The organism is Pedobacter hartonius, from assembly GCF_900107535.1.
GTDB lineage: Bacteria > Bacteroidota > Bacteroidia > Sphingobacteriales > Sphingobacteriaceae > Pedobacter > Pedobacter hartonius.
In genome coordinates this window covers 230,686-274,117 of record NZ_FNRA01000006.1, presented here as the reverse complement: position 1 = coordinate 274,117, position 43,432 = coordinate 230,686, and the positions used below count along the sequence as shown (strand labels likewise).

General features: G+C 45.0%; 31 protein-coding genes and 1 pseudogene (1 of these 32 cut by a window edge). 29 read left to right on the top strand and 3 right to left on the bottom strand.

Annotation, left to right across the window (positions count from 1 at the left end):
* Window positions 1-385: 385 nt before the first annotated feature.
* Window positions 386-622, bottom strand: a pseudogene (locus tag BLW16_RS13105) (ORF6N domain-containing protein); the annotation flags it as partial.
* 239 nt (window positions 623-861) lie between these two features.
* Here BLW16_RS13105 and queD point away from each other — a divergent pair.
* From queD to bglX, 15 genes are all read left to right on the top strand, one after another.
* Window positions 862-1,215 (top strand): 6-carboxytetrahydropterin synthase QueD, encoded by a 354-nt coding sequence (queD, locus tag BLW16_RS13100; protein WP_090557303.1) that lies wholly within the window; start codon window positions 862-864, stop codon window positions 1,213-1,215.
* A complete protein-coding gene (locus tag BLW16_RS13095) occupies window positions 1,205-2,251 on the top strand; it encodes a COX15/CtaA family protein (RefSeq protein ID WP_090557275.1) in 1,047 nt (348 codons plus the stop codon). The genes queD and BLW16_RS13095 overlap by 11 nt, the downstream gene beginning before the upstream one ends.
* A gap of 103 nt (window positions 2,252-2,354) precedes the next feature.
* A complete protein-coding gene (gene trhO, locus BLW16_RS13090) occupies window positions 2,355-3,293 on the top strand; it encodes an oxygen-dependent tRNA uridine(34) hydroxylase TrhO (RefSeq protein ID WP_090557273.1) in 939 nt (312 codons plus the stop codon).
* Between the two features lie 109 nt (window positions 3,294-3,402).
* Window positions 3,403-4,005 (top strand): RNA polymerase sigma factor, encoded by a 603-nt coding sequence (locus BLW16_RS13085; RefSeq protein WP_245735266.1) that lies wholly within the window; start codon window positions 3,403-3,405, stop codon window positions 4,003-4,005.
* A 91-nt stretch (window positions 4,006-4,096) separates the two neighbouring features.
* Window positions 4,097-5,053 carry a FecR family protein gene (locus tag BLW16_RS13080; RefSeq protein WP_090557271.1) on the top strand — a complete coding sequence of 319 codons (957 nt, stop codon included), beginning with the start codon at window positions 4,097-4,099 and terminating at the stop codon, window positions 5,051-5,053.
* 231 nt (window positions 5,054-5,284) lie between these two features.
* Window positions 5,285-8,707, top strand: a complete 3,423-nt coding sequence (locus BLW16_RS13075) for a SusC/RagA family TonB-linked outer membrane protein (protein WP_175470572.1) — start codon at window positions 5,285-5,287, stop codon at window positions 8,705-8,707.
* Between the two features lie 15 nt (window positions 8,708-8,722).
* A complete protein-coding gene (locus tag BLW16_RS13070) occupies window positions 8,723-10,228 on the top strand; it encodes a SusD/RagB family nutrient-binding outer membrane lipoprotein (protein ID WP_090557268.1) in 1,506 nt (501 codons plus the stop codon).
* A gap of 21 nt (window positions 10,229-10,249) precedes the next feature.
* Entirely contained in the window at window positions 10,250-10,780 is a 531-nt protein-coding gene (locus BLW16_RS13065; protein ID WP_090557266.1) for a DUF1735 domain-containing protein, read from the top strand.
* A gap of 87 nt (window positions 10,781-10,867) precedes the next feature.
* A complete protein-coding gene (locus BLW16_RS13060) occupies window positions 10,868-13,171 on the top strand; it encodes a GH92 family glycosyl hydrolase (protein ID WP_090557264.1) in 2,304 nt (767 codons plus the stop codon).
* 95 nt (window positions 13,172-13,266) lie between these two features.
* Window positions 13,267-16,167 (top strand): ligand-binding sensor domain-containing protein, encoded by a 2,901-nt coding sequence (locus BLW16_RS13055; protein ID WP_090557263.1) that lies wholly within the window; start codon window positions 13,267-13,269, stop codon window positions 16,165-16,167.
* A 253-nt stretch (window positions 16,168-16,420) separates the two neighbouring features.
* Window positions 16,421-19,486, top strand: coding sequence for a SusC/RagA family TonB-linked outer membrane protein (locus BLW16_RS13050; RefSeq protein ID WP_090557261.1), 3,066 nt, complete (start codon window positions 16,421-16,423; stop codon window positions 19,484-19,486).
* Between the two features lie 11 nt (window positions 19,487-19,497).
* A complete protein-coding gene (locus BLW16_RS13045) occupies window positions 19,498-20,982 on the top strand; it encodes a RagB/SusD family nutrient uptake outer membrane protein (protein ID WP_090557259.1) in 1,485 nt (494 codons plus the stop codon).
* Between the two features lie 67 nt (window positions 20,983-21,049).
* Window positions 21,050-22,414 carry a glucoamylase family protein gene (locus BLW16_RS13040; RefSeq protein WP_090557257.1) on the top strand — a complete coding sequence of 455 codons (1,365 nt, stop codon included), beginning with the start codon at window positions 21,050-21,052 and terminating at the stop codon, window positions 22,412-22,414.
* Window positions 22,415-22,416: 2 nt separating this feature from the next.
* Entirely contained in the window at window positions 22,417-24,159 is a 1,743-nt protein-coding gene (locus BLW16_RS13035) for a family 43 glycosylhydrolase (RefSeq protein WP_090557255.1), read from the top strand.
* 32 nt (window positions 24,160-24,191) lie between these two features.
* Window positions 24,192-26,489 (top strand): beta-glucosidase BglX, encoded by a 2,298-nt coding sequence (bglX, locus tag BLW16_RS13030; protein WP_090557252.1) that lies wholly within the window; start codon window positions 24,192-24,194, stop codon window positions 26,487-26,489.
* 392 nt (window positions 26,490-26,881) lie between these two features.
* On the opposite strand, the gene BLW16_RS13025 is transcribed toward bglX, so the two are convergent.
* Together BLW16_RS13025 and BLW16_RS13020 are read right to left on the bottom strand one after the other, a co-directional pair.
* The gene (locus tag BLW16_RS13025; RefSeq protein WP_090557250.1) at window positions 26,882-27,607 is read right to left on the bottom strand and encodes a YebC/PmpR family DNA-binding transcriptional regulator; all 726 of its coding nucleotides are present in this window, start codon (window positions 27,605-27,607) and stop codon (window positions 26,882-26,884) included.
* A gap of 26 nt (window positions 27,608-27,633) precedes the next feature.
* Window positions 27,634-28,578 (bottom strand): NAD-dependent epimerase/dehydratase family protein, encoded by a 945-nt coding sequence (locus BLW16_RS13020; protein ID WP_175470571.1) that lies wholly within the window; start codon window positions 28,576-28,578, stop codon window positions 27,634-27,636.
* Window positions 28,579-28,733: 155 nt separating this feature from the next.
* Here BLW16_RS13020 and BLW16_RS13015 point away from each other — a divergent pair, with 155 nt between their 5' ends.
* The 14 genes from BLW16_RS13015 to BLW16_RS12950 form a co-directional block, all read left to right on the top strand.
* Entirely contained in the window at window positions 28,734-29,648 is a 915-nt protein-coding gene (locus BLW16_RS13015) for a sugar phosphate isomerase/epimerase family protein (protein WP_090557246.1), read from the top strand.
* Between the two features lie 163 nt (window positions 29,649-29,811).
* Window positions 29,812-30,453 carry a gluconate 2-dehydrogenase subunit 3 family protein gene (locus tag BLW16_RS13010; protein WP_090557244.1) on the top strand — a complete coding sequence of 214 codons (642 nt, stop codon included), beginning with the start codon at window positions 29,812-29,814 and terminating at the stop codon, window positions 30,451-30,453.
* A 19-nt stretch (window positions 30,454-30,472) separates the two neighbouring features.
* Window positions 30,473-32,173 (top strand): GMC oxidoreductase, encoded by a 1,701-nt coding sequence (locus BLW16_RS13005; protein WP_090557242.1) that lies wholly within the window; start codon window positions 30,473-30,475, stop codon window positions 32,171-32,173.
* On the top strand, window positions 32,173-33,333 hold the full coding sequence (locus tag BLW16_RS13000; RefSeq protein WP_090557241.1) for a Gfo/Idh/MocA family protein: 1,161 nt from the start codon (window positions 32,173-32,175) through the stop codon (window positions 33,331-33,333). Before BLW16_RS13005 ends, BLW16_RS13000 begins: the two co-directional genes overlap by 1 nt.
* A 4-nt stretch (window positions 33,334-33,337) precedes the next feature.
* Entirely contained in the window at window positions 33,338-34,393 is a 1,056-nt protein-coding gene (locus tag BLW16_RS12995; RefSeq protein ID WP_090557239.1) for a sugar phosphate isomerase/epimerase family protein, read from the top strand.
* A gap of 21 nt (window positions 34,394-34,414) precedes the next feature.
* Window positions 34,415-34,828: a c-type cytochrome gene (locus BLW16_RS12990; protein ID WP_090557238.1), complete on the top strand. Its 414-nt coding sequence runs from the start codon at window positions 34,415-34,417 to the stop codon at window positions 34,826-34,828.
* Window positions 34,829-34,870: 42 nt separating this feature from the next.
* Window positions 34,871-36,328: a Gfo/Idh/MocA family protein gene (locus tag BLW16_RS12985; RefSeq protein ID WP_090557236.1), complete on the top strand. Its 1,458-nt coding sequence runs from the start codon at window positions 34,871-34,873 to the stop codon at window positions 36,326-36,328.
* 12 nt (window positions 36,329-36,340) lie between these two features.
* A complete protein-coding gene (locus BLW16_RS12980; protein ID WP_090557233.1) occupies window positions 36,341-37,036 on the top strand; it encodes a 3-keto-disaccharide hydrolase in 696 nt (231 codons plus the stop codon).
* A 19-nt stretch (window positions 37,037-37,055) separates the two neighbouring features.
* Window positions 37,056-38,303: a nucleoside permease gene (locus BLW16_RS12975; protein WP_090557299.1), complete on the top strand. Its 1,248-nt coding sequence runs from the start codon at window positions 37,056-37,058 to the stop codon at window positions 38,301-38,303.
* Between the two features lie 2 nt (window positions 38,304-38,305).
* On the top strand, window positions 38,306-39,190 hold the full coding sequence (locus BLW16_RS12970; protein WP_090557231.1) for a hydroxypyruvate isomerase family protein: 885 nt from the start codon (window positions 38,306-38,308) through the stop codon (window positions 39,188-39,190).
* A gap of 10 nt (window positions 39,191-39,200) precedes the next feature.
* Window positions 39,201-40,073 carry a sugar phosphate isomerase/epimerase family protein gene (locus BLW16_RS12965; protein ID WP_090557229.1) on the top strand — a complete coding sequence of 291 codons (873 nt, stop codon included), beginning with the start codon at window positions 39,201-39,203 and terminating at the stop codon, window positions 40,071-40,073.
* Between the two features lie 260 nt (window positions 40,074-40,333).
* Window positions 40,334-41,326, top strand: coding sequence for an aspartate-semialdehyde dehydrogenase (locus tag BLW16_RS12960; RefSeq protein WP_090557227.1), 993 nt, complete (start codon window positions 40,334-40,336; stop codon window positions 41,324-41,326).
* A gap of 84 nt (window positions 41,327-41,410) precedes the next feature.
* Window positions 41,411-42,808, top strand: a complete 1,398-nt coding sequence (dacB, locus tag BLW16_RS12955) for a D-alanyl-D-alanine carboxypeptidase/D-alanyl-D-alanine endopeptidase (protein ID WP_090557225.1) — start codon at window positions 41,411-41,413, stop codon at window positions 42,806-42,808.
* A 155-nt stretch (window positions 42,809-42,963) separates the two neighbouring features.
* Window positions 42,964-43,432, top strand: the 5' end (the start) of a protein-coding gene (locus BLW16_RS12950; protein WP_090557223.1) for a beta-N-acetylhexosaminidase. The gene runs 1,436 nt beyond the window's last position; 469 of the gene's 1,905 nt are visible here — the first part of the coding sequence; it begins with the start codon at window positions 42,964-42,966; the stop codon falls past the right edge of the window.

Below are 43,432 nucleotides of genomic sequence, written 5' to 3'. Positions count from 1 at the left end.
ACCTTAACAACGATTCCTTCTTTACACGCCTTTCAAAAAACTAACTCCTTTATCCTTCTCATCTTTCCCTTCCTCCGAAGCGGGATGCAAAAGTAGGAAAAATTCCTATCCCTCCAAACATTCCTGGCAATTCATTTGTATACCAACCCTAACACAATGGTTTCCAAGTAGAAAAACTTCAGGGAGATCAAAAAGATCAGCACGCTATTTAGCTTAGATAGCGCTCCGAACACTATAAATAGGCTATAACTGCGTTGCGACTGCGCTTTTCCGCCACAAATAGCGCAGTCGCAACGCAGTTATCGGTCAATCATAGCGCTAGCGGCAATATCTTTCAACGAATAATGCGGTAAGAAGAAATGTATATCCGGACGCTTCTTCAACTCTACAAAATCATATGACTAGACAGAATAAGACACAGATCTCTTGTAAACTTATTCTGGTATAGGATAGTTGTCACGCCCTGCTCAGTAAAACAGAACGCCATATAGCGGGTTCCTCCGCGCCCTTCGTTAGAGGTCACAAATTGTGACCTCAAATTATCAAGTTCCTCACTATTCATTTCAAACATAAAATCTTCAGGGAACCGGGCGATATTACGCCGAACTGCCTGTTTCAGTACTTTGGTATCAACACAACTACCACATCACAAACATAAGCAACAGCACCAATCAAAACAAGAAATATTTAATCATATAGATAATAAAATAATCTATATGAAATTACAAATCTGCTATAAATTCCAAAAAACAGTACGATAAGTTCAATCATTTCAAAGAAATAGAAAAAAATCCCGCATAATGACGCCCGTCATTTATCCTGATCCGCATTAACCCCAACTTGCAGACCAATTCTGATGATATGATCATTTACAAGATTTTCCGTTTCGATTCCGCACATTATTTGCCAAATGTACCTGCAGACCATAAATGCGGAGGTATGCATGGCCACACCTATACACTCAAAATATTTATTTCCGGGAAACCCAGTATATATACAGGCTGGATAATGGACTTTTCAGATCTGAAGGACATCGTTAAACCCTGGATAGCGCTGCTGGATCATCAGGTATTAAATAACGTTGAGGGACTGGAAAACCCCACAAGCGAGAACCTGTGCTTATGGCTCTGGAAAAAAATAAAAGCAGAGATCCCCAATCTCTGCAGGATAGAATTAAATGAAACCCCGGATTCAGGAGTAATATATGAAGGATAAAGCCAACCGGCAGATCGCTGCCTGGTTATACTGCGGCGCTTTCTGCCTCTTTCTACAGATCCTCCTCGGAGGAATTACCCGTTTGACAGGCTCGGGTTTATCCATTACCGAATGGCAACCCCTATTAGGGGCCTTGCCTCCACTCACATCGGCAGAATGGGAACATAGTTTTAGCCAGTACAAGGAGATTGCGCAGTTTAAAAAGCTGAATTCACATTTCAGCCTGGTAGACTATCAGCTCATCTTTTTCTGGGAATGGCTCCACAGGAACTGGGCCCGGCTGATCGGGCTGATCTTCATCATACCTTTCATTGTGTTCCTCCTTAAAAAAAAGATCAGCCCGTCAATGTTTTTAAGGCTGATGCTCCTGTTGCTGCTCGGCGCCCTTCAGGCCGTCATAGGCTGGATCATGGTAAAGAGCGGCCTCAATGATACAGCGGTTGCCGTAAATGAGCTAAAGCTGGCCATACATTTTATGATGGCCCTGTTACTGCTGTCATATACATTGTGGATGGCATTTAAACTCAGTATTTCACCACTCAGCATTCATTACACCAAACGGCTGAAAAACATTGCAGGGTTTACATTGCTGCTATTGCTGGTACAATTGTTCTACGGGGCACTGATGGCAGGTTCCAAAGCTGCGCTTGCAGCACCAACCTGGCCGGACATGAACGGTTTTGTCATCCCTCCGGAATTATATACTATAGCACTTAGGTCGGCCGGTACACACCTGCTTACCGTACAATTCATCCACAGGATGCTGGCATACAGCATTGGCATCATGGTTTTAGTGTTATACAAAAACTCATCCTCTTTAAAAGCACACCGGGCTACCGCATTGCTCCGCCATGCGGTTTTAGCACTCGTCTTTATCCAGATATTTTTAGGCGTGGTTACCCTGTTAAATAGTATAACGCCCTCCTTCCGCATCTATGCTATATTACACCAGTGTACAGGCATACTATTGAGCATGGGTGTATTACTCATGTTCTATCTCAGTCATAAAAAAGGTATTACAGAACGCTCTGCCTGACGAAATTCACATATCAATGTTAAAAGAACAACCAATTGCGGGGTATTAAATTTAATTCTTAAATTTGCAGCATTAAACGCCGTTTGCAGCGGTATTAATCATTATGAAAAAATTCCAGACACTACTTTACTATTGTTATAGTCCGATAGCGGGGGCAGAACAATTTGCTGCCGATCATCTTAAATTTTGTAAATCCTTAAATCTTGTTGGCCGGATCATCGTAGCCGAAGAAGGTTTAAACGGTACGGTTTCAGGTACCAGAGAAGCCTGTGCTGCCTATATGGAGGCGATACATGCGGACGCACGTTTTGCAAAAACTGAATTCAAGATAGATGATGTGGAAGAACCTACGTTCATCAAAATGCACTGCCGCTACAAATCTGAGATCGTACATTCGGGTTTGAGGGATACCAGTATCATCAATCCCAATGAAAGGACGGGTAAACACCTTGAACCGGCAGAATTCAAAGAAATGATAGACCGGGACGATGTGGTCATCCTTGATGTACGCTCCAACTACGAACACAGCCTTGGCAGGTTCAGGAATGCAGTTACCCTGGATATTGAAAACTTCAGGGATTTCCCGGAAAAGATAGCTGAACTGGAACAATACAAGGATAAAAAAGTACTGACCTACTGCACAGGCGGTATAAAATGTGAAAAGGCTTCGGCCCTTTTGCTGCATCACGGCTTCAACGATGTTTATCAGCTCCATGGAGGAATCATCAAATATGGCAAGGAAGCAGGAGGCGAAGACTTCGAGGGCAAATGTTATGTATTCGATAACAGGATTGCCGTAGACGTGAATACAGTTAATCCGAGTGTGGTTTCCACCTGCTACAATTGCGGCGCCACTACCGCGAAAATGATCAACTGTGCTAATCCGGAATGCAATGAGCATATCACTCAGTGTGACGAATGCGGAACAAAATTAGAAGGATGCTGTTCGGACGCCTGTTTGGCCCACCCGCGCAGAAGACCGTATGATGGGACGGGATATTATGTTAAAGTTCCCCAGCCGGTAAATTTTTCTTTTAAGTAAGCATCTGCAGGTCGGAAATAAGATATTGGTGATTAGATTTTAACCTTGCCTTATTTTTCATTAGTTTTGATTTGAAACAACTAACTATTTCTTTTCTTAACGGAGCAACTTGTCAGTCAATCGGGATAATAGTGAAAAAGCACTTCTGCAGCAAGTCATCGCAGGAGACCAAAATGGCTTTGTAGGAATCTACGAGATCTATAACCGCATGGTCTATAATTTCATTATCAGGTACGTAAATTCCGTGCCTATGGCAGAAGACCTCACTCAGGAGGTTTTCATGAAAATATGGGAAAGCAGGTTAAGCCTTGCCGGGGTTAAATCCTTCAAAGCCTATCTCTTTACCACTGCCCGTAACCACACCTTAAATAACTTAAAAATTGTCTTTCGCTCAGAAGCAGCTATCGGCGAAGTCATCTCCGGCTTTGTAAAACTCCGGAACGCCACAGAAGAAGACATTCTTCATAAAGATTATGCCCTCTTTTTGAGAAAGATGCTCGACGGACTTCCTCCCCGGTCAAGAGAAATCTTTAAACTCTGCCGTGAGGAAGAAAAAACATATGATGAAGTGGCCAGATCCCTCAACATTTCAAGAAATGCAGTAAAAAATCATATGGTTCATTCCATGAAAGTCCTGGGTTCATCCATTCAAAAGGAATTTGGAATTTCCTTAAGCATTATAATTGCACTTTTATACAGCTACAGGGGGTAAAACAATTTAGCCAGACCCTAAACTCAATTTTTTTTCAATTTCAGCTACCCTACCCCTCATTTTTATTGTCTTTAATAATAGAAGAACAATTATGCAACATGACTACCTGAAAAATCTGGTTAAAAGATATCTTGATAAAAAATCAACAAACGAAGAACTGGAGATTTTTATACACCTGATGAAGCAGGGCAAACTTGATCAGTACATCAGGGAGGCAATGGATGCAGATATTGCCGTTCAGCAGGAGAAAAAAGAAGAAAGAACAGGAAAGGTGATTCCGTTACGCTGGCCAATTGCCGCAGCAATAGCGCTGATGATGGCATTCTTTGGATATATATTATTTCAGCAGCGCAGTAACAGCGTGCCCCGGATGGTAAAGATCAGCAATACTGAAAAGAGTATCCGGAAAGAGGTATTACCTGACGGGACCACAGTGTGGCTAAATCCGAATGCCAGCTTAAGTTATCCCCAGAAATTTGGTAAACTGCGGAAAGTAAAGATGCAGGGAGAAGCTTTTTTTGAAGTCACAAAAGATCATGCGCATCCCTTTGTGATTACCAGTGGCCGGGTGGTTACTAAAGTATGGGGCACCAGTTTCCGCATCCGCTCTGTCCCGGGAGAAAACAACACCCAGGTATCTGTGCTTAGCGGAAAAGTATCTGTTACTGTTCCCTCAGCAAACGCAGGAGCTGAACTGTCAAAAGATCGCCGTAAAAAAGAAATATTTTTATTGCCACAACAGGAAGTGATTTATAAAGCAGCAGATCACCGACTCATCAAATCCCCGATACCGGAAACTTCTGATGTGGTCATCTGGCGTAAATCAAGCCTTTCATTTGAAAACACGCCGTTAAAAGTTATCGCAGCTGAACTGGCCGGATTCTACCGCGTTAAGCTGGACATTGAAGGCAATGAGCTGCAGGAAAACAAATTGACGGCAGATTTTACAGATAAGAACCTTGCGGATATCCTGCTGCTGATCTGTAAATCCATGCATAGCACTTACAGCAAGGAAAAAGATACAATTACATTAAGAACCACTAAATAACTAAAACCTATATCAACAAATAACCTATCAACTCTATGCCAAAATAAAAGCCCCAGTTCATTGGAAAAAAGAGACAGAAGTGTTCGCACCACTCCTGTCTTCAAAGAATTAACCCCCTGGTAATAGACGGAATAACCGTTCTAAAGGGAATTTATTTGTCTCATTATTTCAAAAGAAACAATCTAATTTATGAATTTAATTTTACAAGACCGTATTGGCTTATTTAAAATTATGAAAGTCACACTAAGTCAGTTAGCAATTGCGCTTGTAATTTCCGGTGTTTCATATGCCGGAGACAGTGCTGCACAGAATGCTGTACTTGACAAACCCATAAAGATCTCGGTCAAAAACAGCAGCCTGGAGTCTGTACTGAAAAAGGTATCGGCACTTACCCAGGTGAAGTTTGTGTACAGCAGCGATTTTATAGATGCCAACCAGCTGATTACTGTTGATGCCGATAAACAAAGCCTCGGGAAAGTCCTCAATGACATATTAACCCGTCATAACATTCATTTTGAAGTTGTCAACGGAGATATCGTATTGGATCCATTGCCCCTTCAGCAGGGAAAATCTGATGAGCAGGAACAGCAGATCACAGTTTCGGGTACAGTAACCAGCAATACCGGCGATGCACTGCCCGGAGTAAGTGTATTTATCAAGGGAACAAAACAGGGCACCAATACAGACGCGGCAGGAAAGTACACGCTGAAAGTTTCTGATGCAAACGCAGTTCTGTCATTCGCTTTTATCGGATATACCTCTAAAGATGTACCTGTTGCCGGAAAATCTACCCTCAATGTGATCCTGACGGAAGACTCACAGCAGCTGGGTGAAGTTGTGGTTACAGCGCTGGGTATCAAACGTTCGTCAAAAGAACTTGGTTATTCCACACAGCAGGTGAATGCCAAGGACCTTACCCAAAGCAGGCCCACTAACCTCGCAGCCGGTTTATCCGGAAAGGTTGCAGGCCTTCAGATCATCCAGACCAATAACCAGATTGATGCAGGAGACCAGGTAAAGGTGATACTCCGCGGAAACAGGTCCTTCCAGGGAAATAACCAGGCTTTACTGGTACTCGATGGGATCGTTGTGCCGCTAAGTTACCTGAACTCGATCAACCCCAATGATGTGGAAAACGTAAACGTACTGAAAGGTGCAAATGCTGCCGCCCTCTACGGTTCTGAAGCGTCAAACGGGGTAATGATCGTGACGACTAAACATGGCGCTAAAGATGCGATGGAAATTACGTATACCAACACCACCCAGTTGAACCAGCTTTCCTACTTCCCAAAGTTGCAGACGCAGTTTGGCGGGGGCTCAGGTCAGGATATCTTTGGAAATCCGCTGTATACACCTTACGAAAACCAGAATTTCGGTGACCGCTTTGATGGATCTATGCGCCCCATCGGCAGGCCGCTGCCTGATGGTTCCATTCAGACTGTTCCCTATTCAAATGCATCAGATCAAAAAAACAAATTCTTTGACACAGGTATCGATGAGCAGAATGACCTCAGTCTCAGTACAGGTAATGATAAAAGTTCTACCTATATCAATATTCAGCGCTTAAACAGCAAAGGTTATGTACCGGGAGACAAGTCAAACCGTACCGCAGCCAGATTCAACGGATCCAGAACCTTTAAGAACCTGAAAGTAGATTATAACCTGAATTACACCCAGAAAAATGTAGACAAGTCAAATGCGCAGGTATACGACGTCATTATCAATACACCGGCAAACATCCCTCTGACGCAGTATAAAGATGTCAACTCTATATACGGCAATTTAGATAACTACTATAATGATTATGGCTTAAATCCCTATTACGCATTACAGCAACAACGCAATACGGAACGCAGAGATGACTTCCTCGGCAATCTGGCTGTTTCCTATGACGCTACGCCCTGGCTAAACCTTGCCGCAAGAGGAGGTATTACCACTTTTACCAGGAACGGCAAAAATACAACCGCTGCAAGAACATATTCTGATTTTGCACATGACAGTGGTAAAGCTATTGCCAATCCGCAGAGCTACCCGGGTAAAGAATCTGATTATTCTTACTTCAACAGCCGTACAGAAGGAAACTTCCTGGCAACAGTGAAAAAGAAAATCAGCAACTTCAGCGGAACACTGATTGCCGGTGCACAGGTGATCCAGCAGTCTACCCGTACCTTATCTGCAGGAACAGACTTTCTGGTAGTACCTGATTTTTACAATATCGGATACCGCTCCGGAGATGCAAATGTGGCAGAAGCCAATACGAAAAACAGAAGGATTGGTGCATTCGGAGACCTGACCATAGGTTACAAGGACTATCTGTTCTTCCATGCTTCGGGCAGAAATGACTGGGATTCCAGGCTATCATCTGAAAACCGTTCCTTCTTCTATCCATCTGCAGACCTGTCATTCATTTTCACAGATGCCTTTAAAGCACTTAAGAGCAATATCCTATCCTATGGAAAAATCCGTGGAGGTATAGCTAAAGTTTATGCCGTGCAGTTTGACCCGTACTCTTTACAATCTACCTTTGATGTAGGCCAGGGTTTCCCTTATAACAGCACTGCCGGTTACAGTTCAGGTAAGGTGGTATATGACCCGAACCTTAAGCCTGAGCAGACCACTTCTACCGAGATCGGACTGGAGTTGGGATTCTTTCATAACCGCATTATGCTGGAATCTTCTGGCTATTGGGAAACTACCAAAGACCAGGAGGTGATCAAAGGGATCAATATCTCCAGTGCAACAGGTTTTACAAATGCCATCATCAATACCGGTGAAGGTAAAAATCATGGTGTTGAAGTGGGCCTGAAAGGCTCTCCTATCCTCAGTACAAATGGTCAGGGCATCACATGGAACATTGGTGTGAACTACTCTTATAATAATAACAAGGCGATTTCGCTATACCAGGGCTTACCTAACCTGAGCATTGGAAACAACAACTATATTGTACAGGGACAGCCTTACCCTGCATTAATGGGAAACGGTTTTCAGTCCGATCCGCAGGGCAGGACGATCATAGACCCGGCAACGGGTTTCCCGAAACTGAGCCCTACAAATATCCTTTTCGGACAAACTACCCCAAAGAACATCCTGGGGATCAGTACCAGTGTAAATTATCATAATTTCACGCTGGCAGGTACTGCAGAATACCGCAGCGGAAGTGTGATCTACAGCGGTGCCGGAAGTACAATGGATTTCTCCGGAATCAGTTACGGCTCGGCAACGAATGGCCGCGAGCGTTTCGTGTATCCCAACTCGGTTTATGAAACTTCTCCGGGTGTATACGTCCCGAATACCAATATCACTACAAGAACAGGGGGAATAGACTATTGGGCAGGCTCAACAACACGTTATGGTGTGATGCAGAATTATGTGACCAGCGGAGCCTTCTGGAAAGTCCGCGAACTTTCACTTGGTTATGAAATACCTGCAAAGCTGCTGCAGCGTACCAGGTTTATCAAAAGGGCAAACCTTGCTCTGGTAGGACGTAACCTCTTTATGTTCAGGCCAAAGAGCAATGTGTATACCGATCCTGAATTCAATGCGAATGCCAGTAACCCTTTGGGTTCAACGGTCGACAATTCACAGGGTTCAAGCAATCTGAATCAAACCCCACCGACACGTATTTATGGTTTTACCGCTACCATCACCTTATAATTAACCGATAACAAGATGAACAATAAATTAAAGTTACTTTATATCACAGTGGCTGTCATTTTTGCATCATGCACGAAAGACTATCTCGATATCAATACCAATCCCAATAAACCGGTTGACGTAGTTCCGGGACTGGTATTAACCAATGCCCTGAACTTTACCGCAAAATATACTACAGGCTCTACTAACTTTTATCAGTTTGCCTCTACATGGATAGGTTACTGGAACTATAGTGGTGCAGTATCTGCTTTTGCCGAAGAGCGCAGTTACCAGTTTACCACCAACTATGGCCCAGCAGTTACTACCTGGGACAGCCTGTACCATAATCTTAAAGATTATGATTACGTGGAAAAAAAATCCAGAGAGACCGGCAACCAGTTTTATACCGCAGTAGCGAAAACCATGAAGGCGTATGATTATCAAAATCTCGTAGACATCTTTGGGAATATACCTTACAGCGACGCACTGAGGTCCACAGAATCTATCAGGCCTAAATATGATAAGGACCAGGATATTTACGAAGATCTTGCAAAACAACTGGATACTGCTGCAAATTTGTTTAAGAGCAATGCAGGAAAGGTAGCCTCAGCTGATGCAGCCTATGACATCATGTACGCTGGAAATGCAGAGAAATGGGGCAGGTTTGCCAATACCTTAAAGCTGCGTATACTGTTACGCCAGTCTGAAATTCCCGGAAGAACAGCCTATATCCAGACAGAGATGGCCAGGATCAACGCCAACGGATTGGGCTTCATCGGTGTGGGGGAAGGCGGCTCTGTAAATCCGGGATATACGAACTCGGCAAAGAAACAGAACCCTTTCTGGTCAAACTTCGGGTATTCACCTGTAGGGAAGACGGCCCCAACGGATGGTCACCGTTATTACATTGCCAGTACTTATGGGCTTAACTTTTACCAGAGCAATAATGACCCGCGCATGCCAAAGTTGTACACGACCATTAATGACGGCAACGGAACTACTTATTCCGGCAGTACTTTCGGCCCTACGGCAAGTTCAGATGATAACCCCCAGTTTAAGTCGGCCATTGGTACCGGCCTGTTAAAAAGCGCCGACATGGCACAGCCGCTCCTGACAGACTTTGAAAGCCTTTTCCTGCAGGCCGAAACCGCGCATCGCAGTTATCTGGCTGCCAATGCCCGCAGTTTATATGAATCTGCCGTACAACAGTCCTTTACCTATCTGGCTGCCGGAAGTGCAGCAACATACCTGGCCGCGAACAGCCTGAGCAACTGGGACCTTGCTCCTGACAAACTAACATTGATCATGACCCAGAAATGGGCCGCAATGAACGGCATCAACGATATGGAATCATGGGCAGATTACCGAAGGTTAAATATCCCGTCGGATATCCCGATCTCCAATAACCCCGCAGCTTCTACACGTAAAGTGCCCGTTCGTTTGCTTTATCCGCAAAGCGAATACAACTATAACCCGGACAATGTACTTGCACAGGGTACGATTAGTCAGTTTACCACCAGGATCTTCTGGGATGTTAATTAATTAAAAAGAAAAATATTCAAAATGAAAAGGATATCACTATATACCACGGTCATCGGCTTAGCACTGATCAGCAGTTTATCTTCCTGCCTGAAAGATGATTCTCAGCCGGATTTCACACAAAATCAGCCCATCATTGAACTTCCGGTAGGCTCTTCTGCAGGGAACGGAGGCGGAAACTCTATTGCGGCTTCTACTCCTGCGGGCACAGCAGCAGCCGATTATTTTATTTATGTAAACTACGCGGCACCGGAAGCCAATCCGTCTGATGTAACCGTCACTTTAGCTGTCAGCGAAGCGGCCTTAACCAAATTTAATCAGGTTAATGGAACTGCCTATCCCATCCTGCCAATTGCAGCATATACGCTTACCTCGAACAAGGTGGTGATCCCCACAGGACAGCGGCAGGTGAAATTCCCGGTAAAGATCAACACCACTATGCTGGATCCAAAAATAAAATATGCCCTTCCGTTTTCCATCACAGATGGTGGCGGTTTCACCGTGAGCGGGAACTTCGGCACCCTGATCTCAATTATTACGTTAACCAGTCAGTAGGCTGATAAAAGACAGTTCCGTAGGTGTTGTTGGTAAGGCTGGAGAATGATTTCTTCAGCCTGCTTTAAACTACCAGATCAATTCAGCATGAGAAAATACCTTACTGCGGCAATTATGCTGCTCACATCAAGCTTGTACGCACAGCAAAAGAATGTTAAACTGACCAGTTACGTCAATCCGTTTATCGGCACCGGGGCTGTTGATAACAATAGTCTGGCAGGAAGCAATTTTCCCGGCCCCACTACTCCATTTGGATTTGTACAGCTCAGCCCTGACACTGAAGATAAACCTGATAACCCTGCTTCAGGTTATGATTACAATAGCCATACTATCGTTGGCTTCAGCCATACACATTTAAGCGGCACCGGCGTGGCCGATCTCTTCGATGTACTGCTGATGCCTGCCACAGGAGAGATCCGTTCTGTTGCAGGCGATGCTAAAAAACCCGGAAGCGGCTACCGATCTGCCTATTCACATCAGGAAGAACACGCAGGGCCGGGCTACTACCAGGTGAAACTTAAAGATTATAATATCAATGCAGAACTCACCGCAACGGAACATGTAGGACTGCAGCGCTACACCTTCCCCGCCAATACAAACGGACATGTGATCATTGACCTTGATCATTCACTGGACAAAAGCCGCAGCTACTGGTCGTGCAAGATCATCGGTGCAGAGATCAGGGTGGTCAACAACAATACCATAGAGGGCTATCGCATCCTCACGGGCTGGGCTAAACTGAGGAAGGTCTATTTCCATGCAGAGTTCTCTCAGCCTATTGTCAGCAGCGTTTTGTTCAGCGGAAAACGCGGAAATAAAAACACTGCTGTTATCAACGGTACAAACATTAAAGCCGCCCTCACCTTTAACACCAATTCTAAATCAGAATTACTGGTAAAGGTGGCACTTTCGCCGGTAAGTATCGAAAATGCAAGAATAAATATGAAGGCCGAACTGTCAGGATGGGATTTTGACGGCATAGTAAAGCAAACCTCGGAAAAATGGGAAAAAGAACTGGATAAGATACGCATTGAAGGTACTCCCGTACAGAAGGAGATCTTTTACACCGGCCTGTACCATGCATTTACCCAGCCGAACAACATGGCTGATGTAAACGGTGATTACCAGGCGTCCGACCTGACCATAAAAAATGCAGCAGACAAAAAACACTATTCTACATTTTCACTCTGGGATACCTACAGGGCAGCGCATCCATTGTATACTTTAACACAGCCCGAACGGACAGCCGACTTTGTGAACAGCATGATTCGGCAATACGATACATATGGTTATCTTCCCATCTGGCAATTGTGGGGCGACGAGAACTATTGCATGATCGGCAACCATGCCATCCCTGTCATTGTGGATGCCATATTAAAGGGGATCAAAGGAATTGACACCGACAAAGCCTATGAGGCGGTGAAAGCTTCATCAACGCTGAATCATCCCGGCTCTCCCTTTTCCGACTGGGAAAAATACCAGTATATTCCCGAAGATGTGCAATCCCAGTCGGTTTCAATCACACTGGAAATGGCTTATGACGACTGGTGTGTGGCACAGCTGGCAAATAAATTAGGCAAAACAGATGACTACCAGCATTTCATGAAGAGATCTTCGTTTTACAAAAATCTGTATGACGTGAAAAGCGGTTTCTTCAGGGCCAGGAATAAAGACGGACAATGGTTATCACCCTTCAATCCGTTGAAATACGGAGGCAATGGCGGGAATCCTTATACCGAAGGCAATGCCTGGCAATACTTCTGGTATGTACCGCAAAATGTACCTGACCTCATCAGCATCGTAGGCGGCAATAAGGCTTTCACCGAAAAACTGGATCAGTTCTTTACATTGAAAGACCTCCCCGGCGAGGTAAATGGAAATGCATCCGGATTCATCGGCCAGTATGCCCACGGCAATGAACCCAGCCACCATGTGGCCTACCTCTATGACTACGCCGGTCAGCCCTGGAAAACACAGTTTTATGTGGCTAAGATTCTGAATGAGCTCTATAACAACTCTTCATCAGGTTATTCAGGAAATGAAGACTGCGGGCAGATGTCTTCCTGGTATATTTTCAGTGCAATGGGCTTCTATCCTGTTAACCCCGCCAGTGGAATATACATGCTGGGCTCTCCGGTACTGAAACAGGCTACGCTAAAACAGGGGAACGGAAAGACATTCACTATTACTACAAAAAATGCTTCAGCAGGCAGTGTCTATATTCAATCTGTAAAGCTGAATGGTAAAAACTATGATAAAACTTACATCACACAAAATGATCTCGCAAAAGGTGGTACGCTGGAGTTTATATTGGGTAAAAAGCCAAATTATAAATGGGGAACGCAAAAAAATGCACTTCCACCGTTAGAATCATTTTCCGGTACCAACTAACAAAGTCCGGGCTGTTCATAAAACAGGTACCTGAATATTATAATTAATAGCTAATTTGCGCTCTTAATTAAATATTCAAGTTCCTTTTTACCATCATGAAGGCCCGCTGTCTCGTCTTTTTTGTTTTATTTCTGCACTGCACTTTCATTGGTACCATTGTTAAGGCTGATTATGTCAAAAGTATAGGTGTTCCGTATGTTCAGAATTTCCCGAAATCAGTTTATCTTTCGGGGAACCAGAACTGGGGCATTGCTAAGGATAAAAATGGCATTATGTATTTCGGTAATGCCCAGGGGCTGCTCACCTATGACGGTAAATACTGGCAGCAGTATACTATGCCCAACCGGCAGATCGTGCGTGCTGTTGCTACCGGACAGGATGGAATGATCTACACGGGCAGCTTTGGCGAATTCGGATATTGGTCGCCGCAGCACAAAAAGCTTGTTTATACATCCCTGACAAGGCTTCTCCCCAAATCAAACCCGGTCAACGATGAGATCTGGAAAATATATACCGATGGAAAAAGGGTGATCTTCCAGTCCTTCAGTACCCTCTATATCTATGAGAACCAAAAGATCAGCACCGTCAAAGGCCCCGGATCACTGTTATTTCTGCAGCATGTAGGACAGCGGTTTTTCATTGAGGTGACCAACACAGGCCTTTTTGAATTAAAAGGAAACACTTTAATGGCCCTGCCAAACTCAGGGAAAACGTATCCCCATAACATCATGACCATTTTGCCCCATAAAAACGGGCAGCTGCTGATCGGTACCAGCAAGGACGGCCTGTTTTTATATGACGGCCTCACCTACACCCCTTTTAATACTACGGCTAACCAGTTCCTGAAAACCTTTCAGCTCAATAATGGCACAAAGATCAGCCGGTACTATGCTTTCGGGACTATCCTGAACGGGCTGATCCTGATTGACCAAAACGGCAATGTGATACAGCGGATCAACAAGTCTGCCGGGTTGCAGAACAATACCATTTTAAGCCTTTACGCCGATGAAGAGCAGAACCTTTGGACAGGGCTTGACAATGGAATTGACAGGGTTGAACTGAATTCGCCGCTCTATTTTTACCTGGACAAGGCCGGGCAGTTCGGTACCGTATATTCCAGCCTGATCTACCAGAACAATATCTACCTGGGTACCAACCAGGGATTATTCTACAGCCCATGGTCGGCCGGCAGTAGCAATAAATTCAATTCCTTCGATTTTAAGCTGATCCCCAACTCACAGGGGCAGGTATGGGACCTCAGCCTCGTCGACGGACAACTGCTCTGCGGGCATAACGAGGGTACCTTCAAGATAACCGGCCCCCAAATGGAAAAGATCTCGGCAGTAAATGGCGGATGGACCATCAAAAAGTTAAACAGTAATCCAGAATACCTGATCCAGGGAACCTATACCGGGCTTGCCCTCTTCAAAAAGGACAGTAGCGGCCAGTGGAAGTATTTTACAAAAATTCAGAACTTTGCTGAGCCTTCCAGGTATGTGGAGCAGGATGCTCATGGTGATATATGGGTAAGCCACCCTTACAAGGGATTGTACAGGTTAACACTTAGTGATGACTTCAAAAAAGTAATCAAAACCCGCTATTACAATGAGAAGAATGGTCTTCCAAGTGATTACGATATCAATATCTTCGTACTGGAGAATAAGCTGATTTTCTCCTCTGACGCAGGGTTTATGCTTTATGATGAGATCAGTGACCGCTTCAGCAACTATGCCGCACTTAACAAAGGATTGGGTAGTTTTGCTACTTCGAATAAGATCATCAGTGCGGGAATAAAGAAATACTGGCTGATCAACCATGGAAAAACTGCCATTGTAGATTTCCTGGAGCCGGGTAAACTGTCAATCGATTCCAACCAGTTCAGCCTGCTGGACGGCAGGATGGTACAGTACTACGAAAACATCAGCCAGATCAGTGCACAAATGTACCTGGTAAGCGTAGATGATGGCTTCGTCATCTATGATGCTGCGGGCAGTACAGCAAAAAACAACAGGAAAAAGCTGCCTGCCGTACTGATCAGGCGCGTGGAAGATGTTACAGACACTTATAGCACCATCAGTGAAAACGGAAATAATGGTGCAAAAATTGAAATTCCTTTCAGCCGGAATAACATCAGGATATCTTACGCCTTACCTTATTACAGACATGCAAAAATAAAATTCCAGTATTACCTGGAAGGATATGCCAAACAATGGTCGGAATGGAGCAGCTCATCACAAAAAGACTTTACCAATCTCGGCAGGGGGAAATACAGGTTTTTAGTGCGCGCTAAAATTAACGATGACTTCGTCAGTAAAGTCAGTATGTTCGAGTTCACAGTGCTTCCTCCTTTTTATGCGAGTAACTGGGCTTTTGCCTTTTACGCCTTAACCGGTATTTTTATGCTGATCATGGGCAAGCGGCAATACGAGCGCAAGCTGCGCAGGGACAGGGACAAGATCCTCTCCAGGATACAGCAGGAACAAGAGATCTTTCTGCAGCAGGAAGCCGAAGCAACGGAAAGGCAGATCGTAAAAATAAAGACGGAAAAACTCCATGCGGAACTGCAGAGTAAAAACCGCGAACTGGCCAACTCGGCAATGAGCCTCGTATACAAAAATGAGCTGCTGCAGAAGCTGAGTGAGGAGATGATCAGGCTAAGAGATAAGGACGGAAAAAAGGTCGCCAATGAACAGATCCGTAAAGTTCAGAAGATCATTGATGAGGGGATGAACGACGAGCGCGATTGGAGCTTATTTGAGACAAGTTTCAATGAAGCACATGGCAGTTTCTTTAAAAAACTGAAAGCAAACCATCCCGACCTGGTGCCGAACGATCTTAAATTATGTGCCTACCTACACATGAATATGAGCAGCAAAGAAATGGCTTCCCTGCTCAATATTTCGTTGAGAGGGGTCGAAATCCGACGATACCGGCTACGGAAAAAGCTCAACATACCACACGACAAGAACCTTGCAGAGTTCTTTATGGAGCTTTAGGACTACATCATTACTACACAAAGACACTATGACAGTCAAATTTCTGTCTATTTATATTTTCAACTGAAGGATGTATTGATCCCGCTTAATTCGTCAAAAACAGCCTTTTTTGTATCCTTTCTATAACAAAATACTTATTGTATAAATTACACAAAGGTCATCTGATGTAATATTGTTGAGGCCATTTCTTTGCTTAAACTGATTATCTGTTGGAGATTTAACCCACAATTAAACAAAAAAACCAAATAAGAGCATGAAAACAATCTTTACAAGATTCTCTGTTTTAAGTCTTCTTTGTCTATTACTTTTTAACGTAGCATCAGCCCAAAACATCAATGTGAAGGGATTGGTATCGGACAGTCAGGATAAAACGACCCTGCCTTCCGTAAGTGTTACCATTAAAGGCAGTACTACAGGAATTCAAACAGACGCTAACGGGGTATTCACGATCAGTGCACCCGCTAACGCAATACTAGTCTTTACTTACATTGGCTATACTACGCAGGAAGTTCCTGTAAATAATCAAACAACTATTAACGTTGCAATGGTATCATCCTCACAACAACTTGAGCAGGTTGTTGTGGTTGGTTATGGTACGCAGCGCAAGATAGACGTAACAGGGTCTGTAGCCAGTGTAAAAGGCGAGGAACTATCCAAGCAGGCATCACAGAACCCGGTAAGCGCTTTGCAGGGTAAGATTGCCGGTGTTTCTATCACCAATTCAGGTTCGCCAGGCTCTGCCCCTCAGATCCGTATACGTGGTTTGGGTACGATCTTCGGTAACCAGGCACCGCTATACGTAGTAGACGGCGTATGGTACAGTGACATCAACTTCCTGAACCCTGCAGACATCGAAACACTGAGTGTACTGAAAGATGCCTCCGCACAATCAATTTATGGTATCCGCGCTGCCAATGGTGTAGTTCTGGTAACCACCAAAAAGGGTAAGATTGGTGCCCCTACAGTGATCAATTACGATGCATATGCAGGATTTCAGAAAGTAACCAATCAGGTGAAAATGGCAGATGCCTCTGAATATGCCACACTGACCAATGAACTGTCCACACAGAACGGCGGGGCCCCTGTATTTACAAATCCTGCATCGCTTGGTAAAGGTACTGACTGGTACGATCAGATCCTTCAGAATGCTTTTGTGATGAACCATAGTTTGTCAGTTACCGGCGGATCGGATAAATCTACCTATAACATCTCACTGGGTTACCTGGATCAGGATGGTATCGTAAAGACTAACAATTATAAAAGATATACGGCAAGGGTATCAAATGACATTCAGATCTTCAAAAACCTGAAAGTTGGTTATAATGTAACCGGCGTAGCTACCAAGTCAAAAGATATTCCGCTTACCATTTTCCACCAGTTATATTCGGCATCACCAACAGTACCGGTATTCAATCCTGATGGTTCTTATGGCGATCCTAACGACCAGCATCTTGGTGATGGGGCTAACTTCAACCCTCAGGCCACGCTTGATTTCTTTAATCAGACATCCAAAGAGTACAGGGCTACAGGAAATATCTATGCAGAACTTAAATTCCTGAAGCACTTTACCTTCAGGACCAGCGTCGGCGGTGAATTTGGCCAACTCGAAGCAAGAACATATGCCCCGGTTTATTACGCTACTTTCGCGCAACAGGCAGAAAACAGTACGCTCGACCTGAAACGTGTGGAAACGCGCAACTGGATCATTGAAAATACACTGACCTATCAAAATACATTTAAAGAAGACCATAACCTGACGGTACTCCTTGGCCAGTCGGCACAGAGCAACAGATCGTACGCTATCAATGCCACTGCACGTGACGTACCCTATAACAGTGATGCCGATCTCTACCTGAGACTGGGTAATGTGGATGACCGGTATGTGGATGACCAGGCCAGCCTGATCAAGTTCGCTTCATACTTTGCAAGAGTAAACTATGCCTTCAAAAACAAATATCTGCTGAACGCTTCAATCCGCGCAGATGGTGCATCACAATTCTATGGCAACGAAACCTATGGATATTTTCCTTCGGTAGGTGCAGGATGGGTACTGACCAACGAAGATTTCATGAAAAACCAGACGCTGTTCAGTAACCTGAAAATCCGTGGTAGTTACGGTATTGTAGGGAATGCCAGTGTGCCAGTAAATCCTACGCAGGCGCTGATCGCACAAACAGCCAATCTTGCAGCAATATACAATAATGTGCTTTATACAGGCGCCAGCAGAAACACACTCGTTCCTCCTTCTATCGTATGGGAGAAAGGTATTGGTGCCAATGCAGGATTTGAAGCCGGATTCCTGACGAACAGACTGAGCGTTGAAGGTGATTTCTACACACGCAAAACTTCAAGGGCGATTTTTGCCCTGCCGATCCTGGGTTCACTGGGAACAATAGACAACCAGATCCTGGGTAACCAGGCCGATCTTCAGAACAGGGGTGTAGAGCTTTCTGCTACATGGAGTGATAAAACCGGTGGTGGTTTGACTTACTCTGTCAGCGGTAATATCGGATACAATGCCAACAAAGTACTGAATGTAAGTACAGGAAGTAACCCGATCTACAGCGGCAGTACAGGTATTACCAATGGTTACCTGGCTACCAGAACTGTAGCTGGCGATCCTATCGGTCAGTTTTACGGATACAAAACCGCTGGTATTTTCCAGGATGCAGCAGATATCGCCGCATCACCTGCACAGTCGGGCGCAGCAGCAGGTGGTTTCAAATACCAGGACCTGAATGGCGACGGAAAAATCACCTCGCTTGACAGAACGGTAATCGGAAATCCAAACCCAAAATATACTTATGGAGTGAATACAAACTTTGCCTATAAAAACTTTGATCTTGCGCTGGACTTCCAGGGTGTTGCCGGAGTGGATGTTTATAATGCCAACCTGGCTTACCGTTTTGGTAACGAGAACTTCACCAAAGATTTTGTAGACAACCGCTGGCATGGCGCAGGAACCTCAAATACCTATCCCTCAACAAGTATCGGTTCTTCTGCCAACTCAGCTCCAAACTCTTTCTACGTTTCCAGCGGATCATATTTCAGGGTGAGGAATGCACAATTAGGTTATACACTGCCAAAAACTATTCTGACGAAATGGAAGATACAGAAAATCAGGTTCTACGCCAACGCACAGAATGCGATCAACATTTTTGGATATAAAGGATTTAGTCCGGAAGTAGGTCCTGTACCAGTCAACGCAGCAGAGAAAATCTCCAATACGCTTTCCAATACTACTCTCAATGGAGGCCTCGATGCGAACGTATATCCATTATACGCAACTTACAACTTTGGTGTTAACCTGACATTCTAATCTGCAATCACATGAAACTCAATCATAAATTATATTCAAAATCGGTTTTGGGAGCAGGTATCTTAATTGCTGCATCTCTCTTCCCTTCCTGTAAAAAGGAATTTCTTAACGTCCCTCAGCAGGGACAACAGCAAAGCGAAGTCTTCTGGAAAACAGCAGAAGACGCAGGTAAAGGCGTAAATGCCATCTACGGAAATATGCGTTCATATGAGAACACTGCTTTCCCGGCAATAGCCATCGAAAGCATGGGTTCTGATGATGCTGAAAAAGGAAGTACCCCCAGCGACGCCAGTTATTTCCTGGACTTCGATACGTTCACTATCGATCCTAACCAGGGCAATATTTCGGGCTTCTGGAACGGACAATACCGTAATATCAATTATTGCAACCAGGTGCTCGACAATGTACCGGCCATCACCATGGATGCCACACTGAAAGCGCAATATCTGGCTGAAGCTAAATTCATACGTGCCCTGTCATACTTCAGACTGGTACGTTCTTTCGGCGCAGTACCCCTTCGCCTGACCGTACCACTGGACGCTTCGGAATACAATATTCCAAGAACAGACGCCGCCCAGGTATATGCACAAATTGAAAAAGACCTGACAGAAGCTACCGAAGCCCTGCCGGCAAGTTATGCTGCTGTTGACTTAGGAAGAGCAACTAAAGGGGCAGCGCTGACCCTGCACGCGAAAGTAGCAATGTACCTTAAAAAATGGAATGACGTATTATCATACACCAATACGGTGATGGGCATGAATTATAGCTTACTGCCAAGCTTTGAATCCGTATTTCGTATTCCTAACGAGAACAGTTCAGAATCGATCTTTGAGATCCAGTGTGCACTTGTTCCGGGAAATACTGCGGCTTCCAACTCACAATACTCCCAGGTTCAGGGTGTACGTGGTGCCAGAGGCGGTGGCTGGGGCTTCAATGTACCTACAGCAGATTTAGCTGCATCGTTTGAAACAGGCGATCCAAGAAGGGACGCCACCATTATCTTCAGGGGCGAAACTACGCCGCAGGGTGATGCAATTGATCCTAATGGCGACAATCCGATGTACAACCAGAAATCTTATGTTCCATTCAGCCTTTTCGTGAATGGGTTTAATGAGGGTGCACAGCAGAATGTACGCATCCTTCGTTTTTCAGATGCATTGCTGATGAATGCTGAAGCAGCCAACGAACTTGGCAACTCTACACAGGCACTGTCGTCACTGGAAAGGGTACGTGCAAGGGCACGTCAGGGTAATGCCTCGATCCTTCCTGCAGTAACCACTACAGACCAGGCAGAAATCCGTGCAGCAATCTACCGTGAGAGACGGTCAGAATTTGCAATGGAGTTTGACCGCTATTTCGATGTGATCCGCCAGGGACGCGGAGCTACAGTGTTCGGTCCTAAAGGATGGAAAGCAGGGAGAAATGAAGTATGGCCGGTTCCTCAAACTGAAATTGATCTGAGTGGCGGAATACTTACTCAAAATCCAGGTTATTAACCCTATCTAACCAGATAAATATCGAGGTTGCCGGTGCACCGGCAGCCTTTTTTTAAACCCTTATTACATGCTGAAATCTAGATATTATTTCCTGTTCCTGTGCACACTGGTGTACATCTCCTGCACAAATCAGCAGCCTGCACATGCGCAGGCTAAAAATACCGATCATATTGTTCCGCAGTTAAAGATCCGCAAAAACCTTACAGATGAGCAGCTGCTGGACCTGGTGCAGAAACAAACCTTCCGCTATTTCTGGGATTTCGGCCATCCTGTAAGCGGAATGGCCCGTGAACGCAGTAACAAGTCTTTTGACTACGGTGATGAAGTGGTTACTACAGGTGGTACCGGTTTCGGGGTAATGGCTACCATTGTGGCTGCAGAGCGTAAGTTCATTACCCGTGAACAGGCTGCAGCACGCACGAAAAAGATCGTAGACTTTCTCTGGAAAGCAGATATGTTCCATGGGGCTTTCCCCCATTGGATGAATGGCGAAACCGGAAGAGTGATCCGCTTTAGCCCCAAAGATGACGGGGCCGACCTGGTAGAAACTTCCTTCCTGTTCCAGGGGCTGCTAACCGCACGCCAGTACTATACAGCAGACAATGCAGTGGAAAGCGATATCCGCAACAAGATCCTCTGGATGTGGGAAGGCATTGAATGGAACTGGTTTACGCAACAGCAAAACGTATTGTACTGGCACTGGAGTCCAAACAACGACTGGAGCATGAACCATCAGCTGAAGGGTTGGAACGAATGTTTCATTACTTATGTACTTGCCGCTTCTTCCCCGAAATTTGCAATTGACAAAAGGGTGTATGAAGATGGATGGGCAAACAGCAATACGTTCTTCAACGGTAAAAAATTCCTTGGAATTACGTTACCCCTGGGCTTCGATTTCGGAGGGCCATTGTTCTTCTCGCATTACTCCTTTTTAGGTTTAGACCCCAGAGGGCTGAAAGACCGCTATGCGGATTATTTTGAGCAGAATAAAAACCATACCCTGATCAACCATGCCTATTGTGTGGAAAACCCAAAACACTACAAAGGTTATGGCGAGAACAGCTGGGGCCTGACGGCGAGCGACAGCTGGCAGGGATATGCTGCACATTCTCCAACAGAAGACCTGGGGGTGATCAGCCCCACTGCTGCCCTGTCTGCATTCCCCTATACTCCTGAATATTCTATGAAGGCACTGAAACATTTTTATTTTGACCTGGGTGATAAAATCTGGACTGAATATGGTTTTGTGGACGGATTCAGCGAGGAACATAACTGGTACGCCAAATCACACCTGGCCATAGACCAGGGACCTATCATCTGCATGATCGAAAACTACCGCAGCGGATTGTTATGGAAATTATTCATGAGCAGTCCCGATGTAAAAAAAGGACTGGATAAACTGGGTATAGAAAGCACTGCAATTAAAAACTAAAAATGTTTGTTATCAAACATATCATCCTGCTACTGCTGCTTTGCGGCACGGCAGCATTTGGCCAAACGAAACAGCTCACGTATTGTAACCCCCTGAACCTGGATTATGGCTACACGCCTATTCCCAATTTTTCAGAACAGGGCAGGCACAGGGCAACGGCAGACCCGGTGATAGTGACCTATAAGGGGGATTATTTCCTTTTCTCTACCAACCAAAAGGGCTATTGGTGGAGCAATGACCTGTACAACTGGAATTTCGTGGCCCGTTCCTTTTTGCGTCCGGAGCACAAGGTTTATGACGACCTCTGTGCCCCGTCAGTATGGGTGCAGGGAGATACCATGCTGGTATTCGGCTCCACGTATGCAAAGAATTTCCCGATCTGGATGAGTACCAACCCTAAACATGACGATTGGAAAGAGGCAGTACATGAATTCGAGATCGGTGGCTGGGACCCTTCACATTTTATCGATGAAGATGGCAGGCTCTACATGTACAACGGAAGCAGCAACGATTACCCCCTCTATGGCATTGAGCTGAACAGAAAGACTTTTCAGCCGCTAGGCACCCGCAAAGAATTACTGCTGCTTAACGATGAACGCTACGGCTGGCAGCGTTTTGGTGAACAGCTTGACAATACATTCCTGAAGCCTTTTATCGAAGGCGCATGGATGAGCAAACACCATGGAAAATATTATTTACAATACGGTGCCCCAGCTACTGAATTCAGCGGATATGCAGACGGCGTGGCGGTTTCAGACAGTCCGCTCGGACCATTTGAACACCAGTCGCTCCCGCTCTCCTATAAACCGGGAGGTTTTGCCCGCGGCGCAGGCCATGGCGCTACCTTCCAGGACAACTGGAAGAACTACTGGCATGTATCTACTATGGTGATTGCCGTAAAGAACAACTTTGAACGCAGGCTAGGCATATGGCCGGCAGGTTTCGACCAGGATAACGTCATGTATATGGATGCCGCCTTTGGTGATTATCCGCATTATCTGCCTTCCGGCGAAGCCGATCACTTAAAATCCGGCTTCACCGGCTGGATGCTGCTGAATTACAATAAGCCAGTGACAGTTTCTTCTACTCTTGGCGCCTTCGCAGCCAACAATGCTGTTGACGAAAATATCAAGACGTACTGGAGCGCGGCAAGTGATGCCAGAGGCGAATGGATACAGACCGACCTCGGTGAGGTGTCAACAATCAATGCAGTGCAGATCAATTATGCCGATCAGGATGCGGATTTCCTGGGTAAACAGGCAGGTATTTACCATCAGTACAAACTATGGTATTCAGCAGAGGGGAAGAGCTGGAAGATGCTGGCCGACAAAAGCATGAATAAAAAGGATGTCCCCCATGATTATATCGAACTGAAAAAACCTGTTCAGGCCAGGTTCATCAAACTGGAGAACATCCATATGCCCACCGGTAAATTTGCCATCAGCGGATTGCGCGTATTTGGTCGCGGGATGGGCGAAAGACCCGCCGCAGTCAAAGACCTGACCATCCTTAGAAAGGGGGATAAAAGAAACGCCTGGATCAAATGGAATCCGGTAAATGAGGCTTATGCCTATAATATCTACCTCGGAACGGAACCTGACAAATTATACAACAGCATCATGGTATACCAATCGAACGAATACTGGTACAAAGGCATGGACAAAGAAAAACCTTATTACTTTTGTATAGAGACGATCAACGAAAATGGAATATCACAACGTTCAGCGGTCATCAAAGCCAATTGAGCAATGCAAACAAGATTTTAATACACATACATATGAAAAGACCTAATCTACTATTTTTCCTGGCAGCCATTTTTCTTGCGAACACAGTCTCAGCGCAACAAAAAAAGGCCGTGTCAGCAGCCGATCAGATGATGAATACCTTCATCACTAACCTGATGTCTCAAATGACACCGGACGAAAAGATCGGACAACTCAACTTACCTGCAGTAGGATTTGACGTTACCGGCCCGGTTTTAAGCGAGGGTGTTGACGAAAAGATCGAAAAAGGACTGGTTGGAGGTGTTTTCAACACCTTCACCCCTCAGGCTGTGGAGAAACTGCAGAAACTCGTGATGACGAAATCACGCTTAAAGATCCCCCTGTTATTTGGTTATGATGTAATCCACGGACATAAAACGATCTTCCCTATCCCCTTAGGTTTAAGTACCAGCTGGGATTTAGATCTCATTGAGAAAAGTGCGCGTATTGCCGCAAGAGAGGCAAGTGCCGATGGGTTAAACTGGACGTTCTCGCCTATGGTTGACATTGCAAGGGACGCGAGATGGGGAAGAATCTCCGAAGGCTCCGGCGAAGACCCTTACCTGGGCGGACTGATCGGCGTGGCCATGGTAAAGGGGTATCAAACCAATAGCCTTTCCAATAAGGATGCGATCCTGGCTTGTATCAAACACTTTGCACTGTACGGCGCAGCCGAAGCAGGAAGAGATTACAATACTACAGACATGAGCCTGATTAAAATGTACAACGAATACCTGCCCCCATATAAAGCGGCAGTTGACGCGGGTGCAGCATCTGTAATGGCATCCTTTAATGATATTAACGGCACTCCGGCTACGGCCAACAGGTGGCTGCTGACCGATCTTTTACGCAAGCAGTGGGGTTTCAATGGTTTTGTAGTAAGTGATTACACCGGTATCAATGAACTGGTTCCTCACGGACTCGGAGATCTGAAAACGGTAAGTGCAAAAGCACTGACAGCAGGAACTGATATGGATATGGTGGGTGAAGGTTTCCTGACCACGCTGAAACAGTCACTGCAGGAAAAGGCGATCACCATATCAACGATTGACCTCGCCTGCCGCAGAATGCTGGAAGCAAAATACAAACTCGGATTATTTGCTGATCCCTACAAATATGTAAATGAAGAACGTGCAAAAACAGAGATACTGTCACAACAGAACAGGTTTGACGCAAAAAATATAGCCGAAGCTTCAATGGTACTGCTGAAAAATGATAACCAGCTGCTCCCACTGAAAAAGAATGCGAAAATTGCGCTGATAGGCCCGCTGGCAGATGACAAACGCAATATGATCGGTAACTGGAGTGCAGCGGGCGACTGGAAAAAGGCGATCGGTGTGATGGAAGGCCTGAAAAAGGCAGCACCGGACCTGGATATCATTTATGCTAAAGGTGCCAACCTGGTGGATGACCCCGCCATCCTCAAACAGATCAATGCCAATGGCGCTGATATTGTTGCAGATGAAAAATCAGCGGACAAATTAATCAGTGACGCAGTTTCTGCTGCCAATAAAGCAGAAATAGCAGTTGTAGTTCTTGGAGAAAGTGCACTCATGGGTGGCGAGGCAACAAGTCGTACAAACCTTGACCTGTTACCCAATCAAAAGGCTTTATTAAAAGCCCTTACCGCTACAGGTAAACCGATCGTTCTGGTATTGATGAACAGCCGCCCGCTTACACTGGAATGGGAAGATTCAAATGTTCCTGCGATCCTCGAAACCTGGTTTGGTGGAACGGAAGCAGGTAATGCAATTGCAGATATCCTGGTAGGAAATTACAATCCATCAGGTAAACTGACCACTACCTTTCCAAGAAGTGTTGGCCAGATCCCGATCTACTATAACCATAAAAACACAGGCCGTCCGTACGATGGCGTATCTAACGAAAAATACAAATCACGGTATATAGACAGTTCAAACGATCCTTTATACCCTTTCGGTTACGGATTAAGTTATACCACCTTCCAGTACTCCCCTGTTCAGCTGAATAAGGTTAACCTGAAAAGCGGACAGACCATCCAGGCTTCAGTAGACATACAGAATACCGGCAATTTTGACGGCCAGGAAGTAGTACAATTGTATATTCAGGATATCTATGGTTCTATTACAAGACCGGTAAAAGAACTGAAGGGATTCCAGAAGATCTCTCTGAAAAAAGGAGAAACTAAACACGTTACGTTCACAATTGATGAGAATATGCTGAAGTTCTACAACTCAGCGCTGAAATTTGCCGCCGAACCGGGTGATTTTAACCTGTTCATTGGCGGTAACTCACGTGATGTTTCTACTGTTAAATTCAGCCTGTTGAAATAAATAAGGTTTGTTTTTAAAAGCAAAAGATTCTAAGGGGTCTTCTAACTGAGAACAAAAGGGATGTAATATTCCGGCTGCATTAATTCGCTTCGCGAAAGAACGACAAGGCCGGAATATCACATCCCTTTTATTAAACAGATTTTGTATTGGGATTACGCAATCCCAGATTTTGCGTCCGGGTTTCGTAAAAAGATTCTGTACATAGCTCATGCAATAGATTTTGCATTGGGTTATGCGTCCTGTTTGGATTCCCCCTTCCACAAGCCGGCTGGGGTGATCTGTTTAAATTTTTTCATATATAACATTCAGGCCTCAGCGTTCTTTTGCGCAGCAAATTAATGCAGCCTGAATGTTATATATGAAAAATTTAGTTGACAAATCCACCGGAAAATCTACTCTGCCATGTTATGATACACCGCCTGCACATCATCATCCTCTTCCAGTTTATCGATTAATTTCAACACATCTACTGCCTGTTCTTCAGTGATCTCTGTTGTAGACAGGGCAATACGTTCCAGCTTGGCACTTTTCATTTCAAAGCCCATATCTTCCAGTGCTTTCTGCATTTTACCAAAATCTTCAAAAGCCGTCTGAACAACAGCGATATCTTTACCTTCCTCGTCAGCTTCAAGATAAAGCTCTTCCAGTCCGGCATCGATCAGTTCAAATTCCAGTTCTTCCATATCTTTTTCAGCGGGAAGGAACCTGAAGATAGATTTACGGTTGAAGATAAAATCCAGGGAGCCGGTTTTACCTAAGGAGCCACCGGTTTTACTAAAGTAACTGCGCACGTTTGCGACAGTCCTGTTGGTGTTATCTGTCGCCGTCTCGATCAGGATAGCTACGCCATGCTGTGCATATCCTTCGTATACATGTTCTTCATAACCGTTCTCATCCTTGTTGGACGCCCGTTTGATAGCCGCATCAACAGTATGCTTAGGCATATTTACTGCCTTCGAGTTTTGAATTGCGGTACGTAAGCGCGAGTTGGTATCAGGATTTGGGCCGGCATCTTTTACGGCCATCACAATTTCCTTCCCTATACGGGTAAATTGTACGGCCATTTTTGCCCAACGTTTAAATTTTCTTTCTTTTCTGAACTCAAATGCTCTTCCCATTGTATAAATATTGAGGGGTTAACCCATTAACTTTTTAAATTACTAAACATATCTGCCGTCATCTTCGCCAGGTCAAACTCCGGCTTCCATCCCCAGTCGCGCGTGGCAAACTGATCATCAATGGAGCGTGGCCAGCTGGTAGCGATCTGCTGACGCGGGTCATTAGCTGTGTAAGTTAGTTTAAAATCCGGAATATGGTCCCGGATTTCCGCTGCAAGCACTTCCGGGGTAAAACTTACGCCTGCAAAGTTATAGCTGGAGCGGATGCTGATCTGTGCTGCCGGGGCATCCATCAATTCAATAGTTCCGCGGATTGCATCATCCATATACATCATCGGCAATTCCGTTTCAGCGGAAAGAAAAGAAGCGTAACTGCCTTTCTTCAGTGCATCATGAAAGATGTGAATCGCATAATCCGTTGTACCTCCTCCAGGGGCGGCCTTCCAGCTGATCAATCCCGGGTAACGTATACTCCTTACATCCAGGCCATATTTCTGATGGTAATATTCACACCACCTTTCACCCGCTAATTTACTGATTCCATAAACAGTATTGGGGTCCATTATACAAAATTGTTCTGTTTGATCTTTTGGGGAATTTGGCCCAAAGACCGCGATAGAGCTTGGCCAGTACACCTTCGCTGTTTTGTAAACGATAGCCAGGTCAAGGATATTCAGCAATCCGTTCATATTCAGGTCCCAGGCAAGCTTTGGGTTTTGCTCACCGGTTGCCGACAGCAAAGCCGCAAGCAGGTAAACCTGGGAAGGCTTGTATTTTGTGAAAATCGCGTTCAAAGTTTCCTTTTCCAGCACATTTACAAATTCAAAGGGGCCTGAATTCTTGATATCATAATCAGGACGACGGATATCGCATGCGATCACATTATTTTCTCCGTAAGTGTTGCGCAAAGCGGTTACCAGTTCGGTACCGATCTGACCATTAGAACCTAATACTACTATTTTTTCGTTCATTAATATAGATTTTGGCAAAGGTAGAAAAACGAAACAAACCTTAATAAAAATGTTATTAATTATATTTATCTTCATATATTAACACCTTATGCTCCCAAATTTCCGGTCTGCCATGGCCTGGTTATTTGAAAATGAACTACTAAAAAACTGATAATATGAGCAACAGAAGAACTTTTTTACACCAGGCAGGAATAGCTACTGCTGCAGCATTGTTAAGTCCTGCAGTTTTATCTTCCGCACTGGCTGCAGTACCTTCCTTACCCAATAAAGTGGGGATCCAGTTGTATACTTTGAGGGAACAACTTGCAAAGGATGTGAAGGGCACCATTGCCGAGCTGGCCAGAATTGGCTATGGCCAGGTAGAAACATTTTATGGTTATAACGGGCCGAACGCGGCAAAGGGCTTCTGGGGATTGGATGCTAAAGCGTTTAAGTCGCTGCTTTCAGCACATCATCTGACTTCGCCAAGCGGACATTATAATGTCAGCGAATTTCTGAGCAAGGGCGGGACTGATGAGGTTTTAAAAAGTCATATTGAAACCGCAGCAACAGTCGGCCAGAAATATTTTGTAATTCCGTCCATTCCCGGTGAGGTCAGGAAGGCCGGAAAGATGGATAACTATAAAGAAATGGCCGCGAAATTTAATCATGCCGCGGAACTCTGCAAAAAGCACAGCCTGAAACTGGCTTACCATAACCACAACTTTGAATTTAGTGACCTGGGAAAGGGAATTACCGGGTATGATGTCCTTCTGAAAGAAACGGACCCTTCACTGGTAAGTTTTGAGCTGGATCTTTTCTGGGCCGTTAACGCCGGACTCAATCCACTGGAAATGTTCAAACTACACCCGGGCCGTTTTAAGATGTGGCATGTAAAGGATATGGATAAAGCAGATAAGAGTGTTTTTACCGAAGTGGGAACAGGCAGTATCGATTTCAAAAGTATTTTCCGGAATGCAAAACTTTCAGGACTGGAATACCTGTTTGTGGAGCAGGATATCATAAAGATCGACCCCTATCAAAGTATCACAAAAAGTATTAATTATATCAAAAAAGACTTGCTTCGATAAGTATCAATTAAATAAATATCAGGATATAAATTATTTCAGCTTTGAGTAAAGTAACAATAGCAGTATATAAGTGTGTTAATATTACACTTTGTCAACTGTTTTACTTATTTTAGATTTACCATAGCACAAATAAGACAACATATCAAACCAAATTTAAATCATTATGGATAGAAGAGAGGCAGTGAAAAATTTTGCTTTTTTAATGGGAGGTGCACTTTCTGCAACCACAATTGGTGTATTTCTCGATGGCTGTACCTCACCGTCAGCTAATAAAGGGTCAAATCTGTTTTCTGAAGACCAGAACCTGATCATCACAGAAGTAGCAGATGTGATCATTCCTACAACAAAAACCCCGGGGGCAAAAGCTGCAGGCGTAGGGCCATTTATAGCACAAATGGTTAAGGAATGTTACCCTGAGGATGCGCAAAAAGCATTCGTGAAAGGTCTCGAAGACCTTGAAGACCGGTCGAAAAAAGAATACGGCAGTTCGTTTCTTAAAATTTCTGCAAAGGAGCGTGAGCAACTCCTTGGAAAATTACGCGACGAAACTGTGGCATCACAGAAAGCTGAAGCTGCAAAAACTGCGGCCTCAGGTAAACCTGATCTCAAACTGGAGAAACCATTGGCTGCACCAAACAGGTACGCCAAAAACACTCCTTATTTCTTTGCAATAGCGCGCGACTTAACCATGCTGGGTTATTTCACTTCAGAGATCGGCGCCACGCAGGCTCTTGAGTATGTACAGATCCCCGGCCGTTATGATGGCTGTGTGGACCTGAAACCTGGTCAGAGAGTTTATTCATAAATCTATTAGAAACACAACAATGAACTTAAATACCAAAGCAACTGCACAAAATACATATGATGCCATTGTAGTAGGATCCGGAATCAGCGGCGGATGGGCTGCAAAGGAACTTACTGAAAAAGGGCTTAAAGTTTTAATGCTGGAAAGAGGCAGGAACGTTGAGCATATTAAAGACTACACCACCGCAATGAAAAAACCATGGGAATTTGAACACCGTGGCCTGCTGACTGAAGAACAGAAAAAAACACACCCTGTACAAATCAGGGATTATCCTTACCAGGAATTTAATGAAAGCTTTTGGGTGAACGACCTGGAATGCCCGTATACTGAGGTAAAACGTTTCGACTGGTACCGCGGCTTTCACGTAGGTGGTAAATCACTGATGTGGGGCAGACAGAGTTACCGTTTCAGTGACCTGAACTTTGAAGACAACAAAAAAGACGGCCATGGCAATGACTGGCCGATCAGGTATAAAGACCTGGAGAAATGGTACGATTACGTAGAGCGTTTCGCAGGGATCAGCGGACAGGCAGAAAACTGGCCTGCATTGCCTGACGGGCAATTCCTGCCGCCTATGGAGATGAACTGTGTAGAAAAATCAGTAAAATCACGTATTGAGGAACACTGGAAAAAATCACGGATCATGACCATTGGCCGCACAGCCAACCTGACCGTTCCCCATGGCGGAAGAGGCAGCTGCCAGTACCGTAACCTGTGTAGCAGAGGCTGTCCTTTCGGCGCCTATTTCAGCACACAGTCATCTACCCTGCCTGCAGCCGTGGCAACAGGAAACCTGACTTTGCGTCCTTTCTCACTGGTAGACCATATCATTTATGATAAGGAAACCCAAAAGGCCACAGGCGTAATGGTGATCGATTCAGAAACAAAAGAAAACATCGAATTCTTTGCGAAGATCGTTTTCGTGAACGGATCAACCCTTGGCAGTACATTTTTGCTGTTAAACTCTACTTCGGCCGAACATCCTAATGGTTTAGGAAACGCCAGCGGGGAACTGGGCCATAACCTGATGGACCACCATTTCCGTTGCGGTGCAAACGGTGAAGCGGAAGGCTTTGAGGATAAATATACTTATGGACGACGGGCGAACGGAATCTATATTCCACGTTACCAGAACATGAACGGTGATAAACGCGATTACCTGAGAGGATTTGGTTATCAGGGCGGTGCAAGCCGCACAGGATGGCATAAAGATGTTGCCGAGCTGGCCTTTGGCGGTGAGGTAAAGGACCAGATGACTCAACCGGGCATGTGGACCATGGGACTGGGCGGATTCGGAGAATCCCTGCCTTACCATGAGAACCGCGTTTATATTGATAAAACTAAAAAAGATAAATGGGGCATGCCTGTTTTGGCTATCGACTGCGAATTTAAAGGCAATGAGCAAAAAATGCGTTTAGATATGATGAATGATGCCGCAGAAATGCTGGAAGCCGCAGGAATGAAAAACATCAAGACCTTTGACAGCGGATCATCACCAGGTATGGCCATCCACGAACAGGGAACAGCACGTATGGGCAATGACCCTAAAACTTCTGTCCTGAACAAATGGAACCAGATGCATGAAGTGAAAAATGTTTTTGTAACGGACGGATCATGTATGCCTTCCATCGCCTGCCAGAATCCATCGCTTACTTTTATGGCCTTAACGGCCAGGGCGGCAGATTATGCAGTTACAGAACTCAAAAAAGGAAACATTTAATGGCTCAAGGAAAGATTAGAATGGGCATGATAGGCGGTGGAAAAAATGCTTTCATTGGCGCTGTCCACCGCATTGCTGCAAATATAGACGGACAAATAGAATTGGTTTGCGGAGCACTGAGCTCTGATCCGGAAACCGCGAAGGAATCCGGAAAACTGTTATTTTTAACCGAAGACAGAAATTATGGAAGCTATCAGGAGATGATCGAAAAAGAAAGTCTCCTGCCAGTTGATACAAGGATGCACTTTGTAACAATCGTTACCCCAAATTTTGCACATTATGCCCCGGCCATGCTGGCACTGGAGCATGGTTTTCATGTGGTAATTGACAAGCCTATCAGCCTTACACTGGCTGAGGCCAGAAAGCTGGAAGAAAAAGTAAGGGAAACGGGTTTAACCCTTTGCCTTACTTACACGTATTCCGGTTACCCGATGGTGAAACAAGCCAGGCAAATGGTAAAAGACGGTGCTTTCGGAGAGATACGCAAGGTGCTTGTTGAATACCCGCAGGGCTGGCTGAGCCTGCCTTCTGAACGCGACGGAAATAAACAGTCGTCATGGCGGACTGACCCTGCAAGAAGCGGGATCAGCGGCTGTATGGGAGATATCGGTACACATGCCGCCCAACTGGCAGAATATATCTCGGGACTGGAGATCGCGAAGATCTGTGCAGACCTGAATATTGTGGTAGAAGGAAGACCATTAGATGATGACGGAAACGTTTTGCTGAAATTTAACAACGGCGCCAATGGTGTACTGGTGGCCTCGCAGATTGCTGCAGGAGAAGAAAATGCACTGAAAATCAAGATATATGGTGAAAAAGGCGGACTGGAATGGCACCAGGAGGAACCCAATACGCTGAAAGTGAAATGGCTGGATGCCCCAAGCCAGATCTACCGTACCGGACAGGGTTATTTGTCCCAGGCAGCGCAATACAATGCAAGAACCCCTGCCGGACATCCTGAAGGTTACCTTGAAGCTTTTGCCAATATTTACAGGAATTTTGCTTCAACACTGCAGGCGCTGCTTGCCGGTGAAATACCTACAGCTGATATGCTGGATTTTCCGGGTGTGGAAGATGGTGTAAGAGGAATGGCGTTTATAGAAAATGTAGTGGCATCAGGCCAGTCAGACCAGAAATGGCTCGATTTTAAAGTATAAGAAGATGACAACACTTAAAGGACCAGCAGTTTTTCTCGCACAGTTTATTGGCGATGAAGAACCTTTCAACTCTCTGGACGGAATATGCAAATGGGCAGCAGACCTTGGCTTCAAAGGTATACAAATGCCTACGCTCGACAATAGGTTTATAGACCTTCAGAAGGCTGCGGAAAGTAAAACGTATGCTGATGAGCTCAAAGGAAAAGTAGCGTTCTACGGCCTGGAAATCACCGAGCTTTCTACACATATACAGGGTCAGCTGGTGGCTGTGAACCCGGCGTTTGACCTGGCATTTGACGGTTTTGCACCGGAAGCTTACAGGAAGAACCCTGCAGCGAGAACAGAATGGGCCGTACAGCAGCTGAAATATGCAGCAAAGGCCTCACAAAACCTGGGTTTAAATGCACATGCCACTTTTAGCGGATCACTTTTATGGCATATGTTCCACCCCTGGCCACAGCGCCCGGAAGGCTTGGTGGAGGATGGATTTAAGGAACTTGCACGCCGCTGGCTGCCTATCCTGAATGAATTCGATGAATGCGGAGTCGATGTTTGTTATGAGATCCACCCGGGCGAGGACCTTTTTGACGGCATAACCTATGAGATGTTCCTGGAGAAGGTGAACAACCATCCCAGGGCATGTTTATTGTATGACCCATCACATTTTGTATTACAGCAGCTGGATTATATTCAGTATATAGATTTTTACCATGAACGCATCAGGGCCTTTCATGTAAAAGACGCAGAATTTAATCCTACCGGAAGACAGGGAACCTTCGGCGGCTATCAGAGCTGGGCAAACCGTGCAGGCCGTTACCGTTCTCCGGGCGACGGACAGGTGGATTTTAAAACTATATTTAGTAAACTTGCCCAATATGATTTTAAAGGATGGGCGGTGATGGAATGGGAATGCTGTATAAAGGATTCTGAAACCGGCGCAAGGGAAGGTGCTGAATTTATCAAAAAACACATCATCCCCGTGACCACAAGGGCATTTGATGATTTTGCAGCAACAGGCGCAGATGAGGCATTTAACCGACAAATATTAGGTATAAAATAATTAGCACAAATACAATAGATAATGAAACACACAACACTACTAATCTTAGGCTGCCTGAGTTTAACTATCGCCTCTTGCGGTGGGTCCGGCTCTTCCGAAAAAACGGAGGAAACGACCACTACTACAACGACTACGACCGACAGCAGCACAACTGTCAGTGCACAAACAGCTTCAGAAACGCTTCCGGGCGAAAAGCTGATTGCTAAGGCAGACTGCCTTGGCTGCCACAATAAAGAACAAAAAGTAATTGGCCCTGCATACGTTGATATCGCAGCCAAGTACCCTTCTAACGAAGCCAATATCAGCCATCTTGCAGACGTGGTGATCAAAGGAAGTAAAGGTACCTGGGGAGACTTGCCAATGACCCCCCACCCTAACCTGAGTGTAGACGATGCAAAACAAATGGTAACCTGGATCCTTTCCTTAAAAAAATAAGATCCCGGGCCAGATATTTCTATCTAACCAATTATATTATCAATGGAAAAAACCAATAAAGAAGCTAATGCCGCCAGCAGGCGCGCATTTATCAAAAATACCGCGATTGCAAGTGCCGCATTCATGATTTTACCCCGCCACGTTCTGGGCGGAAAAGGATTTACCGCCCCCAGTGACAGGTTGATTGTCGCGGGTATAGGCGTAGGTGGAAAAGGCGCTGGTGACATTGCAGCTTTTTATAAGAGCGGCAAAGCGGAGATTGGATTTCTTTGTGACGTAGATACAAAAAGAGCCGCCGGTACGGTCAAAAGTTTCCCTAAAGCAAAGTTCTATAAGGACTGGAGGGAAATGCTCGATAAAGAACATAAGAATTTTGATGCGGTGAGTATTTCTACACCGGATCATAGCCATGCCATGATTACTGTAGCTGCTATGCAGCTGGGGAAACATGTGTATGTGCAAAAACCCCTTACCCATGATATCTACGAAGCCAGGAAATTAACTGAAGCAGCAAAAAAATATAAAGTAGTTACCCAGATGGGTAACCAGGGCGCATCAAATGACGGGCCGCGACAAATGAAAGAATGGTATGACGCAGGCCTGATCGGCGATGTGCATACCGTCTATGCATGGACGGACAGGCCGGTATGGCCGCAGGGAATTCCATGGTCGGCCAATAAAGCCGAAATTCCTGCAAACCTGGACTGGGACCTCTGGCTGAACACTGCTCCTTATAAAGATTATGTGGATAAACTGGTTCCTTTCAACTGGAGAGGCTGGTGGGATTACGGCACCGGCGCTTTAGGCGATATGGGATGCCACCTGATCGAAGCCCCTTTCAGCGTACTGGGTCTGAAATATGCCACAAATGTACAGGCCAGCGTAGGTTCTGTTTATGTGGATGAGTTCAAACGTGGGTATTTCCCTGAGAGCTGCCCTCCTTCAAGCCATGTAACACTGACCTTCCCGAAAACACCAAAAACACAGGGAGAGGTAACACTGCACTGGATGGATGGCGGTATTCAGCCTACACGCCCTGAAGAGCTGGATGCAAATGACGTTTTCGGAGATGGCGGTAACGGTACCCTGTTCATCGGAACCAAAGGAAAAATGATGAGCAGTACCTATAGTGCAAATCCGCGTCTGCTTCCGTTAAGCCGAAACAAGGATATTAAAGTTCCTGAAAAGTTTGCACGTGTTCCCAATGGGGCAAACGGACATTATGCGCAGTGGGTGGAAGCCTGCATCGCCGGCTACGGCAAAAAAGAGGTGAGTTCTCCTTTTGAGATTGCCGGACCGTTGACAGAAGCATTGCTGATGGCAAATCTTGCTATCCGCGGAAATGATGTACAAAGGACATCTGCCGATGGAAAAGTAAGCTACCCGGGCAGGAATATCCAGCTGTTATGGGATAATGACAACATGAAAGTCACCAATTTCGATGATGTAAACCAATATGTAAAAAGAGAGTACCGCAAAGGCTGGACGCTCGGCATATAAATACTTAAAAAGATGAACTTATACAGGATATCAGCAGCACTGCTCCTTACAGCTATGATCAGCAGCAACAGCAACGCGCAAAAAAAAGAGAAAGGTTTTGTTCCGTTATTTGATGGCAAAACCACTACCGGCTGGCATACTTACGGAAGAAACCTGGCCGGCCAGGGCTGGAAGGTTGAGGATGGGACGCTCCACCTTGACCCTGCAGCTAAAAAGGAAGATGCCGGTGACCTGGTTACCGACAAGGAATACGGAAATTTTCATCTGAAGATTGACTGGAAGGTAGCACCGAATTCAAACAGCGGTATCTTGTTCCACATCAAAGAAGATCCCGCAAAATACCACCAGACCTATAGTACCGGCCCTGAAATGCAGGTGATCGATAACGACGGCCACCCGGATGGAAAGATCATTAAACACCGGGCGGGCGACCTGTACGACCTGGTAAAAAGCACTTCAGAACCGGTAAAACCCGTTGGAGAATGGAACACGGCTGAAATTATCAGTAACAAAGGGAAACTGGAGTTTATACTGAACGGCGTGAAGATCGTTTCTACCACCCAGTTTGACGCCAACTGGAAAGCGCTGATTGCAGGCAGCAAATTTGCCTCGTGGGAAGGATTCGGAACATTCACTTCCGGAAAAATATCATTACAGGATCACGAAAACGAAGTATGGTTCCGCAATATCCTGATCAAAGAACTTTAAACAATATAAACCAAATATGATGAATGTAAATACCCGAATCAAGTTATCACTGATGATGTTCCTGGAGTTTTTTATCTGGGGATCATGGTTTGTTACACTGGGTACATTTTTAGAAAAAAACCTATCTGCTACAGGCTCCCAAACGGCTGCAGTTTTCTCCACCCAGTCATGGGGGGCAATCATTGCACCTTTTATTATTGGCCTCATTGCCGACAGGTTCTTCAATGCTGAAAAGATATTGGGGGTACTGCATATTATCGGGGCTATCCTGATGTATCAAATGTACAGCGCAACAAATGTGGATGCTTTCTATCCTTATGTCCTGGGTTATATGATCCTTTTCATGCCTACCCTGGCACTGGTAAATTCTGTTGCATTCAATCAGATGAAAGATGCGGAAAAAGAATTTTCAAACATCAGATTTTGGGGAACTATTGGCTGGATCGTAGCCGGACTGTTCATCAGCTACCTGTTCTTATGGGATTCAGCCGAAGGACTGAGCTCGGGCTTATTAAAAAACACCTTCCTGATGGCCGGAATCGCTTCGGCATTGCTGGGCCTGTTCAGCTTTGCACTGCCTAAAACGCCGCCAAAAGTATCGAAAGATGAAAAGGTTACGCTTTCTGATATCCTGGGACTGGACGCATTGAGCCTGCTGAAAGACAGAAACTTTGCTGTATTCTTTATCTCTGCAATCCTGATCTGTATCCCACTGGCCTTTTATTACCAGAATGCACACCCTTTCCTGTCGAGCATCGGTGTAGCGGGGCCTACAGGGAAAATGGCAATTGGTCAGGTATCTGAAGCGCTCTTCCTGTTGATGATCCCGGTTTTCTTTAAACGTTTCGGGTTTAAAATCACCATATTGGTGGGTATGATTGCCTGGGCCATTCGGTATGCTTTATTCGCTTACGGAAATGCAGGTGAGCTGAGCTTCATGCTGATCATCGGTATTGCACTGCATGGCGTTTGTTACGATTTCTTTTTCGTATCAGGACAGATCTATACCAATTCTAGGGCGGGCGACAAATACAAAAGCGCCGCACAGGGTTTAATCACGCTGGCCACCTATGGTGTAGGAATGCTGATCGGATTTGAAGTTGCAGGCATGATCACTGACAATTATAAATTGACAGACGGATCTATCGACTGGAAAATGGTGTGGATCATTCCTGCGGGAATCGCGCTGGCTGTATTCCTGATCTTTTCGCTCTTCTTTAATGATAAAAACAAAGGAATTTCGGACACTCAATTAAACAACGCCTAATCATGGGATCAGAACAAAGCCGCAGGAAAATGTTAAAAACCATTATCGCCGGCACCGCTGTACTCAGTGCCTCAGCGGCAATTCCGGGACTTGCTATGGAAAAAGAAACTACAGGTAAAGCACTAAAAGGAAATGTAAACCATTCCGTATGCCGCTGGTGTTATAGCGGTATACCGCTGGATGAACTATGCGCAGCAGGAAAAGATATGGGGTTGAAAGCCATCGACCTGGTTGGCCCCTCCGAATGGCCTACACTGAAAAAATACGGATTATACTCTTCCATGTGTAACGGCGCGGAGATTAATTTAGTGGACGGTTTTAACGATCCGGCATTCCATCCTAAACTGATAGAGAACTACAGTAAAATGATCCCCCTGGTGGCAAAGGCAGGTTATAAAAATCTGATCTGCTTTAGCGGGAACCGCAGGGGCAAGGATGACGAAACAGGATTGAAGAACTGTGTGGAAGGACTGAAACAGCTAATGCCACTGGCAGAAAAACATGGTGTAGTGCTTGTGATGGAATTGCTGAACAGCAAGGTGAACCACGAGGATTACCAGTGTGACCATACCGCATGGGGCGCAGAACTGGCAAAAAGACTGGGCTCTGAAAACTTTAAACTACTGTACGATATTTACCATATGCAGATTGATGAAGGTGATGTGATCAGGAATATCCAGACCTTCCATCCTTATATTGCACATTATCACACCGGGGGAGTTCCCGGAAGAAATGAAATAGACGAAACGCAGGAATTGTATTATCCTGCAATCATCAAAGCTATCCTGGCAACAGGATTCAAAGGGTATATCGCACAGGAGTTTATTCCTAAGCAGGAAGATAAGCTTGCCTCCCTGAGAAAAGCGATCACGATATGCGACCAATAAACTATTAACTATGAAGAATTCAAGAAGAGATTTTATTAAAATTGCAGGAATTGCTGCTGCCGGTGCCGCTGTTGCACCGTCCTTTGCGTTTGCCGCTCCCGCTAAAATTGTTGGCTTACAACTATATACATTAAGGGTTGAACTACCGAAAGATGTAAAAGGTACCATTGCCAATGTTGCAAAAGCAGGTTATAAAGAGGTAGAAACTTTTGGTTATTCAGCAAAAGATGGCTATTGGGGGCTAGATCCTAAGGCTTTTAAAGCACTGCTTTCAGAAAATGGCCTCACCGCACCAAGCGGACATTATGGAATGGATATGTATTTCACTGACGGTAGCCAGGAAGAGCTGAAATCCTATATTGATGCAGCAAATACGATCGGTAGCACTTATATCACGGTACCTTACCTGGGTGATAACCTTAGAAAAACTGAAGACGACTGGAAAGTAATGGCCGATAAATTAAACAAGGCCGCTGCGATCTGTAAAGATGCAGGCCTTAAACTGGGCTATCATAACCATAATTTTGAGTTTGTAAAATATGGCGATACCACAGGTTATGAGATCATGCTGAAAGGAACTGATCCAAATCTTGTACAATTTGAGATGGACATTTACTGGGTAGTAAGATCGGGCAATGACCCTGTGAAACTATTCACGGAATTCCCGGGTCGTTTCCCGATGTGGCATGTGAAAGACATGGACAAAGTGGACAATACCATCAATACAGAAGTAGGAACCGGAACGATCGACTTTAAGAGCATCTATAAAAATGCAAAACTGGCTGGCCTGCAACACCTGATCATGGAACAGGAAAACTTCTCTATGGATCCTTATAAAAGTATTAAACTAAGTGCCGACTATATCAAAAAAAGCATTTTGTAACTAATATTGCTGGCAGGACCTATTATTCCTGCCAGCTCTTACCTCCTCCCCCTTATCCTGCCATTCCGGTAGCTTTTGATGAATTACAATAAAATTTCCCCTACAAAAACGGTTTTTCATGGAAATCAGCTGAATATGAGCAAAGTTTTTCTCATATTTGAATTGATAGTTTATCATAAAACTTAGAAAACAAAATCAAATCAATGAAGCTGTCATCTGTGATGACAGCTTCATAACCATAAAAATCAAATAAATTAATCATGAAAATCGCAGTTGTAGGTGCCACTGGTTTAGTAGGCACTGTAATGTTAAAAGTACTGGAAGAACGTAATTTCCCTCTGACCGAATTAATCCCGGTTGCATCAGAAAAAAGTGTAGGTAAAGAAATCACTTTTAAGGGTAAACAGTTCAAGGTGGTTAACATGGAAACTGCAATTGCCATGAAACCGGATATTGCTTTATTTTCTGCCGGGGGTGGCACTTCATTAAAATATGCCCCTCTTTTTGCTGAAGCAGGCACAACAGTAATAGACAATTCATCCGCATGGCGTATGGATCCATCTAAAAAGCTGATTGTACCAGAAGTGAATGCCTATGAATTATCTATCGATGATAAGATCATTGCAAATCCAAATTGTTCGACTATTCAAATGGTAGTCGCTTTGAAACCATTGCATGATAAATACAGGATAAAACGCGTGGTAGTTTCTACCTATCAGTCTGTTACAGGTACCGGTGTGAAAGCCGTGGAGCAAATGATGAATGAGCGCAAAGGTATTTTGGACGGCCCTATGGCTTATCCATACCAGATTGACCTGAACGTGATCCCTCAGATCGATGTTTTCGAAGCTAACGGATATACAAAGGAAGAAATGAAAATGATCAAAGAAACCCGTAAGATCATGGGCGACGAGAGCATCCGAGTAACAGCTACTACAGTACGTATTCCCGTAATGGGAGGCCATTCCGAGTCTGTGAACATCGAATTTGAAAATGATTTTGATGTGGCTGATGTGAAATCATTAATGGAAAAAACGCAGGGGATCATTTTGGTGGACGACATCGATAACCTTAAATATCCGATGCCTAAAGATGCACATGAAAAAGATGAGGTATTTGTAGGTCGCATCAGAAGAGACGAATCAATGCCAAATACGCTGAATATGTGGATCGTGGCAGATAACCTGCGTAAAGGTGCAGCAACAAATGCAGTACAGATCGCAGAATTCCTGTTGCAAAAAGAACTGATCTAAAAAGATCATTTTGATACTGATGTGGTTTAAATATAGCTATGGCTATGTTTAAACCACATTTTAGTTAAAGACTATCCTGAAAATATGTTAAAAAGATCCCTGGTATCCCTTTTTATGCTGTCGCACAGCTTTTGTTTTGCACAAAGCTCCGCTCAAAGGCTTGCACAATCCTTCAACAACTTACTGGAAGACCCACAGGCGAAATATGCGGTCTGCTCCATTTGCGTTTTAGATGCAAACACGGGAAAGCAGGTGTATGCGAAGAATGAAAACATCGGCCTTGCCACGGCTTCCACGCTCAAGACAATTACAGCTGCCACAGCATTTTCCCTGTTGGGGAAAGATTTCCGTTACCAAACCACACTGGGCTATAGCGGCAGTATTGGCGCGGACGGCACCCTTAAAGGAGATGTAATCATTACCGGTGGCGGAGATCCTACCCTGGCCTCCTGGAGATATGACAGCAGCAAAGAGAATGTAGTGCTCAATCAATGGGTCGCAGCGCTTAAAGCCGCAGGGATAAAAAAGATAGAGGGAAAGATCATTGGTGACGATCACCTTTGGGGAACACAAAGCACTCCCGAAGGATGGACCTGGCAGGATATGGGCAATTACTTTGGTGCCGGCCCGTCCGCACTCAGCTGGAGGGAAAATCAGTTTGATATCAAGCTGCGTGCAAACAATGCTGTTTCCGTTTTAAGAACAGTACCTGCGATGCCCTATCTGACGATTGTGAATGAGTTGAAAGTTGGCGAAGCAGGCAGTGGCGACAGGGCTTATGCCTATCTTCCGCCACTCAGTACGATTGCCTACCTGCGGGGAAGCTGGGCAGCAGGCATTCAAAAAACAGGAATTTCAGTGGCCTTGCCTGACCCTGCCTTTGATGCAGCATTCCGCCTGCAGGATACGCTGGAAAAATCCGGCATCAGCGTCAGCAATACAGCAACTACCTCCAGACAGCTAAGTGCGGCAAGCCTTCCGCTGCCTCAGGCTGTTCAGAAGCTGAGCACGATCAGCTCTCCTTCACTGGCAGAGATCGTTTTCTGGCTGAACAAGAAAAGCGTAAACCTGTATGCCGAGCATCTGCTGAGGACCATCGCCTGGAAAGCCGGCAGGGAAGCCACTACGGGCAATGGTGCGGATGTAGAGATCAGGTACTGGTCGGGCAGGGGACTCGACAAAAACGCACTGAACATTATTGACGGAAGTGGCCTCTCTCCCGCCACAAGGGTAACTGCCGCAGCTATGGCCAGCATCCTTTTCCAGTCGCAAAAAGAAGACTGGTTCCCTGATTTTTACAAATCTCTTCCGGAGAATAACGGGATGAAATTAAAAAGCGGTACCATCAACGACGTTTCTGCTTTTGCTGGTTATTACACGGCAGGCAACGGCAATAAATATGTAATTGTCATCATTATCAACAACTATTCAGGCAGCGGGATCAATCCAAAGTTATTCCGTGTGCTCGATGCATTAAAATAAGTTAAACTCTCCACAGAAACTCCTTATTTATCCACATTTTACTAAATTGCAACCTTTTACAGGGCTCAAAGACCAAAACTCCTTTTCTTTTTATGAATAAATCCGTAACTTTTATATGCTGTTTTATTTTTTACACAAGCGCATATAGTCAACAAATGGGATCTGGAAACACCAATATTTCAGTGGCAGATAGCAATGCCGTTTTAACAAACCGACCGCCGGAATTTGCGATTATTCCGGAACCGGTATCGCTGCTCAGAACAAGTGGTCATTTTACCCTTCCTGATAATGTAATCATTCTGGCTTCGCCTGAAATGAAACAAGTGATAGATTATCTGAAAGAAAAACTTTCCGTTCCAACAGGTAAGTTTGTGTCTGAATATACCAATACCTCCGCAGCGGCAACCATCAGGCTGATGCTGAACCCGAAAGCAAACCAAACATTGGGCAACGAAGGTTATCAGATCTCCGTTACGCCAACATTGATCGTAATTAAAGCGAATAAAATAGCAGGGCTGTTCTATGGTGTACAAAGCCTGCTGCAACTGTTACCAAAAGAGATAGAATCGAAAGAACTGATCAAAGATGTGGACTGGAGGATCCCATGTGTAGAAGTAACGGATT

What these genes read in the sequence shown, in the direction of transcription:
- queD (WP_090557303.1), top strand. Translation starts at nt 862, where the DNA reads ATGATCATTTACAAGATTTTCCGTTTCGATTCCGCACATTATTTGCCA.
- BLW16_RS13095 (WP_090557275.1), top strand. Translation starts at nt 1,205, where the DNA reads ATGAAGGATAAAGCCAACCGGCAGATCGCTGCCTGGTTATACTGCGGC.
- trhO (WP_090557273.1), top strand. Translation starts at nt 2,355, where the DNA reads ATGAAAAAATTCCAGACACTACTTTACTATTGTTATAGTCCGATAGCG.
- BLW16_RS13080 (WP_090557271.1), top strand. Translation starts at nt 4,097, where the DNA reads ATGCAACATGACTACCTGAAAAATCTGGTTAAAAGATATCTTGATAAA.
- BLW16_RS13075 (WP_175470572.1), top strand. Translation starts at nt 5,285, where the DNA reads ATGAAAGTCACACTAAGTCAGTTAGCAATTGCGCTTGTAATTTCCGGT.
- BLW16_RS13070 (WP_090557268.1), top strand. Translation starts at nt 8,723, where the DNA reads ATGAACAATAAATTAAAGTTACTTTATATCACAGTGGCTGTCATTTTT.
- BLW16_RS13065 (WP_090557266.1), top strand. Translation starts at nt 10,250, where the DNA reads ATGAAAAGGATATCACTATATACCACGGTCATCGGCTTAGCACTGATC.
- BLW16_RS13060 (WP_090557264.1), top strand. Translation starts at nt 10,868, where the DNA reads ATGAGAAAATACCTTACTGCGGCAATTATGCTGCTCACATCAAGCTTG.
- BLW16_RS13055 (WP_090557263.1), top strand. Translation starts at nt 13,267, where the DNA reads ATGAAGGCCCGCTGTCTCGTCTTTTTTGTTTTATTTCTGCACTGCACT.
- BLW16_RS13050 (WP_090557261.1), top strand. Translation starts at nt 16,421, where the DNA reads ATGAAAACAATCTTTACAAGATTCTCTGTTTTAAGTCTTCTTTGTCTA.
- BLW16_RS13045 (WP_090557259.1), top strand. Translation starts at nt 19,498, where the DNA reads ATGAAACTCAATCATAAATTATATTCAAAATCGGTTTTGGGAGCAGGT.
- BLW16_RS13040 (WP_090557257.1), top strand. Translation starts at nt 21,050, where the DNA reads ATGCTGAAATCTAGATATTATTTCCTGTTCCTGTGCACACTGGTGTAC.
- BLW16_RS13035 (WP_090557255.1), top strand. Translation starts at nt 22,417, where the DNA reads ATGTTTGTTATCAAACATATCATCCTGCTACTGCTGCTTTGCGGCACG.
- bglX (WP_090557252.1), top strand. Translation starts at nt 24,192, where the DNA reads ATGAAAAGACCTAATCTACTATTTTTCCTGGCAGCCATTTTTCTTGCG.
- BLW16_RS13025 (WP_090557250.1), bottom strand. Translation starts at nt 27,607, where the DNA reads ATGGGAAGAGCATTTGAGTTCAGAAAAGAAAGAAAATTTAAACGTTGG.
- BLW16_RS13020 (WP_175470571.1), bottom strand. Translation starts at nt 28,578, where the DNA reads ATGAACGAAAAAATAGTAGTATTAGGTTCTAATGGTCAGATCGGTACC.
- BLW16_RS13015 (WP_090557246.1), top strand. Translation starts at nt 28,734, where the DNA reads ATGAGCAACAGAAGAACTTTTTTACACCAGGCAGGAATAGCTACTGCT.
- BLW16_RS13010 (WP_090557244.1), top strand. Translation starts at nt 29,812, where the DNA reads ATGGATAGAAGAGAGGCAGTGAAAAATTTTGCTTTTTTAATGGGAGGT.
- BLW16_RS13005 (WP_090557242.1), top strand. Translation starts at nt 30,473, where the DNA reads ATGAACTTAAATACCAAAGCAACTGCACAAAATACATATGATGCCATT.
- BLW16_RS13000 (WP_090557241.1), top strand. Translation starts at nt 32,173, where the DNA reads ATGGCTCAAGGAAAGATTAGAATGGGCATGATAGGCGGTGGAAAAAAT.
- BLW16_RS12995 (WP_090557239.1), top strand. Translation starts at nt 33,338, where the DNA reads ATGACAACACTTAAAGGACCAGCAGTTTTTCTCGCACAGTTTATTGGC.
- BLW16_RS12990 (WP_090557238.1), top strand. Translation starts at nt 34,415, where the DNA reads ATGAAACACACAACACTACTAATCTTAGGCTGCCTGAGTTTAACTATC.
- BLW16_RS12985 (WP_090557236.1), top strand. Translation starts at nt 34,871, where the DNA reads ATGGAAAAAACCAATAAAGAAGCTAATGCCGCCAGCAGGCGCGCATTT.
- BLW16_RS12980 (WP_090557233.1), top strand. Translation starts at nt 36,341, where the DNA reads ATGAACTTATACAGGATATCAGCAGCACTGCTCCTTACAGCTATGATC.
- BLW16_RS12975 (WP_090557299.1), top strand. Translation starts at nt 37,056, where the DNA reads ATGAATGTAAATACCCGAATCAAGTTATCACTGATGATGTTCCTGGAG.
- BLW16_RS12970 (WP_090557231.1), top strand. Translation starts at nt 38,306, where the DNA reads ATGGGATCAGAACAAAGCCGCAGGAAAATGTTAAAAACCATTATCGCC.
- BLW16_RS12965 (WP_090557229.1), top strand. Translation starts at nt 39,201, where the DNA reads ATGAAGAATTCAAGAAGAGATTTTATTAAAATTGCAGGAATTGCTGCT.
- BLW16_RS12960 (WP_090557227.1), top strand. Translation starts at nt 40,334, where the DNA reads ATGAAAATCGCAGTTGTAGGTGCCACTGGTTTAGTAGGCACTGTAATG.
- dacB (WP_090557225.1), top strand. Translation starts at nt 41,411, where the DNA reads ATGTTAAAAAGATCCCTGGTATCCCTTTTTATGCTGTCGCACAGCTTT.